This is a genomic window from Vibrio sp. GLN_1 (assembly GCF_043106015.1).
In the GTDB taxonomy this organism is placed as follows: Bacteria; Pseudomonadota; Gammaproteobacteria; order Enterobacterales; family Vibrionaceae; genus Vibrio; species Vibrio parahaemolyticus.
In genome coordinates this window covers 344878-402548 of record NZ_JBICMD010000014.1, presented here as the reverse complement: position 1 = coordinate 402548, position 57671 = coordinate 344878, and the positions used below count along the sequence as shown (strand labels likewise).

Sequence of the window (57671 nt, the reverse complement as noted above, 5' to 3'; positions counted from 1 at the left end):
AACGCGATTACAAGCTGCGACGGATATTGTCACTCAAACCAAATGGCCGCTATTGGGTGCAACTGTAATTGCGGTAACGGCATTTGCGCCAATTGGTTTGTCTGAAGACTCCACGGGCGAGTACTGTGGCACCTTGTTTACGGTGCTGCTGATTTCCCTCATGCTGAGTTGGTTTACCGCTATTTCTCTAACGCCGTTCTTTGCCGATATTTTCTTTAAGGGACAGAAAATCAAGCAAGGCGAAGGTGAGGAAAACGACCCATATAACGGCATCATTTTTGTCGCATATAAAAAGTTTTTAGAGTTTTGCATGCGTCGCGCGTGGTTAACGGTCGTGGTTTTGATCGTTGGGCTTGGTGCAAGTGTTTATGGGTTTACCTTGGTAAAACAATCGTTTTTCCCATCTTCAACCACGCCAATTTTCCAATTGGATGTGTGGCTACCGGAAGGTACAGATATTCGTGCGACTAACGATAAGCTAAAAGAACTGGAATCTTGGCTTGCTGAGCAAGAGCACGTTGATCACATCACAACAACTGCGGGTAAAGGTCTGCAACGCTTTATGCTGACGTATGCTCCGGAAAAAAGCTATGCCGCTTATGGTGAAATCACTACGCGAGTTGATAACTACGAAGCGCTTGCGCCGTTAATGGCACGGTTTAGGGATCACCTAAAAGCCAACTATCCAGAGATCAATTACAAGCTCAAACAGATTGAATTAGGCCCTGGTGGTGGCGCGAAAATTGAAGCGCGTATTATCGGCTCTGATCCAACGGTGCTTCGCACGATTGCGGCGCAAGTAATGGATATCATGTACGCCGATCCGGGCGCGACCAATATTCGCCACGACTGGCGTGAGCGTACTCAAGTGCTTGAGCCTCAGTTCAACGAGAGTCAAGCGCGTCGTTACGGTATCACTAAATCTGATGTGGATGATTTCTTGTCGATGTCGTTCTCGGGAATGACGATAGGTCTTTACCGTGACGGTACTACGTTGATGCCGATTGTGGCGCGTTTACCAGAAGACGAGCGTATCGATATTCGTAACATCGAAGGCATGAAAATTTGGAGCCCTGCGCAGAGTGAGTTTATCCCACTCCAGCAAGTCACAATGGGTTACGACATGCGTTGGGAAGACCCTATCATCGTGCGTAAGAACCGTAAGCGCATGCTTACTGTGATGGCGGACCCTGATATTCTCGGTGAAGAAACCGCATCGACGTTGCAAAAACGCCTACAACCGCAAATCGAAGCGATTCAAATGCCACCTGGCTATTCTCTAGAATGGGGTGGTGAGTATGAGTCTTCAGGTGATGCTCAAGAGTCTCTGTTCACAACGATGCCAATGGGCTACTTGTTCATGTTCTTGATCACCGTGTTCCTATTCAACTCGATTAAAGAACCGCTGATTGTTTGGCTCACTGTGCCACTGGCATTGATTGGTGTCACCACGGGCTTGTTGGCACTCAATACGCCGTTTGGCTTTATGGCGTTGCTGGGCTTTTTGAGCTTATCCGGTATGGTACTTAAAAACGGCATTGTTCTGCTCGACCAAATTGAAATTGAGATGAAGTCGGGGAAAGAGGCGTATGACGCAGTGGTTGATGCGGCAGTCAGTCGTGTTCGCCCAGTATGTATGGCAGCGATTACCACCATTTTGGGTATGATTCCTCTTCTACCTGATATCTTCTTTAAACCGATGGCGGTAACGATTATGTTTGGTTTAGGTTTTGCCACCATCCTGACACTTATTGTCGTGCCAGTGTTGTATCGTCTGTTCCATAAAGTGTCGGTGCCGAAATAGGCTTAATGTAAAGTAACGATGTAAAGTTCAGCGCCTCTAGCTGGTGAGTTAGAGGCGCTTTTTATAAGGACGAAAAATGACAGAACACAAAACGTGCGCGTGGGCGATGAACCACCCTCTAGAGCGCGAATATCACGATGCAGAGTGGGGCGTTCCGGTTTATGACGACAAAGTGTTGTTCGAATTTATTACGTTGGAAGGTGCGCAAGCAGGATTGAGTTGGATTACGATTCTGAAAAAACGTGAAGGATACCGAGAAGCGTTTGAAAACTATGATTTGGACGCGTTGGAACAGAGAAATGAAGAGCGTGCCGAGTTCATCGTCGAAAACTTCGATGTAGTGAAGCATCGCGGCAAAATCAATTCGGTATTTAGCAACGCTAAAGCAGCCAAAGCACTTATTGCTGAATATGGCAGCTTATCAGAGGCGTTGTGGCAGTTTGTCGATGGCAAGCCTGGGGTAAATCAGTGGCATGAAATGAGTGACGTACCTGCTTCGACAGAACAGTCCAAAGCCATGAGCAAGTTTCTCAAAAAGAAAGGCTTTAAGTTTGTCGGTGAAACCATCTGTTATGCCTTTATGCAAGCCGTTGGCATGGTGGATGACCACATCGTTGGATGCCCTAAAAAACAAAACCAGTAACGTTTCGTTTATATAATTGTTCAGTTTATACAGCTAGTTCTGGTTGTCATGAATACGTTCCAAGGCTTCGATACGGCGCCATTGAGTTGTCTCGAAGCTTTGCTTTCTCAAATTAGCAATTTCTAACTGCTTCTGTTCGCGACCCAGAAATTCATCATCAAGAATATCTGCACGTTTTTCTAGGTAATTTGTCAGCTCTGTTTCAAACGTCGCTCGTTGTTCATCCAATTTTTGCAGCCTTTGCGCGCCTTCTTCTCCTACCAACTCGACGCGAGCGAGATACTTATCCTGTGAACTGAGTAATGTGGTTTGGTCGAGTTGCCTCGTTAAGGCATTGTTGCGTTCACTTTGCTGGATGTACTCAGGTTGTTCAGATAACGCTTGGTTGAGTAGTAGTTGCTGAGAATCAGAGTCTTGCTCGTACGTTTTAATCACCAGTTTCTCTATTGCGAGTTGGCGTAGTCGATTTTCTTCATCAAATAGTTGGGAAATTTGTTGATCGTTAAAGTATTCAAGTTGCAAATTTAGAATGGCTTCATTCAGCCGTTGCAATTGGCTTAATGACAACGTCGTATCTTCAAGTGGTTCTAATTTAGAAAGCGCCTGTTTGTACGCGAGATAGGTTTGAAACAACTCAACATCAATGCCTAGTGAGTTTTGCTGCGAGATACTTTCTTCAATATTTTCTTGGATTTCTTCAAGGCTATGTTCTCCCAAGCTGCTCAATGAGAACTCAAAAAAGTCTTTCTGAGAGGAGAGGTCGATAGTAGTGTCATGTTGCGATTGAGCCTTCTTGGATTGTGGTGAGTCCGATACGTAGAGGGAAGCCGCTCCCACACCGAGAAGCGAAAGAATGGGCACAGCGATAAGAGCGACTTTCTTCATGGGGAATTCCTGTTACAGACCTTGCAGTTTCAAACGATTCGCATGCTGGCGATACAGCGTGACGGGGTCGGTTTCAAAAAGATGGTGGATACCGAGTAAACCGTTAATTTCGTCCAAGTGATTCATTTTGTAATCATCACGAATGACTTTTCCTAAATGAGTGCTGCATGCGCCAACGAGCCCATCGTTTGGCCCATCGAATGCCAAGCCGAGTACCATCATGGCTGCGTCTGTCGGATCGAAAACGTTGGAAAAAGTGGATGATCCGGTCCATGAGTAGTAATACACGCCGTTCGGTGCCAGTAAATCACCGTCGCCACATTCGCTGGTTGGAATACCTTCAGGGTAGTGTTGGTTAAAAGCTAGCGAGCCTTCCGTCGTTAATGCGGCTAACGAAGCCAGTGGATCTTGATCAAGATCTGAACCACCTGAAAGCAGATTGATCAGAGTGGTTAACCCCTGCGCGAGTTTAACGGCTAACTGTTCTGTCCCCGATCCTTCTGGAACAGTGCCGCGTACTAAGTCTGCGACTTTTGAGCCTTTGTTAACTCCGCCGATACTGGTGACAGAAGCCACTAAATCAGGGCGTACAGAGGCTACATAACGCGCTGTTGGGCCACCATGGCTGTGACCAATGAGGTTCACTTTGCTAGCACCTGTGGCGGCGAGTAAGGTTTCGACTTGAGAAAGAAGCTGCTCACCGCGGGCTTCGCTACTGTTTGTCGCAGAAACTTGTGCCACATAAACTGTAGCGCCATCTTTGGTTAATGAGTGAGGGATACCAAAGAAATAATCCACGCCAGCCAGCGAGTCAAAGCCGAATAAACCATGAACCAACACAATGGGGTATTTGGTTTGCGTATAGCCAGTGGCGGTGTTGGCTGAAGCAATCGGCAGGGTAATTAGAGTAAAAAGCAACACTGCTATGAGTTTGAGTTTCAAAGTTATCTCCTTGTGGTATGACCTCTTATGAGTGGTAAAAGGTAGGAGACAAATTGAGAAGATGGGAAGTCTTCATGAAGCACATGTTTTTATTCTGTGATTGCTCAAATGAAAAACAACACAAATGATGAACATTGAAGGAGAGTAAGATGGGAGACGGTAGATATCCCAGTTATTTCATTGGCTTATAAAAAGCCCTGCTGAGCAGGGCGATAACATGAGTTATTTCAGAGAGACTTCTTTTTCAAGCACTAGGGCGTTGTATCGAGCAAATCCGGCTTCTAAATCGGCGATTAAGTCTTCAACATCTTCCAAGCCTACATGAATACGAATCAGAGTGCCTTCAAAGTTCGGATTGGCGACCGTGCGTAAGCTGTTAAAGCTGCGAGGTTCGTTAGCCAAAATCAAACTCTCATAACCCCCCCAAGAGTAACCCATGCTGAAGTGTTTCATGCCATCAAGCAAAGCTGTGGTCGCTTTTGGATACGAGGTTTTCAGCACAAATGAGAACAAGCCATTGCCGCCAGTAAAGTCACGCTCAAAGAACTCATGACCAGGGCAAGTATCTAGGGCAGGGTGACGAACATGATCCACTTCAGGGCGGTTTGCCAACCACTGTGCGACTTTCAAACTGTTTTCAGCATGCTGGCGTAAGCGAACATCCAAAGTGCGAATACCTCGTAGGCCAAGGTAAGCGTCATCAGGAGAAACGCATTGACCCATCAGGTAGCTTTGTTCGCGAAGTTGATCCCAGTATTTCTCAGACGCCACTGCGGTGCCGAGCATGACGTCAGAGTGTCCAACGATGTACTTTGTCGCCGCTTGAATAGAAATGTCCACGCCATGTTCGAAAGGTGAGAAGTTCACGCCTGCGCCCCACGTGTTATCGAGCATCACAATGATATCGTGCTCGTGAGCGATGCGCGCCATAGTTGGAACGTCTTGAACTTCCATCGTGATTGACCCCGGCGATTCAAGAAACAGTATTTTGGTGTTTGGTTGAATCAAATCACGAATGTTTTCGCCGATCATCGGATCGTAGTAAGTGGTTTCTACGCCCATCTTTTTCATGATCACGTTGCAGAAATCACGTGTTGGTTCGTAACACGTATCAACCATCAAAATATGGTCGCCAGCTTCGACGAAAGAAAGGATCGCGTTAGAAATGGCTGCCGTTCCACAAGGGTAAAGAGCACAACCTGCGCCGCCTTCGATCTCGACCATTGCATCTTGAAAAGCAAAGTGAGTGTTAGTACCACGACGTCCGTAAAACAGCGTTTTGTTCGCGCGGTTTATTGCGGCTTGGTTTTTCTCTGCAACAGTATTAAACACGACAGTAGAAGCGCGTTGTACTGGTGGGTTTACCACACCGTTGGTCCACTTCTTATCGCGGCCTGCGGTAATGAGTTTGGTCTTTTTGCCCTCTGACATAAATATTCCCTGTCTTAAATATTACAATTTGGATTATTTAAAACATGGACGACATAGGGTTTGCAAGGGAAAAGTCACATATCGACCAATAACCGTTTGGACTGAACGTTTAGAGCGCCGTGTGGTAGCGATGATTACATGAGATGTACTTGGGAAAGCACAGAATAGTCGATGCGAAAAGTAAGACGCAGATAAAATAAACCTCCAGCATGGACTTTCATTACTGGAGGTTTGAACTGAAATGGTCACTGATTTAGAGCAATGGGTTGAAGAGGTAGAACACACGCTCAAGGAAACGAGAATAAAGGCTACGTTTTTCCCACTCGTCCAAAACGACAGGATGAGATTGCTTGATATAGCCATCTTGCAACCATGACAATTGCTTGGTGAATTCTTCATCGTCGACAGCCAGAGTGACTTCAAAGTTTAGCCACAGGCTGCGCATGTCCATATTCACCGTACCAACCAAACAGAACTGGTCGTCGATAACGACCGATTTGGTGTGCAGCAAGCCACCATAGAACTCGTAAATTTTCACGCCAGCGGCCAAAAGCTCGCTGTAGAAAGCGCGCGATGCCCACTGAACCATAAGTGAGTCATTTTTGTGCGGTATGATCAGCTCAACATCAATACCGCGCTGCGCTGTCATTTTTAACGTCTCAAGCAAGTCGGTATTAGGTACAAAATACGGTGTTGTGATTCGTACCGAACGATTGGCTTGGTTAATTGCCAAAGTAAGCACTTGATAAATCAAATACTCTGGCATGCCGGGGCCAGATGGAACCACCTGAATCGGATGTTGGTATTTGCTGTTGTCAATTTTGCACTCCGGCAACTTCGGCAGATAACGTTCGCCCGTTTCTACTTCCCAGTCCCAGCAGTGAATCGCACTTAACACGTTTACGGTTGGCCCTGTAACTCGCACCATGATATCGATCCAACGCCCAACGCCGCTGCTCTGTTTAAAGTATGCAGGATCGACAAGGTTCATTGACCCTGTATAGGCGATTTCATCATCAATGACGATGATTTTACGGTGCTGGCGAAGATCAAGACGACGTAAGAACATACGCCACATCTTCACTTCGAGCGCCTGAATAACCTCGATACCCGAATCTTTCATCATTTTGTACCAAGGACTTCTGAAGAAGCGTGGGCTACCCGCAGAGTCCAATAGCAGCTTCACATCCACACCACGTTTAGATGCTTGGATAAGAGCGGATGCTACCGAATCGGCCAAGCCGCCGGGGTGCCAAATGTAGAACACCATTCGAATGCTCGTTTTGGCATTCTCGATGTCTTCGATGATGGAGTGCAGAATTTCATCAGGAGATTGTTGCAACGACAGAGTATTCCCGCTCAGAGCAGGCAGCCCAAGACGGTTGTTACACAGTTCATCGATGCGGTAGATATGGCGACCCATGGTTTCAGGCATGTGCGCGTGGCAATCATTGAGTTGACTAAACCACTTGGCAAAAGGGGTAAACATCTCTTTTGCTCGTTCAGCTCGTTTTCTGCCTAAGTTCAGCTCACCAAATAGGAAATAGCACGCGACGCCAAGCACTGGAAGGATATAGATGATCATTAGCCAAGCTAAAGACACGCTCACCGCACGACGCTTCAAAACAACGCGTAAAGTAACACCAGCAACTAAGAACCAATACAGTCCAATGCCAGTAAGAGTAAGAAAATGATAGAACTTGTCCATATACGCTCAAAGTAATATGCCCATCTAGGATATTAAGCATAAAAGTGGGTTGGGGGAACAGATTTCCCAATGAGAAGTGGGATTGACCCTACATGAGGAACAAATTTCATAACAGGTGATTCTGTTATTTTAATGTGAAAAATAAGGCTATTCTTTAACTTTTGAACAAAAAAGCAGCATTTAACGTGCGTAATACTACACTTGTGCGATAAATGTACTTTTTGGGGTTCCAATTCTAATGGGGAACTGCTTTACTTGCTATACATAGAGCGTCGAACAAACTTCTTATAAGTGTATATAAATATTTACACAAACATTTTAGACGCCTATCTCTATGCATACACAACACAACAAATCTTTGGAGAATAAGCGTGGCTACAACTAATACAGCAGCACCACGTGATACGTGGGGGTCTAAATTAGGCTTCGTAATGGCAGCAGCGGGTTCCGCTGTTGGTTTGGGTAACATCTGGAAGTTCCCGTACACAGCAGGTGAGAGTGGCGGCGGTGCGTTCGTTGCGATCTACCTTTTCTTTGTTATTTTTATCGGCTTTAGCGTCATGCTTACTGAGTTCGCTATTGGTCGTAAGACAGGTCTATCAGCAGTAGGCGCATTTAAATCCACTGACCGACGCTGGACGTTCACCGGCGTAATTGGTGTATTTAGCGGGCTACTTATCATGGGTTTTTACCCTGTCGTAGGTGGTTGGGCGTTAGCTTACATTTTTAAAGTCGGTGGTGGTCTACTAAGCACGCCGGAGGCAATCGGTGACAGCTTTGGTGGTTTCATTTCTGATCCGTTACAACCGCTGTTCTGGATGGGTGTGTACCTTTTCCTTAACGTACTGATCGTAATGAAAGGTATTTCTGGCGGTATCGAAAAAGCGGGTAAAGTTCTTATGCCGCTGCTGTTCATCATCTTGATCATCGTATCGGTGAAAGGTTTGATGCTTCCAGGTGCGATGGCAGGTCTTGAGTTCTTGTTCATGCCAGACTTCTCTAAAGTAGACAGTAACGTGGTACTTGCAGCATTAGGTCAGGCGTTCTTCTCATTGAGTCTTGGTATGGGTTGTATGATGACTTATGGCTCTTACTTGAAGAAGAAAGAAAACCTCGTTCAAACAACAGGCATGGTTACGGCAATGGATACCGGCGTAGCGATCCTTGCTGGTGTCGCGATGTTCCCTGCAATGTTTGCTTTTGGCATGGAGCCAGCAGCCGGCCCAGGTCTGGTGTTCGTCGTTGTTCCTCAATTGTTCGCGGAAATGGGCGGTGTGATTGGTTTGCTACTTGCGCTTCTGTTCTTCATCGGATTAACGGTCGCGGCGCTTACCTCTTCGGTTTCATTGTTAGAAGTAGTGGTTTCTTACCTTATCGATGAGAAAGGCATGAAACGTTCTAACGCAGTAGTTTCAGCAAGTGTCGTGATGGCATCACTTTGTGTCTTTGCATCGCTTTCGCTAGGCGGTATGGGACCAACGCTATTTGGTACCGGCGCATTCGATATCTTCGACCTATTGACAGACAAAATCTTCCTAGCGGTTGGGGGTATGTTGGTATGTATCTTTGCTGGCTGGCGCTTAAACCGTGCAGAGCTTGAAAAAGAAATCACGAATGCTGGCGAAGTATCATTCCCACTATTTGGCTTATGGTACAACCTCGTTAAATACGTCATTCCGGTAGCGATTGCTATTGTTGCCTTCATGGGCATTAAGTCTGGCTTCGATAGCGGCAAAGGCGAAATCATGGTTTTAGGTATCGCGATTATTGGTTTTGCAGGATTACTTTCGAAGAAACTGTAAACAGCTTAAAAAGATAAAGAAAAGCGGGGGCTTAGTAAGGCTCCCGCTTTTTTTGTGTCTGTAGGATAAGACTGACATTTTTAGATTAATTGTGTCTTTTTATAAAACTTTAATTGCAATGTGATGCTTGTCACATAAAATGCGCAACCACTGCAAAGGGGTGTCTATCGTCCCGAAATAATTCATGTGCAGATTGATACAGCAATGTCTGCACAGAACATAATTTATAAGGAACCTTGTCAGTGAAAATGTCAGTTCGTAAAAAGTTATATGCGAGCTTTGGTGCCATTTTGGCAACAATGTTGGTGATGATCGCGATTATTACGTTTGAAGTGATTAATTCACATAAAGTGGCACAAGAAGTCAGAACAGACGACGTCCCAGAGACCATTGGATACATGGCTTTGATCGATGAAGCTGGGGATATTTATCGAGATGCTGTCGGTATGATCATCAATACCAGTGGTGCACAACGTGAATATCAATCGAACAAGAAAGAGTTTGCCTCTGCGTTGGCTGATGTAAAACGTCTTGAAACCGCTGGTGGAGAAGACTATCGCAATATCGAAAAAATTGAGCAGCTTATGGCGAATTTTACGTTGAGCTTTGAGAGCCAAATTCAGCCGAATATTGGGCATCGCAGTTTAGAAGAAAACGTTGAGCAAGTCCGTCAGTTGTACGAGGTGAATCTAGCCCCAATTGAAGACATGCTCAATACGGCGACGGCAGAAGGCCGCCAAAGCACACATGATGCGCTTCTCCAATTGACCGATTCATTCAACGATATCGAGAACACCATTTACGCGCTAGGTACGCTTGCGGCGATCGCAACAGTGTTCATTGCATACTTGTTGTCTAATTCAATCACAGGGCGTTTGACCGCGCTGGATACTTTGGCACAACGTGTGGCGGAAGGCGATTTGACAGCTTCTCCTATCAAAGACGAATCGGGTGATGAGCTTTCTAACTTAGCGACCTCTTTAAACAAAATGCAGGCATCTCTAACGGGGTTGATTGGCTCTATTTCCGTCGTGTCTGAAGAAGTTAAGTCGGTCACGAGTGAGCTGTCTGTTGTTAGCCAAGACATTGTTTCTGGTGCGAGTAGCCAAGCCGACAAAGCGAACCTCATCGCAACGGCAGCAGAAGAGCTGAGTTTGACCATTTCACAAGTGGCGGAACAAGGTGCGTCTACGTTTGAAGAAGCTCGTAAATCAGAAGCCACAGCTGAGCAAGGCCGTACCGTAATTGTTGAAATGGTAGAGAGCATTCAACAGGTATCGAAGCAAATGGCGGACATGTCGGTTCAGATGAATCACCTTGGTGCTCATGGCGAGAAAATTGGCGCAGTGATTAAAGTGATTGAAGACATCGCAGAGCAAACTAACTTACTTGCGTTAAACGCGGCAATTGAAGCTGCACGTGCGGGTGAGTTTGGTCGCGGGTTTGCGGTTGTGGCTGATGAAGTCCGTGCACTTGCCGAGCGTACGACGAAAGCAACACAAGAGGTAGGCGAGATTATCCAAGCGATTCAAGTTGGCACGCAAGAAGCCGTGACTTACACCGAAGATGGTTGCCGTTTGGTGGAAATTGGTGTAAGCCAAAGCTCGGGAGCGGTGGAATCATTGGAAGAAATCGTTGCTGGTGCAGGGCACGTGCAAAGCATGGTGAACTCTATTGCGACCGCAGCCGAAGAGCAAACTGCGGTGACAAAAGAAATTGCCGCAGATATTACGTCGATCAGCGATATTTCGGTTCGCTCACTGCAACTAGCGAATGACAGCTCACAAAGCGTAGAAGGTTTGAACCGCAAGGTACAAGAGTTGGAAACGTTAGTGGGTAAGTTTAAGCTCGCCTAATCAATCAGAATCGGTATACTTCTGGCTCCAAACGTGGAGCCAGTTTTTTATGTTCGATATTCTACATACCCATCCCGATTTTCTGATCATCAATAAGCATCCCAACGTCTCTGTTCATAAAGACGATGGCGACACAATGCTGTTGCAAGAAGTGGCTAAGCAGAGTGGTGATGAGCAGCTCTATCTTATCCATCGCTTGGATAAAATGACATCGGGTATTCTGCTCCTCGGACGCAACGCCAAAGCGGCCAGTGCGTTATCACAAGCCTTCGCTGACCGCCAAGTGGAAAAGTTCTATCTGGCGATTGGCTCTAAAAAGCCGAAAAAGAAACAAGGTTTGGTCGTTGGTGATATGGAGCGTTCGCGCCGTTCATCATGGAAGCTGGTCAACAGCAAAAACAACCCAGCCGTCACCCAGTTTTTCTCTCTTACGGCAGAGCCCGGAGAGCGCCTATTTTTATGTAAGCCACACACTGGTAAAACGCATCAAATCCGCGTGGCATTAAAATCGGTTGGCTCAGGTATTGTTGGCGACCCGATTTACAATGCAGGCAATGAGGCTGATCGCGGTTACCTGCATGCATTTTCACTTTGCTTCCAATACCGAGATGAGCAATATCGCTTTGTTTGCGATCCACGAGAATACCAAGTGCTGGGTAACAAATGGCACAGTGAAATCGTCTCTCAGGGTTTGGATACTTGGCTTTCCCCTTGGGAACTGAACTGGCCTACGATCAAATAACCGTCACAAAGAAAACTAATAAGAGAACTCGATGCAAGCATCACAACTTCCGCTGTTCTTTCAGCATCTAGAAACCGAGCTCGCGCAAGCTCCTAACGAAATTCGTCGACTGTTTCATGGTCGTGGCCGTCGTTTTGAGGGCCTAGAGCAAATCACCTGTGATTGGTTACAAGGTCAGTTGATTATCAACTTGTTTAAAGAAGTCGATGACGCGTTTCTCGCTGAGCTGAAAAACGGCCTCAATGCGTTGGCACAATCACAACTGTGGGCAGATAAGCAAGGTCGCACTATGGTTCTTCAGCACCGTTATGCCGATGGTGCGCCTTCAGAAGTGCTTGTCGGTGAATTAGACGCTCGCCCTGTCGTTGAAGAAAGCGGTTTGAAATACCAATTGGATATTGGCCGCAATCAAAACTTCGGTCTGTTTTTGGACATGCGCTACGGTCGTGATTGGGTTCGCGAAAATGCGAAGCATAAAAACGTGCTCAACTTGTTTGCTTACACGTGTGGCTTTTCTGTCGCTGCCATTGCGGGTGGCGCAGATAAAGTGGTTAACGTCGACATGGCAAAAGCATCGCTGTCTAAAGGTCGTGAGAACCACAAGCTAAATGGTCATAACATCAACCAGGTAAGCTTTATGGGGCACGATATCTTTAAATCGTGGGGTAAGATTAAAAAATCTGGTCAGTATGACTTGATTATCATCGATCCGCCTTCATTCCAGAAAGGCAGCTTTGCGCTGACGAAAGATTACAAAAAGATTCTACGTCGGTTGCCAGATTTGTTGGCAGAAGGCGGTCAAGTGATGGCATGTGTGAACTCGCCATCTGTGACAAGCGACTTCTTGATTGAAAGCATGAAAGAAGAAGCGCCAGAGTTGACATTCCGTGAGCGTCTGGATAACCCACCAGAGTTTATGGACGTAGACAGCGAAGCTGCATTGAAAGTGTTGTTATTTAGCTAAAAGACTTTTGTTGCAACAGAAGTAACATCAAAAAAAGCGCCGCGAAACAACTAGACAGACGTATCGCGGCGCTTTTTTGTATTTGGAAAACTAACCTATCTGCACTTCAAGATCCGCTTTGATGGTTGATGAGCAGGCGAGCACATAGCCTTGTTCAATTTCTTCTGGCGTTAATGTTTCTAGGCTGGTGGAAGAGACGCTGCCTTGACGAACCTTGCATTTGCACGAGCCACAAATGCCGCTACGACAAGCGACGATTAATGGTAAACCTACGCCTTCAAGCACATCGGCCAGTACCTGACCTTTTTGCGCATCGATGGTTTGAGCAAAGTCAGGAACAGAAACACGAACAACTTCATCGGAGACCGATGTTTCTGCGCCAGTCGCTGGCGTAAAACTCTCTTGGTAGAAGTTCGTCATGTCAAAACCAAGGTCATTCAAATAGCCGTGAACATCTTGCATGAACTGACTTGGACCACACAGGTAAACGGTGCGTTGCTTGAAATCAGGAACAAGCTCTTTAAGCCAGTCGGCATTCAAACGACCTTGTGGGTGTGACGTTCCTTCGCGGTTTTTCAGCAACAGCTTTAAATGGAAGTTGGGATACACAGCGTCGAACGTTTCTAGCTGATCGTAGTAAATCGTCTCTTCTGGGCTGCGTGCGATATGAAGAAATGCGATGTCCACATCGTTGTCGTTTTCATCTTGATTACTCAGCCAGTGCTTTGCCATCGAAAATACGGGCGTGACGCCGCAACCTGCACTGATAAGCAAGGCTTTTGTTTCGCCATCACGTAACACGGGTGGGTGGTCGATGCAGTTAAATTCGCCCGCTGGTGGTAATGCTTGAACGGTATCACCGAGCAGCAGCGAGTCAATGATGTAGTTCGATACTTTACCGCCAGATACTCGTTTGATGGTGAGTTGAAGGTGATCGTCTTCATTGATCGAGCTGATTGAATAGGCACGAAACTCCATTTTTCCATCAATTTCGACGCCCAAGTTAATAAACTGGCCAGGCTTAAACTGAAACAGAAGTGATTCGGTTAGTTCGGCCAATTTGATGCTGACTGTGTCGTGTGTTTCGAAGTATTTGTCGATGCAACGGAGCGTGACGGGTTGGTTACCTTGCCATTCAAAAAACATAACAATCTCTTTGGTTGTGGCTATTTTTAGTTCGAAATAGAGAGCGCCTCCACGTAAGGAGGCGCGTAACAAGCAGGTTTATTAAGCTGCTAGGATGGCTTTTAGATCATCCTGAACATTGCCAATACTGCGCATATCGAACTTCTCTTGGATGATGGCGATTAGGTTTGGCGTTAGGAATGCCGGTGCAGTAGGGCCTGTGTAAATGCCTTTCACACCCAATGCAAATAGCGTTAGCAAGATAACGATCGCTTTTTGCTCGAACCAAGAAAGTACAAGCGTGAGTGGCAGTTCATTGATGTCACAGTCAAACTCTTTCGCCAGTGCAAGTGCAAGCTGGATTGCAGAGTAAGCATCGTTACATTGGCCCACATCCAATAGGCGAGGGATGCCGTTGATATCACCAAACGTATTCTTGTTGAAGCGGAACTTACCACACGCCAACGTCAGGATGAGCGTATCTTCTGGCGCTTCAGCCGTAAAATCGGTGTAGTAGCTACGTTCCGCTTTATCGCCGTCACAGCCGCCGACTAGGAAGAAGTGTTTGATGTTGCCTTGCTTCACTTGGTCGATAACCGCAGGGGCGGCGTTCATCAGTGCATTGCGACCAAAACCAACCGTGATGTGGTGTTCGATTTCATCGTGTTGGAAACCGTCTTGCGCTAGAGCACATTCAATCACTTGGCTAAAATCATCGCCTTCGATGTGAGCCACACCAGGCCAGCCAACAATACTACGAGTGAATAAACGGTCTGCGTATTGACCCACATTTGGATTCAACAAGCAGTTTGACGTCATTACGATTGCACCAGGGAAGTTGGCGAATTCTTTCTGCTGGTTTTGCCATGCGCTGCCGTAGTTACCGACAAGATGAGAGTATTTCTTCAGCTCAGGGTAGCCGTGTGCAGGCAGCATTTCACCGTTGGTGTAAACGTTAATGCCTTTGCCTTCGGTCTGTTGCAGGATTTTTTCTAGGTCATGCAAATCATGGCCAGAGACAAGGATACATTTGCCTTTTACTGGCTTGACGTTCACCGTTGTTGGTTCTGGATGGCCGAAGGTCGTTGTTTCGCCTTGGTCGAGCATTTCCATCACTTTGTAGTTCATCAGGCCAATGCGCATTGAGCAATCAAGTAGCTCGCCGAGATCTTCAGGATCGGTGCCCAACCACGCCATGATTTCATGGTATTCGGCATAGATATCGTTGTTGGTTTGCTCAAGAACGCGTGCGTGCTCCATGTATGCTGCGGCACCCTTAAGGCCGTATAGGCAAAGTAGGCGTAGGCCAATAACATCTTCATGTACTTGGTCCTTACCACGGTTAACCGCGACTTGAGGAGCAAAAGCTAAGATCGCTTCTGCGCTGTTTGGTAGCTCGAAGTTGGCAACGGCAGGAATGTCAGTAAGGTTGGTGTTTGACAAAGTCGCAGCAGACATTACTTGCTCTTTGAGCAGTGCTTTGTACGTTGCAGCTTGAGAAGTTAACTCCAGGATACGTTCAGGGTCGAAGTTAACGTTCGTCAATGTAGAGAAAAATGCCTTGGGTGCCCATTGGTTGATTTCATCGTTAATGATGTTGAATTCAAGTGCTTTTGATGCCCAAAAAGAAACCCCTTGCAGTGTGTAAACCAACACGTCTTGTAGGTCTGATACTTCAGAAGTTTTGCCACACATGCCTTGTGCAAAAGAACAACCTTTAACAGCAGGGGTTTGAATTGTCTGTTCACATTGAATACAGAACATATTGGGTTCTCCAGTGATTGTTTTAATAGTCGTGATGTTGACCACTAGAGAGCAGAATGCGTGCCAATTATTATCTTGTTGATTTTTAATGGTTTTGTTTGTTTCTGATAGGGCGGGCGATGTAATTAAGACAACATAAACGATGTCTTAATTACATCGGATTCTTGTGGTTGGTTATTTATTGATCCCGAGCTTTTTACCCATTCGATATAAGTTACCGCGATCCATTTGTAAAAACTCTGCCGCTTTTGCCCAAACGCCACCAGTTTGGCTTAAAGCATGTTCAATTAAATCACGTTGATAGCTTTCTATCAGTTCTCGCATTGGTTGGCTTTCTTTAGGCAGATAATGCGATGTGTTTTTTACATCATCGAGAGCCAATGAGGTGTCGAAATGGTTAAGCATGATCGTGCTTGCGCCTTGTTGAATGGCGTGCAAAGCCGCGCGAGTTAACGTATGTTCGATCTCGCGCACGTTTCCGTACCAAGGTAAAGATTCCAATTGAGTCAACACTTTAGGGTGAACGTGCAGATTGGGTGCATTGAATTGTTGGCGTACTTTTTCCAACAAATATCCTGCTAAAACGGGAATATCCCCGTCACGGGCACGCAGTGGGGGGACTTGGATTGGGAACACGTTTAAACGGTGGAAAAGGTCTGCTCGAAACGTGCCAGCTTCGACCTCTTTTTCTAATTGTCGATTGGTCGCGGCGATGATGCGCACATTGACCATCAAATGCTGATCGCTACCTACACGTTGCAGCTCGCCTTGCTGAATTACGCGCAGCAATTTTGCTTGCAAAATCAAAGGCAGTTCGCCCACTTCATCAAGGAAAATCGTTCCACCGTCTGCCAGTTCAAACTTACCGGCACGGTGGCTATTAGCACCTGTAAATGCGCCTTTGACATGGCCAAACAGTTCACTCTCAGCCAGACCTTCAGGCAGGGCCGCACAGTTGACGTAAATCATCGGCTTATCGCTACGATGAGATTGCGCGTGTACCGAGTGCGCGACCAGTTCTTTACCAGTACCGGTCTCTCCTGTGATAAGTACTGCGTAATCTGATTGAGCAACGGTCGCAATGTTGTTTCGTAACTGGTTGATCTGCGGACTCAAACCCACCATTTCGCCATGTTGAGAACGGGCTTGCTGGATAAGGGTTTGAGTGACGCTTTTTTGCTTCTGGTTTTGCGCTTTGAGCGCTTTTAATTGAGCAATGTTACGCAATGTCGCAGCGGTCAAAGCCGCAAAGGTTTCGATAACGACAGGGTCAATGTCATCAAACGCACCCACCGTTAGAGCATCCATAGTTAGTGCGCCAACAAGTTGGCCTTCCACATACAAGCTAAAGCCCATGCAATCGTGAACATCAATGCACTGGTCTTCGGTTAATAGTGTGCCGTCAAAAGGATCAGGCAGTGAACAATCGGCATCGAAACGCACCGGTTCACGGCTATGAATAATGGCATCTAAGCGTGGATGTGCTTTGGGGAAATAGCGACGACCTAAGACCGAGCTGGATAAGCCTTTTACCGCGACAGGAGTCAGAAACCCATCCTCATCGAAGATAAACAGGCAGCTCGCATCACATGGGAATACTTGCGCGACCCCATCAATGAGGTTTTGATATTGCTGCTCGTGAGAGCGATTTGAGCTGAGGTTTAGCGCGATATTAAGGAGTACGTGGTCAACAGTCGGTGTCATAAAAAGCCCAAAGTTATCAGGAATGGGCTCATGCTAGCAATTTGATGTCATTTGAACATCGAAAGGTGTGGGAGATTGATGTTCCATTGACGACGATCAAATTTGATACAAATAGAACCGCGCAAGCCGATGAGTAAGCAACGTACGCTTGCGCGGATTAAGCTCTTTGAGCCAAAACAGCAGACCAATGGAACGGAGTCATCGTGTTCAAATTAGCGAGGTACAACCCTTGCGTCATTACCAGACATGTTGATTTGAACGGCTTGGCCTAGCTGGAAAATCATGTTTGGGTTTGCTTCTTGAACGACAGATATGATCTTTCCATCCTCTAATCGAATGGTCAGGTTCACACCATTTCTTTTCGCGGTTGCTTCGGCGGCTTTACTACCTGCATAACCACCTAATAAACCACCACCAATGGCTGCGATATCCGAGCCAGAACCGCCCCCAATTTTCGAACCCAAAATGCCACCCACGGCAGCCCCTGCTATTGTACCGATGGCGTTGGATTGGGTAGAGGCATCAATGGTTACGGGTTCTACTTTTTCTATCGTGCCGTAGTAAACCTGCTGAACTTTGCGAGTGTCGGACGAGCCGTATGCATCTCCGTACGGGTTAGGTGAGCTACAGCCGCCAAGCACGATCGCACAAGTAATGGTGAGCAACATGCCTAACTTGATGTGTTTTTTCATATAGCCTCCGAATGGTTTCTCCACCCAAAGAGTATATACCTCAATTTAGCATGTGCTTTGATGCGTTAATAAACAGCCGCTTAGTGATGTTCTTTCTCAAGAATACGTACATTTCTGAGCGATGTTAACGGCCTTTTAGCGTATGAAACCCAGAGTAAATTCGCGTGAATGTGGTAAACCAACATGCCGCACCGAAGATGTATGCAATGACCGAAAAGTGCTGTGGCATCAGGCAAAACAGCACAAAACAGCCGATGGTTTCCGTGCCTTCGGTTAAACCGCTCATGTAGTAGAGGGATTTGTGTTTATACACCGGATTATCGATGCCTTGTTTCCCAGCCATGATGGCAAAAGCCAAAAAGCTGCTTCCCGTTCCGACAAAGGAAAAAATTAAAAATGCCCCTGCAATGGCATTTTGTTCTGGATTTGCTAACACAAAACCAAAAGGAATCAGGGAATAGAACAGAAAATCTAAGCTGATATCGAGAAAACCGCCCGCATCAGTAATACCTTGAATCCTCGCCAGTGCGCCGTCTAATCCATCACAGATTCTATTCAGCAAAATAAACAGCAACGCCAACAAGTATTGTTCGGCGATCAAAGCCGGCAGAGCAAAACAGCCAAGCACAAAACCAAATACTGTCGTTTGATTTGCGGTGATACCACATTTGTCGAGGTATGTCGCACTGATTGCGAGCGGTTTTCGGATGAGCTTTATACTCAGGCTATCAAGCATGATTTGTCTCCCACGGCCAGTTTAGGCAGCGGCTGCCATTGGGAATATCGTCTTCATCGTGGGTTACCATCAAAGTAGGGATGTTCGCTTGCTGCAATTGCTCGACCACCCAATTGCGAAATTGTACGCGCAGATCTTTATCTAACTTGCTGTAGGGCTCATCGAGTAGCGCAACTTTCGGCTTTGCCAACAGCATACGAGTCAAAGCAATACGGGCACGTTGTCCTCCGGAGATTTGATCTGGGAAGGATTCGGCAAGTTTGGTCAATGCAATGTTCTTCAGTGCTTGCATGGCGTGAGCTTTACGTTCTTCACCTTTGATTGAGTTTGGTAGCGCGAAGGCAAGGTTCTCCCACACCGTCAAGTGGGGGAAGAGCAAATCGTCTTGGAATAGAATACCGACCTGACGCTTATGGGCAGGGAGGGCATCCAACTTTTCGTTATCAAGCGTAATGGATCCAGAGTAGTTGAACTCGGCGGATAGGTGTCCAGCAATAGCATCCAACAAAGTGGATTTACCACAACCACTTGGTCCCATCAGAGTAACAATTTCACCTTTCTCTACGGTCATGTTGAACGCTGAAAAAAGCGTGTCGCCATTGGCTTTACGGATGGCGAGGTTTTCGAGACAAAGACTCATTCAGTAGTAAACCTTTTATAGACAAGCGGCGATACTTCACGTGTAAGCGGCTTAGTAGTATCGCAAAAGAGAAGAACAAGAACGGCAAGAGTGCTTGCCAAATGGCGTAAATCGCGGTGACACGTCGGTCAAAACCACTGGATAGCGCAACGGCTTCGGTGGTGATGGTGCTAATGCGCCCAGCCCCTAGCACCAATGTCGGCAGGTATTGCGCCAGACTTACGCTAATCCCAACCGCCCATGCGAATGCAATCGCAGGTAGGAGGATTGGCAGTTTCACTTTTAACCAAGCTTGCATCGGTGTTTTACCCAAGCTGAGTGCGACGCGAGTTAAGCCGTTATCGAAGCTGCGCCACGGCCCGTCTAGCGAGAGGTAAATAAATGGGAACGCGAAGAATACGTGCGCCCAGCATACCCAAAAGAAATACGCGTTACTGTTTAAGTACAGCGTCACTACTTGCATACCGAATAGCACGGATAGCTGAGGAATCAGCATTGGGATGGCGATGATGTAACCGGGCACCTGCCAGCGATAACGAAGGCGATACTCATGTGCGATCAAGGCAAGAGCTAGAGCGACGGTCGCGCTGATAACGGCAATCAGCATGCTCTGTTCCAGCGTGCCAAGAATGCTGTGCCATTCGTATTGCCAAAAACGCAGGCTATAGCGGCTCGGTAGTAAATCTGGAAAGCGCCAGCGTTGAGCAAAGCTCCACACCACCATGAGTGGAATCATTAGAAGTACGAGTAGCGCAATCAGTGAAAATAGGGTTTTACCGGGTAAACGAAACCCGTTTCGACCAGAGTACTGCCAGCGTTTGAAGCCTTTGGTAATACACCATTCCATCAAGCGTGCAAATCCAATCAAAAGGCTAGCGATTGCAAACAACACGACCGCGCCTGCGGCAGCTCTTGGTAGTAGCGATAAATCTGGGTCGTTAAACCACTGCCATACCAAAACCGCAAACGTTGGTGGGTTGGTAGGGCCAATAATTAATGCAACATCGACAACCGACAAGCTGTAAGCCAATACCGCCAGCATTGGAAAGCGCAGTTTTGCTATCCATTGTGGGAATACGCATTTCCACCACGCTTGCGCCGAACTGTAGCCCATCGAATGACTGACTTTTTCAATCTTATCGACTTTCAATTGCTGAAGAATTGGAATACTCATCAACAATAAAAACGGCACTTCTTTAATCGCAAGCATGATGACCAAACCGAGTGCATGCGGGTCTTTAATCAGCAATGCTAAGTCATTCACCGTTTGTGCATTGGGATCGTAACCAAACAGTTGGTTGAGAACACGAACGCCCATACCTGTTGGTGCAAACAAGAACGCAAAGCCAATTGCAAACGCGACATGCGGCATAGCGAGAAGTGGCGAGAGGCTAACTTCAATTTTTCGCCAAAACTTACTGCCCCAAGACGCCTGAAGAATTGCAAACGTGATGAAGCAAGCCAAGTAGCTACTAAAAATGGCAGAGTAGAAAGTCAGCCCGATGGATGTCCAAACACCCTCCCAATCAAAAACAGCGTTAAAGCCATCCAAAGAAAAGTGGTGCAAGCCGATAGGAGGTACATAACCGAGCGCAGAAACCACCACTCCGAGTAGTCCCGGAATGGTAGGTAAAATACAAACAGCGATAATGACTAAATATAGCGCTCTTAACATGGGCTCTTATTAATTCCCGTAGCGTTTCAACCATTCTTTTTCTAAGGCAGATTGCCAACTCGGATGCGGCTCAGCGATAGATTTGAATTGTTGAGTATTTTTAGCCGAACCTGTTAGGTATTGGCTGCTTAGCACTGAAGGATCGCCCCAGATGTTAAGGTTACCTTTGCGAGATTGTGCTTCAGGGCTCAATAAAAAGTTTATCGCAACTTGCGCACCGGCACTGGCATTTGCGTTCCAAGGAATCGCTAAGAAGTGAATGTTTGAGAGTGCACCTGCGTCCATCGCATACGCTTTGGTGCTTTCTGCAAGATTACCACTCGATTGCGCAGAAAAAACCGCGTTTGGGTTAAAGGTAATCGCAAGATCAATCTGACCATCATCTAGTAATTGAAGCGTTTCAGCCGTCCCTCCTGGGAATTGCTTACCGCCACGCCAAGCAACTTTATGGAACTCATCTAGGTAAGCCCATAGCGGTTGAGTAATTTGCTCAAATGTTTCACCAGTGACTGGTTTTTGCAAAGCGGGATCGTTGTTGGCCAACTCAATCAACAGTGCTTTAATAAAGCTTGTCCCATGAAACTCTGGTGGGCGAGGGTAAGTTAGGCGATTTGGAAACGCTTTTGCGTAACTCAGCATTTCAGCAAAAGATCGAGGAGGGTTATGCAGGGTTTGCTCATCATGAATAAACACTAATTGCCCCACACCCCAAGGTGCTTCCAGACCTTCAGTTGGCTCTGAAAAATCCACATCAATTGGCAATGATTTATCAACGTACTGCCAGCTTGGCAAACCTTCAACAAAAGGACCAAACAGTAATTGGTTATCCTTCATTGATTTGAAGTTCTCGCCATTGATCCAAACCATATCAACACTGCCACCGCTGTCTTTGCCTGCGGCTTTTTCTGCGATTAGGCGAGTGGTGGTTTCAGAAATATCAGTGACTTTCACGTGATTTAGCGTCACGTTGTAGCGAGATTTAAGCTCTTTGCCTGCCCATTGGATATAGCGGTTGATCTCTTGGCTACCACCCCAAGCATGAAAATAGACGGTTTGTCCGTCGGCTTGTTGTTCGATTTTTTGCCATTCACTAGCGGCCGATGAGTCAGCAAAAGATGAAGTCGCAAAAGTGGTGGCTAAAATGCCAATGGTACTGAGTAGCTTTTTCATACGTAGTCCGTGTTTTTCTTCTGGTTCTTGTTTGAAGCTTCGCTGAGTTTGTTCGCGAATGGCCTCTGTCCTTCACAAGGATAGTAATCTATCTCGCGGTATTATCAATGTGAATCCCAATAGGATTTATTAATTGATTCAGGGAATTACTATCAATAATGTAAAGGGTAGAGCGCAGCACGATAGCTGCACTCTTTTAGCATCAATGTTGGATAGACCGGACTACTTCGCTAATTCTTCCATATTGATGCCTTTTTTCTTCGCGATGTATTTTGGAATCAGAGACATACCAAACAGCACAAGACCCGCAACCGCAAATTTCACTAGCAACATCACAGACACGCCGTTTGTCGCAATATCCCCCGCCATGTAAGCGAAGATGAATGCGCCTGGTGCCATTGTCAGTAGAGAAACCAGTGCGTAAGTGCCTAGGTTTAGGCTGGTTAGACCGTAAGCGTAGTTTTGTAGGCTGAAAGGGAATACAGGCACAAGACGAGTCAGAATTAAGAAGCTTGTACCGTTTGCTGCTACACCGTCATCGATTTTCTTGAAGATTGGGTTATCGCCAAACTTTTTCATGATGGTGTTGCGAAGCAGGAAGCGCGCCACGATGAATGCCGCTACTGCGCCAAGCGTTGCAGAAAACAGCGCTAAGATACCGCCTTTGATAGGGCCAAATACGATACCTGCCACAATGGTGAACGCGCTGCCCGGCAGTAGGAAAACACACGCAAACACGAATGCTGCTACGAATACGGCGTAGCCCCACACACCAAAGCTGGCGATCCAATCTTGTAGGCTCTTGATGTCTGTGATGATTTCAAGAATGCCAGTTTGTTTAGCCGCGAACAGAGCAATAGCTACAACAGCGACAATAAGAGCGATTTTTACGAATTTCATAAGTTCAACTTCACTTAAACCTAATAATTAAAAAGATATAGCTACAAAGACGTAGTTACATAGACATAGCTACACAGACATACACTTGATCAGACCCGCTTTTGATTTGTAGCGGTTGAACCAAGCTTTTACAGGGCTAGCGAGTACGTTTACTGGCGGCTCATCACCTTGCATGATCACAGGGCCGAACATCAGATCCAGAATGTGCCAAGATTTCGTACCAACACCCATCATGGATGCACGACAAGCTGAGCAATAAACCACGACGTAGTCTGTCTCAAACTCTTCCACGCGGCGTTTGATTACGCGTGTTGCGACGTCTGGGTTTGCTGGCACTACCATGCCGCCAAAGCCACAACAACGTGTGTTTTCACGTGTGTGTTCTGGCTCAGAGGTTTTGTAGCCAAGCTCGTTTAAGATCCAGCGAATGCCGTCTTGCAGTTCTTTCTCGTAGCGAGTCGAACAAGAGTCGTGAATGGTAAACACTACGTCGCTGTTTTTGGCTTTACCGCGCAGTTCTTCCGGTAAACCAATTTCTGGAAGCAGTTTCCACAATGAAACCGGCTTTTGTGTGCCGCCAGATTTCTTGATCATGCCGTAGCAGCTTTGGCAAGCCACAATGACTTCTTGTGCATCTAGCTTGTTGAAGTCTGCTTGAAGCTGGCCGTAACGCTCTTTGAACTTCTCAGTTTGGCCAATAGCAGCGGTTGGTTTACCACAACACTTCTGTACTGCGCCCATGTCTGGGTACACTTCTTTTAAGTAGCTCGCAATTGCTGCGACGCCTTCTGGTGAGTAGGATGGCAAGCTGCATCCTGGCATAAATACTTTATTACTCATTTTGTCGATACCGCTCGTTTTGCCATAGTGAAGATTTTTGAGAAGCCCAGCTTCTGGTGCATGTTGATTGCTTTGTGACCCGGCATTGGTGATTCACCATTGTTTGCCTTAACAAAGTCAGCACGTGCGCCTAAGAACATTTCCTTCATTGGGAAGTCTTTCGGACATACGATGGTGCACTGGTCACAGGCGTTACATGAGTAAGCCATCAGTGGGTCCATTGACTTGTTGTTCACGAAGTCAGAGAAGATGGTCTTCGGACAATCACTGAAGTCGTTCATCATGATGCACTCGGTCATACATAGCTTGCAGCTACATTGCAGACAGCGAGATGCTTCTTGTTTGATTTGTTCTTCAGTAAAGCCTAAATCCACTTGTGCAAAATCTTGTTTACGCTCTTCAGCGTTACGCAATTCACCGTGTAGGCGAGGGGTATCTACCGTACCTTTTGGTAGTGGTACGTCTAGACGAGATGAGTAGCTGTATTCTTGCTCGAAGTCGCGGTCTTCAGTTAGTGGGCGAGTCGTTAGGAAACGCTCAACACTCATTGCGGCTTTACGACCTAATGCCATCGCTTCAATCACGATGTTACCGCCACACGCGTCACCGGCTACGAAGACGTCTTCTAGGCTCGATGCTAGTGTTTGTTTATTGACCACGTAACGACCACCGCGAGTTTGCTCTAGTGCACCGTCAGTAATGTCTGCCACGATTTGACCGGTTGCAAAAACGATGGTGTCTACAGAGATGGTTTTGCTTTCTTCGCTGTACTGAGGTGCAAAGTTGCCTTGCTCATCAAAGATAGACAGGACTTTCTTGATCGTAATGCCGGTTACTTTGCCGTTCTCGTGTTCGATAGCAACTGGGCCCCAACCTGCGTTGAACTCGACGCCTTCTTCTAGTGACTCGTCGATTTCGACTTGGCTTGCTGGCAGGTTTTCAATACTCTCAAGTGAGCATTGGTACACGTCGCTTGCACCAATACGCCATGAAGAGCGCGCACAGTCCATTGCAACGTCACCACCGCCGACAACCATCACTCGTTTACCTGCACGTGGAAATTGGCGAGTTTCAGAAATCTCTTTTAGGTATTCAACCGCAGAAAACACGCCATCGTTGTCATGACCCGGCAGAGGGATGATCGAACCGACGTGTGCACCGTGAGCCAGAATGACAGCATCATGCTCGCTGCGCAGTGTGTCGAAGCTAATGTCTTTGCCGATCTCAACGCCAAACTGAGTTTTAATACCCAGCATCGCTAGGTAGCTGTATTCGAAATCGATAACATCGCGTGGTAGACGGTATTCAGGGATACCCACACGCATCATGCCGCCGTAAACGTCTAGCTTTTCGTAAATCGTTACTTCGTGGCCTTGACGACGAAGCTCAATAGCCGCTTGCGCGCCAGCAGGGCCTGCACCAACGATCGCGATGTGTTTGTTCGTCATAGGGGCAATGTTGAGATCCCAGTGATCTTGGTTATCCATTTTCTCTGCGACGAAACGTTTGATGCCTGCAACGCTGATTGGCTGACCGAACTCAGTGTTACGACGACAAGACGCTTCACAAGGGTGGGCACAAATACGACCAAGAGTTTGAGGAAGGAATAATTTGCTGCGGATCAGATCCAAAGCGCCTTGGAAATTCCCTTCACCAGCCATGCGAACGTACTGTTTTACGTCTGTGTGCATTGGACATGCGGTTTGACATGCCGGATCGGCATCACCCATACAGCCATCGACAATCATTTGCGCGGTGTCGTATAGCTTTTGGCTAAAAATTACATTGTTCATTAACTGCGGTTTCCGTGTTGATTAGCTCTTGCCGTTGATAACGTTCACTTCAGGATTCTTCTGCTCGTAGTGAGCATGGCTGTACTCGATCCATGAGCCGTCGTAGTTGTAAACGCCTTCTGCACCTAGTACTTCAGTAAGAATCATGGTGGTGTGGGCAGAGCGAACACCAGACTGGCAGTAAGCGATAACTTTCTTGCCTTTGATGATGTCGCCGTAAAGGGCTTGCAGTTCTTCTGCTGATTTCAGCGTTGTGTCTTCGTTCAACGCTTTGGTCCAGTTAATGTGAACACTGCTTGGGATAGTGCCCGGACCGTATGCGCCAGAAACCGCAACTTCACCGTTGAACTCGTCGTTGCCGCGAGTATCTAGGATCACCCAATCAGTGTTGTTTTGCGCTGCGATAACCATGTCTAGCGTTGCTAGGGCATTGTTCTCTTGTTGTGTGTTAGGTGCGTTGTATTCAACCGCTGTAACGCTTTGGTTTGCAGAACCTGTTGGGTAGCCAGCGCCCATCCAAGCGTTCAAGCCCCCGTCAAGGTAACGAACATCTTGATGGCCAAGGTTATGGATTTGCCAGTAAAGACGCGCAGCATCGTGGTGTGAGCCCGCAGCGTAGACGACGATTGTGCTGTCTGTTGTTGCGCCGAAGCTGCCTAGGATTGTTTCCATTTCTTCTGTGCTATTACTCATACCGCCGAAGTCGTAGGCGTCTTCAGTCGCTGAGTAATCGTTACGCCACATAGTGTAAGAACCAGAAATAGGACTATCTGGTTTGATAGGGTTTAGCGCACCGATCACAACCACGTCTTTGTCAGCATCCATCAGCGATTTCAGTTGTTGTGCAGAGATGAAGTGTTCTGGGTGAGCGTACTGTGTGAACTTCTGCTCTTGAGCAGCAGCATCCACAATCACAGCCTCAGCTGAGAACATCGTATTGTAAGCTGAGTAGCCAACCGCTGCGACAGCGGCCAACACACCCAACGCAATTGTCGATTTTTTCATGAGTTGCTTCCATATTTTAATTTAAAGTTTTGCTGCCGAATCCTTGATATTTCGACAGATAGAATGCTTTTGAAGGGGGAGTACAGGCATGAACGTTTCTTAATCATTTTTGGTGTTCATGGCTTAAAATAAGCGGAAATGCGTTCTACCCCTTTGTGGGTAAGGCATTCTGAGGAAATCAATAGTTAGGCGGTATTGTGGTTTCCCACAATAATGATGTGGGATTGATCTAAAGCAACAAAGTTAGAGAGGGGAACGGTGCTAAAATGCGAAACCAATACGCTGTCGTTGTGCTTTATTAAGTGACTAAAAATTATTTTCAGAAACTCCTTTATTCTATTGTATTTGTTTGTTTTACCTGTATTTCTCATGTCAAAGCAGAACATCAGTCTGATAGGACAACATTTGATGTAGGTGTGCTGGCATTGAGAGGGCATTCTCACGCTAAAGAATCCTGGCAACCCACAATGACATGGTTGGAAGAACAAAACCCCAGCTATGAATTTAACTTACATACTTACGATTTTGACCAACTAGAAGAAGCCTTTTTACACGGTTGGTTGGATTTCATATTAACGAGCCCAGGACAGGCAACTAAGCTTGCTCGTGAGTACCCTATTAACTGGCTAGCAACGCAGAAAACGGCTTACAGCAATGTGCCGAACAAGTCGATAGCATCAGTCGTTGTTGTGCGTGAAGAATCGCCTTTTAAAACACTGAGAGACATCAATGAAGCCAGTATTGCCGCTGTATCAGAAAAGGCGTTTGGTGGTTTTCTTGCTCTACGTTATGAGCTCGACAAACTTGGGTATTTCAACTCATCGTTCTTTGAAACAATCCATTTTACTGGCCCACCGACCGATCAGTTGATTCTCGATGTGATCGACGACCAAATTGATGTTGCAATTGTTCCTGCTTGTACGCTGGAAAACATGGCGGCCGAAGGCAAGATAGAGCTGCATAATTTGCGAGTGCTCAACGAAAGAAGACCTGCTGATTCGGTTTGCGCAGTTAGTACTCCTCTGTACCCAAATTGGACCATGGCCATGACGGAGCGTGCTCCGGTAGATGTTGGGCAAAAGGTCGCACAAACCCTGTTTGCAATGCCTGCATCGCATTCAGCCGCTATTGCTGCCAACAATGTGGGTTGGACGCTACCTGCGCCTAGCGTTAACGTAGATAAAGTCTACAAGCATTTGGACTTACATCCCTTACAGAAACCTTGGGCGCAAAAGGTTCAAGAGTGGCTACATAAAAACCAAGCAGTCGCTATCGCAGCGCTGCTAACATTGGTGTTACTGACTATCTATCACTTTTGGCTAGAGTGGACGTTCAAACGTAGTAGAGAAAAGTTGAAAGCTACCCTCAATGATTTACGTCGCAAGAGTAGCATGTTGGAACATGCTCAACGTATTACGATTGTGGGAGAATTAGGCAGCAGTATTGCACATGAAATTAATCAACCATTGGCTGCGATTAAAAACTACAGTCAAGGTGCAAAGATGCGGATGGAGCAAGGCACTACACCCGAGGAAATGTTGCCGATAATAGAGAAAATTCAACAACAAGTGACGTCTGCGAGTGACATAGTGCAGCGTTTACGTAGTTTGATTCACCGGACGCCAATCGAGAAAAGCTGGGTTGACTTACCTGCCGTCATCAATGATGCAATGAAGTTGGTGGATTATGAGTTCCAACGTCAAAATATCCAACTAGGTGTGATGTATTCTGGCGAGGTACAAAACGTTTATGCGGATGTGACCGGATTGCAACAGGTGATCATTAATGTGCTTAATAACGCCAAAGATGCCTGTCTTGCTCATTCGACTTCGCAAAAAGAGTTGTTTGTTGATCTCCATGTCAGCTTTTGTGATGACGTTGTCATCATTGATGTCATGGATAACGGGGTCGGGCTCGAAGAGCAAAATACCCCTCTTGATCAGCCTTTTTATACCACGAAGGAAAATGGCCTAGGGCTAGGGCTTGCTATTTGTCGCGATGTAATTGAAGCGCACCAAGGTTCCATCAATTTTAGGTCAATTGACCCATCAGGGTGCCAAGTGACTATCGTTTTACCATATCAGGAAGCTCAGAATGAGTCGTAATCTTTGTCCACTTTATATCGTTGACGATGAAGTGCCTGTTTTAGAATCAATGGCTTTTATGTTAGAAAGTTATGGTTATAGCGTCGATGTCTATTCAAACGGGCAAGATTTCTTACAGAGTGTGAATCTGCATCAAGCTGGATGTGTATTGTTGGATAGCCGAATGCCAGAAATGCGTGGGCAGGAGCTTCACCTGCTAATGCGTAATCAATGCAGTCCAATCAGCGTTATATACCTGACTGGGCATGGTGATATTCCAATGGCAGTCGACGCCTTAAAAGAAGGCGCGTTGGACTTTTTTCAAAAGCCTGTGGACGGTAATGCTTTAGTGGCGGCAATCGATAATGCTATGGAATGTTCACTAAAAAACCAAGAAAAACAAAGTGCAAAACTAACTCTTCAAAGCCTTACTAGAAGAGAAAAAGAAGTACTGATTCTGGTGGTTAAAGGGATGAAAAATCAGGATATGGCGAACCAACTGTGTGTTTCGCTTCGCACTATAGAAGTTCATCGCTCCAATGTAATGAAGAAGTTGGAAGTAGAAAGTTTAGCGGCATTGATTCATAAAGTAGGGCACGTAATTTAGGTATAAAAAAAGCAGCCAGTTGGCTGCTTTTAAAAATGGTTTTGTTTACTGACTTGAGATTAGTTTACCCAGTCACGTAGAGTAAACGTCAATTCATGATCGGCATTTTTCAGAACAAGACCATCTTTAGTTAGAGTGATGTCACTCCAGTTAGATAGTGTTTGTGTCATTGCATTTTCGATCTTCATTTGATCTTCCATACACATCTTCATGGTCATGCCCATTTTCTCGATGCGTAGTTGGTTGTTTTTCAGCTCAGCTTGACCGAAGAAGTTGTTACAACCCGCATTGCCGTTTGCTGTTAGGTTTTCACCGATTTCTAGGCGAGCCGCTTTTTGGTTTTCGTCTAGAACGATATTCTTACCATCAACTTGAACAAGTTCCCAGTTGTGGTGCTGTAAATCTTGAGCCGTAATTTCTTTCACATCATCACCGTTGCTAGCACAAGCAGTCATAAGAACAGGGAGAGAGATTGCTGTAACTAACGTTTTTAGGCTAAGCTTCATTTTATAGACTCCGTTTTTAGAAACGCGGTAAGTATAAGTAATAAAACACTGTTTTTGTCAGCATACGGTTATGGTTTCGTATGTTTTTGACATAACGAAGTGTATAACAGATTTTGTCGGTGAGTAATCTTCTCGTTTAGTTATTTAAACTAGGCAAACACGCCCTAGCATGGAAAGAGCGTTTATAGTATGGAGCAACTGGAATTTTTCACTGTCCCAAGCCCTTGTGTTGGAGTATGTACCTCCGATGAAAAAGGGTTTTGCAAGGGGTGTATGAGAAAAAGAGAGGAACGGTTTAATTGGCTGAACTTAACCCCCGCTCAGCAGTTGCACGTTATTAAGTTGTGTCGTCAAAGATACAGAAGAAAGATGTTGGCAGGTAAGACGAAGCCAGAACAGCTTCAAGATAATTCATCACCTCAACAAGATTTGTTTTAGAAGCATTTCTAATTAAGGTGCGGACACGCCATCGTTCTTGTTTCTGCTTTTTACATATTCCCGGCCCGGCAAGGTATCCTTTAAGAACCGGGAATCTCCTATCCATTTTCCCTATAAATCGGTAATTGGCGTTATTTCATCGACCAACGGTCGCTAACCCAGCCTCCCGCTTGTTCGTCAAAGTGATTTCCTGCAAATCGATGGTTGAGCTCAACCTCTAATTTGCTTGTTGGAAGCTCATCCATTAACTGGTGAATGTACCTTGCCATAGGGTCGGTACATGCTTCACGTTCTCGGCGGATGACCACTTCTTTGATCATTTGGAGTCTGTAGCTATTGCTGGCTCGTTTCATTTTTGACCTCCAGAACTCGATGGCAGCAGTTTGAACACATTGACGTCCAGATCGCTGCTCATTGGCGTGCGCGTGGAGGCACATCACCATCGTTTGAAGTCCAAAGACAAATTGTTTGAGAGCAGTGTTTGTAACGCCATTCACATCTTTCTCAGAATCATTGACTATGCGAATAAAAATGTCTCGCGAAATTTAGCCGATGAGCCTGCATATTTGAAAGACCTTATCAAACATAGAAGCCCAGCACAGGGGCGTCAACAACACAAATGAACAATTTTTGAACAGATTGTGAAGGTGGAGAATTATCAGCAATTTATCGAAAATAAAAAACCGAAGCACAAAGCTTCGGTTTTGATTTAGGAGCTCTGACGGATTGATTCGATAGAACCATTCTAGTCAGAGCGTAAGGTGTAGAGTATTAGCTACCAGTTGCAGGACAGCCTTTCACTGCTTGGCTATTGCTGAAGTACTTGATGTTGTCTAGGTTCTTGTTGTAGCTATCCGCCGAGATTTGCGGGTTGTTTACGAAGAACTCACGCAGTACTGATGCGTCTGTCATTTGAGTTGATTCAACTTGGATAACTGGGTAGTCATCACCGCCTGCAGCGCTGAAGCTAATTACAGCGAACGTGTAAGTTGCGTCTAGGTTGAAGCCTTTACCGTTAATGTCAGTAATAGTTACTGAGCCAGCATCACAATCTACATCTAGAGTGATGTTGTCTAGTTGAGCGTAAGCACCAGAACCCGCAGATTTCGTAGCAACGACGTCTAGGTATTCTTTTACTTCTTTACCTGTCATGGTCGCTTTTGTTACGAAGTTACCAAATGGTTGTACTGTTAGTACATCACGGTAAGTGATATCGCCAGCTTGGATTGAATCACGAACACCACCGGAGTTCATCACACCAAAGTCTGCTTTCACTAGCTCGTATGTACGGTACGCTTCACCTAGTAGGTGGCCAAGGTTCGTTTGCTGTGAGCGAACTACACCGCGGTCGCCTTCAAGTTTGCCATCCGTAGAAGATACTTTAACGTCAAGCAGATCTTGACCTTGTTCTTGGTAAGTACGAAGAATTTGCTTAACTACAGCATCTGGCTTGATTTCTTCAGCGATGAATTGGTAGTCACCGTTCGCATCTTTTGCCTTTAGGTTTACTGGAATCAAAGCGTAGTTTGCTAGGTGCAGTTTGCCATCGTAGTATTCGAAGTCTGCACGACCAACATATTTACCCCACTCATGCGCTTGCATGATGTATGTGCCATTTTGTTGGTCTGGAGCACACTCGTCACCTGGTTTGAAGTCTGCGTATTCGTTAGTACCCGGCTCCATACATACTGGGTTTTGTGAGTGGCCACCAATAATTGCATCTAGTTGGCCTTCTTCAAGAGAACGCGCTAATAAAACGTCACCTGGTGCTTCGCTACCATGGTTACCATCTTGGTAGTGACCCATGTGTGTTGTTGCAAAAACTAGATCGACAGTTTCGTTTGCTTCGATTTCCTTAAGTACTTTTTTGATTTCAACTTGAGGATCTTCGAAGTAGATATCAGCAACGTTACTTGGGTTTACCAGTTTCGCTGTATCTTTTGTTGTTAGGCCAACAACCGCAACTTTAAGTCCGTTAATCGTGAAGACTTTGTAAGGCGCGAAGTAACGTTCGTCGGTTACTTTACCATCGGTGTCTTTCTTGTAGATGTTTGCAGCGAGCATAGGGAAGTCAGCCCATTGGATCTGCTTGCTCAAAACATCTAAAGCGTTATCAAACTCGTGGTTACCGACAGCCATTGCGTCGTAACCAAGCAGGTTCATCCCTATGAAGTCCGGTTCTGCATCTTGCATGTCTGACTCAGGAACACCTGTGTTGATATCACCGCCAGACAATAGAATGGTTTCGCCACCGCTTGATTCCACTTCTGCACGAATAGAGTCGATCAAAGTTTTGCGTGCAGCCATGCCATATTCGCCTTTGCTGTTTTCCCAAAAGCGGCCATGGTTGTCGTTAGTGTGTAGAACGGTGAATTTAGTACAAGAATCTGCAGTCTCACAGGTTACTGGTGAATTGTCGCTGTCTGAGCCGCATCCTGCTAGCGCAGCGCCCACTGCCACTACCAATAGAGATTTGGAAAACTTCATAAGGGATCCTTTCTTTGTGATTTTGTTATTGTTACGGCGTGAAATATACGGAATTAATGTGAAAGTTTAGTGATCTATCTCTTATTTATACTTCTATCGAAGATACGAATTAATAAGCATGCAAACTACGTCTATAAATAAACAGAATTGGTATTTAGCATTTATTTTATGTGGCTTAAGCTATTTTTTGTGAGGCAGTTAATTGAATGCGTGTTGTTTATGTGAATCAATACGCATTTTGGTGAGGTATGACGCTAAGTTTGGTTATTATTTTGCCAAATTCATGTTTTTCTAAGTTCCTACGAAACAAATAGTTATAATTTTCTACTGCAAAGGTAGAGAGGTAGGGATGCTTATAAAATCATCTGCGAAAACAGCAGAAATCGATTGCTCTTGGCGCAATCAGTTTGAACTCAGTCAAAAACCGTACAACGGTTATTACTATGACTCCCAATTTTGGAAAAGGTTTTCCGAACACACCGCTGTTTATTTATTCCAATCTGATGCGTTTACTCTTTTATCCTGTCCGGAAAATCTCTGGCATAAAATTAAACATTTTCAGCCGAGTGAGCTAGAGAGAAAATTAAATAACCTGCAATTATTCTGCGAATATGACGACGTCGACTATCATTTATTTAATGATAATACCTTCAATAAAGATGCTGATGTTTTCACTTTGAATATTGAATCTGACAATGAGTTGCTTGACGCATTTTTACGTAGTAACAGCGCAGAAGATATTGAGAAAGCCGATTTCGAGCTCGATAGCCACTTCTTCTATGGCATTTTAGAAGAGGGTAAATTGGTTGCGGCATTAGCGTCATATTGCTACGAAGGAAAGGAGCCATTTGAGTCGTTATCGTTACTGGTTAGCCCTAAAGCGAGAGAAAAAGGGTGCGGTAAGCGCTTGCTTTCACACTTAGTGGCGGAGGTTAAAACGCGAGATCGTAAAGTGAGATACCGAGTAAATATCGAAAATACACCTTCGATTAAGTTGTGCGAATCTTTGGGATTTGAAGCTTATAACCGATTGCGCGTATTTACTCAGGATGAATAGAAAGGAAAGTAATGGGATACACAGTAAGGAATGCTGTCAGAGAAGAAGCAGCTCAAATTGCTAAAATACATGTCGATTCGTGGCAGGTGGCGTACAAAGGGTTAATGCCACAAAGCTATATAGAGCAGTTTACCATTGAGCGCCGAGAAAGGATGTGGACACGAGTTATGACGGAGCAACTGGCTCAATTGATCGTGGTTGAGAAACAAGGGGAAATCGTCGGGTTTTTAAGTTACGAGTTGCCTAACCACACCAGTGAAGATAAAACAGCGTTGGTAACGTGTTGCTATGTCTCGCCGTTACATTATGGGCAAGGGGCAGGAAGTGCACTGTTAGATGAGCTCGAAACACGTCTACTCTCCACGCCAGTTATGCAGATAAGTCTGAAAGCACTGAACACCAATAATCAAGGGCTGAATTTTTACAAGAAGTGTGGTTTTGTGCGTACCGGGGAAGAAGAATCCGAAATCATTGATAGCATGACGCTGACTGACCTCACTTTAATGAAGTACATTGCCCGTTCGTAAATCAAATGCCATATATAGTAAAACCCCGGAGGTGGTAAGACTCCGGGGTTTTGAAATTTTTTAGATGTCTCGGTTGGTAAATCCGATTATCTTTTATGCAAAAGGTCTGGATTTAATCCGATTAATTCCTTGGTAGGGAATTAGATACGGATGAAGTCCATGTGTTCAACTTTTGGCTTGAACGCGTGACGTTGAACGTCTTGTGGCTTAACTTTAACTTCTTTGCCATCGATAACTAGAACGATGCCTTCGTAGAATTCAGGCTTGTCCATTTGGTTTACGATGTCGTCGTGGTTAAGAACGATAGCTACTGCTGCTTCTTCACCGCCGTATACAACTGCAGGGAATTTGCCAGCGTGACGTAGGCGGCGGCTCGCACCTTTACCTAGTTCAGTACGTACTACTGCTTCGAATTTCATAGTATTTACTCTCAAATTAGTAAAAATCAAATGTTCACAATCAACAATGCGACCTTGTTGTTCGTGGTAAAGCTTGAAACAGGAACTGTTCAAGCGAGCGCGGATACTATCATTCCACTTAGAATTGGGCAACCCAAATCGTATCTAAATCAATAAAAACACATCATTTGGCGGATCCGAAGTTGATGGTTTTCATCACTTAGCGTGAAAAATGCTCGTATCGCTTCTATTTTCATCGGTTTGATTAGCGTTTACCGATGAAAAAGAGTCTTTAGTGATTCGTTTTAAGTACGGCTACGGTGCAACGTTAATGTGGCTTTTAAACCACCCATTTTGCTCTTTTCTAAAGCCAGTAGGCCTCGATAGCTGTGCGCCATTTCACTCACAATATTTAAACCGAGCCCAGAACCTGGCGTTGTTTCGTCTAATCTGACACCACGTTTGATGACTTGGCCTAATTGCGCTTGAGGGATTCCAGGCCCATCGTCTTCGATAATCAGGTGGATACTATCTTTATCCAGAGTAGAGTGGACGCGAATCATGCTATTTGCCCATTTATAGCCATTTTCAAGCAAGTTACCGATCATTTCATCGAGGTCGGTTTTTTCGACTGCAACATTCAACTCAGAATCAAGCTCATTAACTAAGGTGATGTCTCGCTCGGCATAGACTTTATCGAACGCCATTGAGATAGCATCCACTCGCTCTGCTGGATTGGCTTTAACAGAAAGGATGTTCATGGAACCCGCCATTCGAGCGCGACCTAAATGATAGTCGATGTGATCTTGAATCTGGTTGAGTGGGGCGTTTAAGCGTGCTTGCGTTTTGGGCTCTAGCGTTTGCACTTCATTTTTTAACACAGATAGCGGCGTTTTGAGTGCATGTGACAAATTACCCGCGTGGTTACGCGCACGCTCCAGTAACTCCTGATAATGGAAAAGAAGAGCGTTGAGGTCTGAAATAAGTGGCGAAATCTCTTTCGGATAAGTTTCTTCTAAACTCTTTTTATTTCCAGCTTTGAGCTCTGCCAGCTCTTTTTGAAGTTTAGTTAGTGGACTCAATGACCAAACGATTTGCAAGAGAATGACAGTCAGAACGCCAGCAAACAACAATCCTAGAATTAGCCAGAGTTGACCAATAAGGGTTTGCAGTGTGCTTTTTATTGGCTCTTCGTCGATACCTACGATGATATGAATTGGACCATCGTAGTCGGGTAGATATAGCGCTTTTTCCAGAGTAATCAGTTTTTCGTCTCTTGCACCATAAGCATCTTTATCGAGTCCTTTATACTCGATTCTTTTATCCCACAACGAGCGAGAGCGTTCGAGGCTTGAGTCTGTCGATGCACTCCAATATAAGCCGCTGTACGGGCGACTAAAGCGAGGGTCCGACAGTTGAGCTGCTAACGAAAGATGGCCTGTATGATCGACTTCCAATTGAGCGGCGATTTCATCCATAAAGATGCTCAGTTGGGAGCGCGTGTCGTCCACCATATAGTTATAAACTTGGGTAGGAATGGTGACACCCGCAGCAAGGATCATGGCGGTGAGCCATACAACCGCCGCCAACACCAATCGGCTTTTGATACTTAAGCGCTTTAAGGCATGCAGCGGCAGTTTGTTCTTATTCGGCATTCAGTTGATACCCTAAGCCACGCACGGTTTTGATGATTTTTGGGGCGATTTTCTTACGAATACGACCGATAAATACTTCAATCGTGTTGGAGTCACGATCAAAGTCTTGCTTGTAAATGTGCTCCACAAGCTCCGTGCGTGAAATGACTTTTTCAGGATTATGCATAAAGTAAGCGACTACTTTATATTCCAGCGCTGTTAGGCTCACTGCTTGGCCTTGCCACATCACTTTTGAGGTTCTGGTATCTAGGCTTAAATCGCCTATTTGCATGACCGGAGAAGCGTTACCAGATGCTCTGCGCAGTTGGGCGCGAAGACGAGCGATAAGCTCAACCATTTCAAACGGCTTAGTCAGGTAATCATCGGCGCCTGCGTTTAGGCCTTCTACTCGTTGAGTTAAGGTATCACGCGCACTTAGGATCACGACCGGAGTGTTGATGTTTTCATCTCGAATGCCCTTTAAAACGGTCAAGCCATCGAGTTTCGGTAGACCAAGATCGAGTACAATCGCGTCCCATTCTTCGGATGTCGCTCGGTAGAGCGCGTCAATGCCATCTTGTGATAGTTCAGGTACCCAACCGTTATTTTCCAACGTTTCGATAATTTGCTCGCCTAGACGAGGATCATCTTCGACAACAAGTATTTTCATGGCAGCGCTTCTTATTATTTAGTTTTGTGGTGGTTTTAAAGCTTTATTGAAGTTTCGACCTTTGACTTCCAGCATTTCCAATGTGGCAGCGTCATATTCGACTTTCAACACACTATTGTTGAAGAGTATTTTCAGTTCGTAAACCCATTCATTGTCATCTTCTTCAAGCTCGACTTTGATGATGCGACCATAAAGGTCATTTTCGACGGCTGCGTAAAGCTCAGAGAAGGGACGAATGTAGCCTTTTTGTACGGCGCGGTAGACCTCATCCTGGTCTTCATCAAATTCGATACGAGTGCCGGGCTTTTCGACATCTTGCACGATGGCGTGGCCATTTTGTGTGGTGTAAATATCATTTTGCTGCGCGAAGCTTGGTGCAGAAATCAGCATCGGGGCGAGGCTGAAAAACAACGCAAGATTTTGAGAAGTCACTGGTTTATACATAGCAAAACCTTTTCTGAAGAGTTGGCAAAATTATATCTAGCTGTACATGAACAGAAAGTGAATCATCGTGTGAACTGTCGGTTCAGTCACATTCACTTTGCTCTTGGCCAATTCACTGGTGCGAATCGAGCGTTATTTAAGTTCATCTTCAAAAATCTTGTCGCGTAACTTCCAAAAGCGCCCAGACTTTCTGGCAATGACAAACTGCGGTAAACGGAAACGGTGTTGATTAGCGACGACTCGTGTAGGCGATGCTTCTTCAAACGGGCGATGTTTATCGGCAAGGTGAGGGCGCACAAACTGGTCTTTAAAAGTTTGCTTCTGTTTCTTGGTGTTTAATGACCAAAACTCATGAACTAACGCATGACCCTCGCCTTGGTATGGTTCTCCCGAATACGTGACTTTGAGCTGTGATTTACCGTCATTTGATTTGAACACGGACAAGTCCATTTCTGTGCACTCGAAGATCAGTGCGTCTTTCAAATTCAGCGCTTCTTTCAGTTTCTTATCTGGGTCGACCAATGTTGCATCACATTCATGGCATATACGAGCGGCAATATCATTATCTGCGCCACATTCGCTGCAATATTTGGCACGAAAACGGTAGCCACAATGTTCGCGTTCGCCCGTGTCTTCATCTTCAAAGTAACCTTGGCATCGTCGGCCAAAGTGTTCGAGTAAAAAGCCATTGCTGTCCAATTTACCCCAGAAATTGTTGTTAAATCCGCAAGCGGGGCAAGGAATAGTAATGATCTCGCTGGTGGAGTCGGGTTTTGGATCTCCCACTTCTGGCTGATACAAATCGTAACTGTTACCCGCGTAATCGAGTACCAGACATTCATTTTTACCTTCCGATAAACGCAAACCTCGTCCAACAATTTGTTGATATAAGCTGACCGACTCAGTGGGGCGCAAGATGGCAATCAAATCCACATGAGGCGCGTCAAATCCGGTGGTTAACACAGAGACATTCACCAAGTATTTGATTTCACGATTTTTGAAAGCTTGAATGATCGCATCGCGCTCTGGCGTTGGAGTGTCACCAATGACGATGGCGGTTTCGCCTTCTGGCAGCAGGCCGTGAATTTCTTGAGCATGTCGAACTGTTGCAGCAAAGATCATCACGCCTTTACGCTCTCTCGCGTATTGAATGATTTGCTCTACGATCTGAGGAGTGGCGCGTTTGGCTTTGTCGATAACCATGTCCATTTCCGCTTCTTTGTAGCGTCCGGTATTAGCGGGTTTCAGCTGCGAGAAGTCGTAAGACAAAACGGGCGCATCCATCATGCGTGCGGGGGTGAGGAAGTTTTCGTCCAGCAAGTAACGGATAGGCAGTTCGAAAATGCAGTCGCGGAAAAAGCGCGACTCTTCGGTGCGTACTTGACCTCGGGTGTGGTATTGATAAATCCATCCCATTCCTAAACGATAGGGTGTTGCCGTTAAGCCCAAAACTTTGATGCCAGGGTTGAGCTCTCGAAGGTGCGTAATCACTTTTTGATAGCTGCTGTTTTTATCGTCTGGCACACGGTGACATTCATCGATAACCAGAAGTGAGAACTGGTTTTTGAAGGAGTCCAAATTGCGCACTACCGATTGCACCGAGGCAAACACCACTTGTTGGTCGGTTTCCTTTCTTCCTAATCCTGCCGAAAATATGGCGCCTTTCAAACCGTAGCCTTCATATTTCGCGTGGTTTTGTTCCACCAGCTCTTTTACGTGGGCCAAAACCAGCACACGCCCTTTGGCAAGGCGTGCCAGTTCTGCAATAACTAAGCTTTTCCCAGCACCAGTTGGTAGTACGATCACTGCGGGGGTGGAATGTTTGCGAAAGTAATGAATAACGGCTTTAACAGAGTCAGCTTGATATGGGCGAAGTGTGTACATGAAAATATGTGAAATTGCTCAACTATTCGAACTAGGAAGGCTATAATACCTGACTTTTATACCCAAGTGACCTTTGAACCGTAATTCGGAGATCACTTGGGTATAATTCAATGAGGTATTCATGCGTTTAGATAAGTATTTGTGTGATGCTCTGGGTGCGACTCGCAAGCAGGCAACAAAGATCATCAAAAGTGGCGAAGTGCTCGTCGATGGCGAAGTACAAAAAAGTGGTTCATTCAAAGTGCCAGAAGGTGGTGTTGTAGAATGGGATGGCCGAGAAGTCGGTGCGCCAGGGCCTCGTTACATCATGTTGTACAAACCAGCGGATTTTGTTTGTTCACACGAAGATGGTTACAACCCTACGGCCTTTGTATTGCTTGATGAACCTAAAGTCGAAAACCTTCACTTCGCAGGCCGTTTAGATGTGGACACGACGGGTTTGGTGTTGATTACAGATGATGGCCAATGGTCCCACCGTATTACATCACCGAAACACAAATGCAAGAAAACATACCGCGTGTGGCTAGCGGATGCGATTCAACCTGATTACGTTGAAAAGTTTGCGCAAGGTATTGAGTTGAGAAACGAACGCGAAGCGACGTTACCAGCGCACCTTGAGATCGTGAATGAAGCAGAAAACGAAGTACTGCTTACTATCGTTGAAGGTAAGTACCACCAAGTGAAACGCATGTTTGCTGCACTTGGTAACAGAGTAGAACTACTTCATCGTGAGCGAATCGGCGATATCGTGTTGGATGACACTCTAGAACCGGGTGATTACCGTTATCTGACTCAAGAAGAAGTGGATTCTGTGTGGAATTAATCGTCGCTCTCGGAAATTCTTTAGTTCCTGACAGGAACTAGTCTTTTGGTAGGAATTGGCTCAAAATGACGATTCCTACCAAAATGTTTTCGAGCCTAGACAATTTCGGTATGCATGCTTAACCTCAGTGATATGCCGCGGCGTTTTATCACGGGCTCACGCATACTTTTCTCGCGAAACATCCGTTCGTAGTGAATCAATCATGCTGTCATCTTTGGTTTATTGCGCGCAATTATCGGGTGAACATGCATCGTTATCATGCGCTTTTCTATGTCGAGCTCGTCAAGGCCACCTTGGTAAACATTCGTCCTTATGACCCTCGAAAATTGAATCAGCAAAGCACTGTGCTTTGTTTTCAATGGTACGAGAAGCATCCTTGCTAGTTTCTGCAAAGAAATGGCTGATGGCAAGGACACAACTAGAGGTAAAAGAATGACAGAAAAAGCTCAAAGCGCTCCCCAATCTCAAATCAGTTTTTTACTGTTTCTTGTGCTCGGTGCAATTGGCGCGCTAACGCCATTGGCGATCGACATGTATCTACCGGCAATGCCGACCATCGCAAAAGATTTGGGCGTTGCACCTGGTGCGGTTCAAATTACATTGACGGCTTATACGGCGGGTTTTGCGATTGGTCAGTTAATTCATGGGCCGCTTGCCGATAGCTTTGGCCGCAGACCTGTACTGATTTTGGGTGTGCTTTTCTTTGGGTTAGCAGCGGTGGTGAGTGCGACCACAAACGGCATTGATGCGTTAACCTATGTTCGTACGGCCCAAGGTTTTGCTGGCGCGGCTGCGGCGGTCATTATTCAAGCTGTGGTGCGTGACATGTTTGACCGTGAAGACTTTGCGCGCGCAATGTCTTTCGTCACATTAGTTATCACGATTGCCCCGTTGGTTGCGCCGATGATTGGCGGTCACCTTGCGATTTGGTTTGGATGGCGTTCTATCTTTTGGGTGCTGGCTATCTTTGCTGTGGTTGTCATTCTGTTGGTGTTTTGGAAAATTCCGGAGACGCTAAAACCAGAAAACCGTCAACCACTGCGTTTTCGCACCACATTAAAAAACTACGCCCGTTTGTGTTCAAGTTCTGAAGCGTTGGGCTTGATGTTGTCTGGTGCATTCTCGTTTTCGGGGATGTTTGCATTCCTAACTGCGGGTTCGTTTGTTTATATTGATTTGTATGGTGTTCGACCTGACCAATTTGGTTACTTATTTGGTTTGAACATTGTGGCGATGATCATCATGACCAGTATTAACGGTCGTTTGGTGAAAAAAGTGGGCTCTCATGCCATGCTTCGTTTTGGGTTGTTCGTGCAACTTTTAGCGGGCATTGGTCTGTTCGTAAGTTGGTTAATGGACTTCGGACTGTGGGGCATCGTGCCTTTTGTTGTGCTGTTTATCGGTACATTGTCGACGATAGGTAGTAATGCGATGGCGCTGCTTTTAAGTGGCTACCCATCAATGGCGGGTACGGCATCGTCTCTGGCGGGGACGTTAAGATTCGGTATCGGCTCATTGGTTGGCGCGCTGGTGGCATCACTACCTGGTAATGTTGCGTGGCCTATGATCATCGTTATGTTTGCTTGTTCTGTGCTTTCAGCACTGTTTTATTGGACTTTAGGAAGAAAGGCGTAATGTCGAATTACACCAAAGAAATTCAAAACTTGGTTAACTCTGCTCTGAATGAACTGGAGCAGGAACATCGTTCTGGCAAGTTGGCCAATGCGCCAGTGGCGAACAACCACTATCTTGTTCGTTGGGTAACAAAAGCTCTGAAATCTCAGCGTTTTGGTCGAACGGTCGGCGATGACTTAACTCGTTGGCAAAAGGCGGGGCGTTCAAAGGGGAATGACGCTGGTTTGTTGTTTATCTTCAAACGTATTTCTGCTTTCTACGCGCAATTCTTCCCTGAAGGTGAAGATTCAAAAGTGATCAAAGACTCTGACGTCGAAGCTTTTTTGGACGTAATGGAGCAAGCGGGTTGGGAGGTTTCTACCTCTGAACAATTGGTTGGTTGTGGCAAAATCCAAATCTTCACGGAAGGCCAAAATTCTTTGGCACTGTGTGCAGACCAATGCGAAAGCTGCTTCGACGGCGAGTTGCTCGTTAAACCAATGAGCTGGTTTGTGCGTGGCAACCATGCTGAGTTTGTTGAGAAAGCAGCGCAAGCGGGCTTTATGGTGCATAAAGTGACGGACTACAAATCGATGGTGAAATACCACGGCGAGTACCTTATCTTCCCTGCAAACGAAGGTAACCAATTGGCTGAGATTCCTTTGAGCTTCCAAGCTTAATCAACTTCTCACAGTAGTAGAATTGAAATACGAAAGCATCAGGCGCTTGAAACGTCTGATGCTTTTTTGTTACGTCACTCTGTGTCTAAAAGCGATATTTCCAATAGACGCCGCCATACAGACCTTCATAGCTTTGCAAAACGTCGCCCATCGTTCCGGTTTCGTTGCTAAACAAGTAATCCTCTTCTGAGTAGTCCTCATAACGGAGGTTAAGCTGTACGTTTTGATTTTCAGATACTTCATAGTCAGCGATGACTTCAAATCGATACGAGTTCGCCTCGTTATCAGGATATTGGGAACCACCAGATGTGGTTGAAGATTTACTGTCCGCTTGGCTGTAGCTGTAATCAAATGAGACAGAAAGTTTGTCGTCCAGCAGTCGCTCTTTACTCACACCAAAACCAATGGTTGTGATGTCATCTTTGAGCTTGGTGGTGTAGCGATTCCAGCCGACAACGTCAGAGTTTGCTTGTTGTTGCTCGGAGCGGATGATCTGTTGATTGTAAAAAACATGCCCGCTTAATCCGTCGAGTAAATTGAAGTTGAGGCTGAGGTCGTAGCCGTAATCTTCCCCTTCGCTTAAACCAATATCGGGTTTTGCATAGTCATCATTTCCGTACCAAAGTTCTGCAAGTAGCTGGACATCGTCTGTCATGTCATAACTGCCGTCGCCACGGAGCTCAATCCTCTCTTTGTCGGCTAAATAGTATTGGCGCAAATTAGGCGAGTCGTTGCTGTCGTCCTGCCAATCAGAGCCATCGCGGAAAGAGTAGGAGACTTTACCGCCTAATTGCCACGGACTGTTTGGCCTGTACTGAGCACCAACAAAAACGCGTTGTTCATCGGTACGTTTTCGGTCGGCATAGCTTCGATCGTCTTGTTTGAAGTGATAACCCGCATTCACTTTCACATCAGACGCAACACGATGCGTTAACGTTGTTTCCAGTTTGGTTTTTGTGTGGTCGTATTTTTCTCTTGTAGAGCCGATGATGGTGTTTCTATCGGAGTTATCGTCTTTGTCTGAATAGTCCACAGAAATGGCGAAAGCTGTGTCTCTCGAAAGCTTGTTGTGGTAATCCGCGCTCATTTGCCAAGTGTTGGTCTCGCCATGGAATGTATTGGAGTTAACGGGGGACTGCGGAAACGGATTTAACCCGCCTTCAGAAGACGTTTGTGACCAAAGTAAGCGGCCACTGAACGTTTGTTGATTCAACCGATAATTCCCCGTGACAGCAAACTGGTGAAAGTCGTTGTCAGGCTCATACGCAAGGTGGTTGGCGTAAGGGTTGGTAATGCCGCCGTAATAGAGTGCGGACTTGTCATTGCGGAAAAACGAGCCGCGATACGCAATATCCACCAGCCACAAATCTTCAATGTAGCTCACTCCTACTTGAGTATTTAAGGTTTCATGATCGACGGCTTTGGGTATGAATCCCGGCGCGTTGGCGTAACCCGGAATGGTCGATGAATAGAGCGAAGTTGTGCCTTCTTTACGTTCGTGCTTCATGGATGCATATGGCTTCCATGGCGTATGTGGTGTGTACTTGAGTTCTAACTTAAACGTCTCTCGCGTCACTGAGTTTTCATATTTCGATAGGTCACCACTAACGAGTGCATCTTCTCTTGGATGATACGCACTGAGTGAGGACTGATTCCAGAAATACGGAGTTTCACTGTAGCTGCCGAGGATACGTAATCCGTCGTACTGGCCCATTTCCCACTGCAGTAAGAAGCGTTGCAAACCAAGATCTTCGACGACGATTCGATTGTAGAACCCGTCGTCTTCATATTGTTCGATATCGGCGTTTAGGCTCGCGTTAAAGTGTTTATTGTCAGAGTTTGTACCGTAAACGGGCGGATTCCAATTATAGAATCGCGAGGAACCATCGTTGTTAAGGTACCCTACGCCCGCGCTGACTTCTCCACTCCATGTGCCGTCGCTGCTGCATCCACTGCACTGCCAGCGGCTAGTGTCGGCTGGTTGAGAACGTTGTAACGAATAATCGTTGGCGTGCGCTTGCACAGCAAAAGCAAGGGAAATAGCGATGCACAGTTGAGATAGTTTCATGCCTCCCTCCTAATAACTTAATGTTTGACCACGTGGGTGGTTAGAGCCATGCACTTGATTGTGGCAGTTTAAACAACTTCCGCCGCGCACTCTCAAGTCGTTTTCAGGAATGGCTACGTTTGCATGTGGCACACGGTGACATTCCTGACAAAGCATTGGCAGCCGTTTATTGAGCAAGGCTTTGTTCACTGAACCATGAGGTGTGTGACAGGATGTGCAATCTTCAGTTACAGGCTCATGCTCCCATAAAAATGGGCCGCGTTTTTCCGCATGACATTCGTAACAAGCGTTATTGACGGTTGACCAGTTCAGGCTCGCTTCATTTAATGTCTGATGTGGATTGTGGCAGCTAGAACAAGTCATGACGCCGTCGATAATAGGGTGACGACTGCGTTTGTGGATATCTGATTTGGTGCGGGAGTGACAATCGGTGCATTTGTCTGCTTGCATTTCGTCAACCATCATCGGATCGTCTTTTTGATGCAGTTGGTGACAGCTTGCACAAGACAGCCCTTCAAAAGCGTGCTCGCTACTATGCCAAGTCGAGCGTTTCGCATCTTGGTGACAAGATAAACACACGCTGTTTTGCTTTTCGGCCGGAACAGGGGAGTTTGGCCCAAAAGTGATCATCGGTTCACGAACTTGTCCTTTTCGTGGATTGCGTTCGTGATTGTTCGCTGGGCCATGGCATGCTTCACACTGTTTATCATTCATTGGCCCATGCAGGTTTGCGGACTTGCCATGAATGTTTTCGAAAATACCCGTTGCAGGTTTATCTGATGTATCGTCATGGCAACGAAGGCAGCCATCTGGTCCGCGGCGTGAATATTTCCCCTCGGAAAACTTGGTGTCTAATATGGTTTCAATTTCTTCTTGAGTTAACGTCGCCGCTTCGGGTTCTGGCTTGGCGACATCTTCCGAACTGACGGTGAAGATGACGCCTAACCCAAGTATCCCAGCTACCAACCACCGCAGAAACATTGCTTTCATAGCTCTTCCTTTTCTTATCCTTAATTGTCAAAGCATTGTGTTCAATGACGAATTCAACGGTAGTCGTATACCTTGTGAACCTTATCTACCCCTTGTGACTGACCAATAGCATGGCAAGTCGTACATTGTTCGGTGCCCATGGCTTGTGCTGATGTGTCTGCTCCAAATACCGCGCCGTGATTCAGCATATGGTTCAGAGGCGCATCTCCTGCCACGGTATCCGGGTCAGCATTAGCTAAAGATGACTCTAGGTGACACGCGCCACAGGCGACTAACGCAGGACTAAAGTACTTACCACTTGCCAGAGAAGGGCGCGTATTTTGTTGGCTAGGTAAGTTGTATTGAGCATTGGTATGGCAGGCCTCACAGTTGTTGACTGCGCCAGGGAAAGGCGCTTCACCGCTATGAGCGGAGCCAAAGGCATGGAATGAGTGCACGTGGTACTTCAGATCAGCCGCCATTCCAGGATAAAACGCAGAACGTTCAGAGTTATGGCAATTTTTACATTGTTGGAAGTCGGTGGCGGCATGTGGATGCTCACCGAGCTTATGGATAGTCAGCTCTTTGTGACAATCGTTACACGATGAAATGTCCGCGCCCACTGGCAGTTTGTGTTGCTTGTTGATACCAGACACATCAAACGAGCCGGATGCGTTATTGGCAGCAATGACGAAAGGCGATTTGATAAGATCGATGCCTTCAAACGTGACACATTCGGCGAGCTCGCCATCTCTACGGTTGGCGCAAAGTGGCATGTCGGCGATGTTAACCGTCAACGTAGAGTTGGAGGTTGGCTTAATCGCAGCGTCAGTGAAGTCTTTATGACACAAGAATAGGCCTTCTCCTTGAGCCTCACAGCCGTCACCAAGTGCGCCATCATCGGCGATGTTGAGACTGTTGTTTGCGACCATCGGGCCTTGGCCGTTATCCCAGTTCAGCAACAAATTGAGGTGCCCATGTTCATTAATGAAAGGGGTCAGTTCGTTGATGGATTCAATACCTGTGCCCGCTTTCGACACTCTTAGTTCAATCTCAAACTGGTCATCAATAAATCGCGCGCTTTCAACGTTGATTTCAAGCGAATCACGCGCTTTTGCAAGATTCTCTAAACGCATTACGTGAACCGTTTTAGCACTTCGGCTTGCGTCTTGGCCGATGATTGGATCTCCATTGTCATCTCGGTCATAAGGTCGGTGACAGCCCGAGCAGGAGTTTTGTGGCTCGCCGTTTCTTACCCAAGCCGTACCCACTTGGTTATCATGCGCGCCTCTGTCTCGGTACAAGTGACAGGTCTCACAGGCAACTTGGCTTGGGTGTTCAAACCAATTGTTGGCGTCTGATGCTTTCGCGACATCGGTCGAATGGCAGGTTGTACAGTTGCGGGCATCTTGCGGGAAAGGGTTGCCTTCAATGACTAAACCATTGATGTCGGTAACGAGCATGTCATTCTCGTCGACAGGCTGTTTGTAAGTGTCGGTGTTATTTCTGTCGCTACCTAATTTGAAAACATTACCGTGGTATTGATGAACAACGGCAGCGAGAGGGCGTCTGGCTGGCGCAGCGCCAGGATTACTGTCATTGTGGCAAGCGGTACAAACGGCAATGTTGTTATCAATTGAGCGATAGCCGGGTCCATGATGAAGCGGTTCGCCCATATGACAGTTTTCACAGGTACCTGTTTCAATCACATTGCGGGAGACAGCCGTATCTGAACTTTCTTGCGGCACCCATTCAAATACGTAGGTAAAACCGTTGCCTTGCTCGCCATACGCCATGACGATTCGGTGGAGTTTATCCGCATCCCAAGCAATAAAACCATTGTTGTTAGAAGAGTCGGCAGTGTAAGGATCGGACACTTTTAAAACGTCAGGAATGGCAAACGTGTAGCGATACCCTTCGTCTGTTTTTACTAGTGTTCCATCCCAAACACTCTCCATGCTGGCACGGTTATTTACGGTATTGCTTGAGTGATGGAAACTCTTCCAATAAGTGTTGCCATGGCGCCCATTGAAGGCAAAGGCTGGATCGCTCGAGTTTTGTGTATCGACACGAGAGGGCATTGCTTTAAGAAGTGCGATGCGAAAGTCTTTCGTTTCGTCTAACTCATGAGATCTGCCACTGCCGTCTTTGACGGTAAAATCGACCACCAGTTTGGTTTCTCCGGTTTCTTGAGTGAGCAATGATGGCTCGGAAACACTGATCTCGAAATCACCAAGCGCAGGTGGTGGTGTATTTTGATCGTTTTTGCTGTCTGGACCACATCCGGTGAGCAGTAAAATAAAAAATATTAATGTAGCGATCGACTTTAAACCGTTCATAGTCCCTCTCGATTCGTCCTAAAGTAAGTGGGAATGCGTTGGAATGGTTAAATATCTCAATAAGCAATTGATTGAAATATTAATTTGTATTCAAGCCAAAAGCAAAATATCCATATTTACATCGCTTGAATAAATCGAAATACATGGCTTGTAAGAGTATAGACGCAATATGAAATATTATTAAAATAAACCGCTTTTTCTATGTGTGAATTTTGGATTTTAAATTATTGTGTTTTTAAATCAACTATTTGTATTGGTGTTTGTTGTTCTTGAAGAGGTCGGTGCAGAAAAAGTAAGGGTATTGAACTACGCTACTTTAAATGGTTGACGGCTTAATATTTTTATCTTGGATATCGTTGGTTTTAAGTCGCGTTTATAAAATGATTTTCTTATCGTTTATTCGCTGTCTGGTTTTGATTAACAAAGATAATTACTACGGAGTCAGTCTAATATGCACCAACTAATTAAATTATCTCTAAAATTTTCCTCGGTGTTAGCCATTAGCTCAGTTTTGGCCTCCCACAGTTTAGCGTCACCAAGTGAGCTAATTTCACAACATGAATGTGAAGCTTGTCATGGGCCAAACGGTGTTAGCTCAGACACGAATATTCCGACCATAGCAGGGATTCCCGAGTTCAACTTTTTCGACCAGATGTTGCGTTACCTTGAGGGCAGACCCTCAGCTTCGGTTAATCACGTATACGGAGACACGAGCCAAAAAGGCGACATGGTGACGATAGTCAAATCTTTATCTGAAGCGCAGATTGAAGAGTTAGCAAAACATTATGCTGGGCTTGAGTTTGTGCCTGCTAAGCAGTCTTTCGATCAAGCGTTAGCGATGAAAGGTAAGGCTATCCACGCGAAAAGTTGCGAGAACTGTCATTCGGATGGTGGCAGTAACGCTCTGGATGAAGCTTCGGTTTTAGCTGGTCAGCAGAAGGGCTATCTCGCCACTACGTTGCAACAGTTTAAGCAAGGCAAACGCTCCGTTGATAAAAAAATGGATGAGGCGTTCAAAGGGCTTAGTTCCGATGATTTAAACGCGCTCGTAGAATACTATGCGAGTTATCGCTAGCGCTGCTTTGGGATGATCACCAATGAGTTTATGGCGTAAACCAAACAGAAAATGGATGCTCGGCATACCAATTGGTGGCTTATTGGCGTTTATCCTTGGTGGGGCGGCCCTCAGTGTTTTTCACTTTGGTATGGATTACACCAATCGCAACGAGTTTTGTTACAGTTGCCATATTGGGATGGATACGATAGTTGAGGAGTACCAAGCATCTCCACACTTCAAAAATGCTCAGGGTGTGATTGCCGCTACGTGCAGTGATTGCCATGTCCCTAGGGAGTTTTTTGCTAAAATCGCATTGAAAATCGGCGCTACAGCCGACATCTATCACAAACTGAAGGGGGACATTACACTTGAGAACTTCGAGGCGGAGCATCGCCCGAGGTTGGCTACTGAAGTCACACAGCAGTTTATCGAGAATAAATCTAAACAGTGTCGATATTGCCATTCCGTTGACAAGATGGATTTCGAAGCGCAAGGACGAACCGTTGCGCGTCGACATCAGATGATGGAAAGTCGAGAGCAATCGTGCATTGATTGCCATGCGGGGATTGCTCATCACCTGCCTATTTCTCTAGATTCTCCAGAGACTGTCCCACCTGAGGAGTAATACTGATACTTTCGGCTTCTTTCGCGATGGCTTTGACCATGCCTTTGAATATGAATAGATGGGCTGGCATCATGGCAAACCAGTAAAGCAGCCCGAGAAATCCCTGCGGGTGCCACCACGCGGTGATATCCAGTTCTCGTTCATCACCATGGTCTTTGATGGTAATTTCTAAACGTCCAAGCCCTGGGCCTTTCATCCCAAAAAACAGGGAGAGGAACTGATTTTCCTTACAGCGAATCACTTTCCAAGAGTCTATATAATCGCCGACTTTGAGCTCCGGCCCCGGAGGAGAAACGCGAATCGGTTTCCCGCCACCAAAAAAGATGTCGAGCCATTCGCGTGTGCGCCACAAAATGTTGGCAAAGTAATAGCCTTTTTCACGACTCCCGATTTTTTGAGCCACTTTCCATAATGCCGCAGCGGAGGTTTGAGTTTTTATGCTCGCACCGGCTTGTTTAGGGTAGTAGCCATACCCCGGTTGCCATCGACGAAGTGCCGCAGGCTCAAAGCCCCAAACATTACTGCGCACAAACGTGCCTTCATCTTGGATGGTATCGGATACCGCTTGCTCGTAGCTGATCAGCGTTTGCGGAAATCGTGCTTCAATCGCTTTGGAATCGGCAATGTAGTCATGCTCTAACCCTGCGAGTAATGCTTTGCCGATGTTTGCTGGCACAGAGGTGACCAAACCGAGCCAGTACGATGCCATTTTGGGGGTAAGCAACGGTGTCGACCACAGCCGATAAGGCTTGTTGGTGATTCGGCAAATTATTTTAAATTGCTCGCGGTAGCTGAGTGTATCTGGCCCACCAACTTCATAAATTTGGCTTTCTTCTGGGGGGGATGCTTCGGCCAACTGCAATAAATAGTGATTGAGGTTGGGTAGGGCGATGGGGTTGGCTTTTGAGTCGACCCATTTAGGCGCAATCAAAATAGGTAAGTTGTAGACAAAATCTCGCATGATCTCGAAAGCGGCGGAGCCGGGACCAATGATGACGCCAGCACGTAACTCTGTCACCGGAACACCGGATTGTCGAATGATCTTTCCAGTGGCTTTACGAGCGGCTAAATGGCGCGAGTTTCCAGTTTGTGGCTGTATGGCACTTAAATAAATAACGTGTTTGACACGGCTTTGCTCCAATGCGTATTTAAAGTTCAAAGCAAGGTTCAATTCGTATTCAACAAAATCATCACCTTGTGCCATGCCGTGCACCAGAAAGAACACCAAATCAAAGTCATCAACTAATGAAACTGTACTTTCTGCGTCCGCCAAGTCTAAGTAAGTCAGTGTAAGGTTGGGATGTGGGCTGGTCCTAGACTCCAAATAATCAATATGTCGAGATGCTGCGGTTACGCTGTAACCTTTATCGAGCAGTTGAGGAAGAAGCTGAGAACCAATGTAACCAGAGGCACCTAATACCAACACCTTTTTCATTATCCGTCCTTTTATTGCTGGTGGAAAAATCACCGCTGGGTATAATCATGAGACACTTTTCCCATTCTATCAATAAGTTGTCGTTGGAGTGCTCGTGACTTTTCTATCTCAACTCTCAACTCACGCAGATAAAGCCTTTTTGCGTCGATTGTTCGCAATAGCACTTCCCATCACGCTGCAAAGCATTATGTTTTCCAGCCGAAGCCTAGTCGATGTATTGATGCTAGGGCAACTTGGTGAAGCCGAAATTGCCGCTGTGGGAGTCGCAGCTCGAGCGACGTTTGTTACCACCATCATGTTAGTTGGTGTGACCACGGGTGGCGCACTGCTTACCGCGCAGTACTGGGGAGCGGGAGACAAAATTGGCGTAAGACAAAGTACGTCGCTGACTTGGATGATTGCGATGGTGTTTGCCGCGCTGGCCGTTTGTTTATTCGTCTTTTTCCCGCAGCCAATCATGGGCTTGACCACGGACTCCCAAGAGGTGATTGAGCTTGGGTCAAGCTACTTGGTAATTTCATCAGCCAGTATGTTCGCAGTGGCGTGTGTTGCCAGTATGGCGGTGGGGTTACGTGCTATGCATCAACCAGGGTTGAGTACTTTCTTTAGCGGCATCGGTATTCTCTCCAACGTGTTTTTAAACTGGGTGTTGATTTTCGGTCACCTAGGCTTTCCTGCCCTTGGTATTACCGGTGCCGCAATTGCAACGGTGATCAGTGGAGCCATTGAAGTTGGTTGTTTATTTGGTTATTTGTGGTTGAAAAAACACATTATCGCCTTTGGTTGGGGCGACATTCGTGCCAGCTTAGTGTTGGACAAAATCACTCGTTTTCTTAGCTTATCTTTACCCACGACGTTCAACTTTCTCGCTTGGGCTGGAGGGCTGTTTGCTTACCACGCGATCATGGGACAAGCAGGCGTGCAAGGTTTGGCAGCGCTGTCGGTGATGACGCCCGTTGAGTCGATTGCTCTCGCCATGATGATTGGCTTATCGAACGCGGCTGCGGTTTTAGTGGGTAACCAACTCGGCGCGAAAAACTTTGAACCTGTGTATTACCAAGCTTGGGCGACGGTAATCTTGAATGTCCTGATTGCTTTCGGTGTTGCGGTACTTCTATTTTTCACCAATCAGCTCATACTCGATGCGTTCAGTGCATTGAGCGCCGAGACTCGTCATTTGGCAGAGCAGTTCATGGTGATTCTGGCACTTGGCGTCGTATTGCGCTCAGTGCCTATGATGGTCATTGTGGGGGTTCTTCGTGCTGGTGGAGATGTGAAATTCTGCCTGTATCAAGATGTGTTTGCTCAATGGATAATCGGTATTCCGCTCGCTGCGTTTGCAGCGATATATTTGGGGTGGGAACCACAGTGGGTGTATCTACTTTTCCTCACTGAAGAGGTAGTGAAGTGGTGTATCTGTTTGCCTCGAATGAAGAGCAAAAAATGGATGAAAAACTTAATTGAAAAGTAGCGATATTGAAGCTGGTTGAAGTTTCTAATAAATCTCGTTCATAGTTTGCTTATATTTCGCATTTTGCAGCCGTTTCAAGTTTTTTGCTTGCTATAGCTAGAAAAATTGCTGCAAAAATCTGCTTATAACGTCAACAAAATCTGTTGTAGAAAGTGAATCGAGTTGCATTTGTACTCTCATAGTGTGATCAAGTATTCAAAATACTTCCTACTAACAGGATTTTAGTGTAGATTCTGATCCCAATTTTTAAACACCATTTGAGCGGCAAAATCAATGTTAAAACTGTCAGACCTATGTAAAGGCTATGTAGACGGGGGAGAGTTTCATCCTGTGCTACAAGGGGCAGAATTAACATTACAGCAAGGTGAGCAAGTCGCTCTGATGGGGGAAAGTGGTTCTGGTAAAAGTACGTTGCTGAACGTCATTGCTGGTTTAGATACCGCCGATTCAGGCGAGGTTCAGTTTCCAAACTTTGCGATGCATGATGCTCCAGAACACTTAAGAACGCTCTACCGCCGCAACAATATTGGTAACATCTTCCAACAATTCAACCTTCTTCCTACTTTGAACATCGCCGATAACATCCGTTTTTGCCGTCAACTAAAAGGGTTACCGGAAGATAAAGGTCTCTGGCGTCAAATTCTTTCGGCTCTGGATCTCATGCCTTTATTAGGACGCTATCCAGAAGAAGTGTCGGGTGGCCAGCAACAACGTGCTGCGATTGCGCGCGCGTTGTACATGGAACCCAAAATTCTGCTTGCAGATGAACCAACGGGAAGTTTGGATGAGCGAAATGCGGAAGCGGTAATGCGTTTGCTGACCAGTCTTGCACGCCAATTGGACTGTACTTTGTTATTAGTGACGCACAGTGAGAAAGTTGCGGCACACATGGAAGGGAAAATTCGTCTTCAAGGAGGGCAACTGCATGTTATGGCCCGTAGTTAAGGCACTACTCGGTCATTACCGTCGTTACCCACTGCAAATTATTCTCGTCTGGTTAGGCTTAACGCTTGGTGTTTCGCTTCTCGTTGGTGTTACTTCTATCAACCAACATGCGAAGCAGAGTTACGAAACAGGTGAGAAGCTTTTCTCAAACCCACTTCCTTACCGAATTCGTACCAAACATTCTGCAAATAAAATTCCTCAAGGTTTTTACATTCAGCTGCGCCGCGCTGGTTTCAACCAATGTGCGCCTTTTGACGTTCTTCATCTGGATGCCAAAACGGACATGAACTTGATGCTCGTTGGCATCGATCCTGTCGCAATGATCCCTCTTCAGCACGGAAAGTCACTTAATGAGATGCCTGTTCTCTCCTTGATGAAGCCGCCGTATCCGATCTTGATCAGTCAAGATTTGGCGTCTTACATGAACTGGCAAGACGGCGACTTTATTGAGTTGAATGACGGCAGTCGTCTTGGCCCTGTTCAAGTGGATCAAAACAAGCTCTTATCAGGTACACGTTTAGTTACCGACATTTCTTTATTAAGAATGTTGAAGCGAAGCTCGGGCCTTTCAGCGATTTCATGTGGCGAGATGCCAGAAGAAAAACTGATCGCATTAAAAAACATACTGCCAAATGGCATGACCTTGGTACGAAACACTCGTACTGAGCTTGAATCTTTGACCAAAGCATTCCACATGAACCTAACCGCGATGGGGATGTTGTCGTTTTTGGTTGGACTGTTCATCTTCTATCAAGCGATGTCATTGTCTTTTATTCAGCGTCAGCGATTAGTCGGCATTTTGCGTCAAACCGGTGTGAATGGAACCCAATTGGCGCAAGCGCTATTACTTGAGCTCTCGATCCTCGTTTTGGTCGCTTGGGCTTGCGGTAACTTCTTTGGACTCATGTTGGCGAACGAGTTGATCCCTGCAGTATCTTCCAGTTTGAGCGATCTATATGACGCCAACGTTGGCCTTACTATCGGTTGGTCGTGGCAGTCGAGTTTATACAGTTTGATTATGTCGGCGATGGGCGCTTTGATTTCCTGTTTGTGGCCACTGATTCGATTGTTGAAATCGCAACCAATTCGTTTGTCTTCGCGTTTATCGTTAATGCGCTTTGCTGGAAGAGAGTTTTCTTGGCAAGCATTGGCGGCATGTGCTTTCTGTGTAGCCGCGGTTGCGGTTTACCAAGCACCTAAAACGCAAGAGACGGGTTTTGCCATTATCGCATTGATGTTGGTGAGTGTGGCTCTATTCATGCCATTTTTGATGTGGCACATGTTCCAAAGCTTCTCATACACGTTACGCTGGGTTCGTGTGCGTTGGTTCTTTGCTGATGCGGCGGCAAGTATGAGCTATCGTGGTGTCGCAACGATGGCGTTTATGTTGGCACTCGCTGCGAATATTGGTGTTGAGACCATGGTGGGTAGCTTTAGAGACACCACTGACAAATGGTTAAGCCAACGCTTGGCCGCAGATATCTATATTTATCCAACAAACAACTCGGCTGGGCGAATGAGCGCATGGTTACAAGATCAGCCAGAAGTTGAATCGGTTTGGTGGCGCTGGGAAAAAGATGTTCCTACCGAGCATGGCGCGTTGCAAGTGGTCAGCACGGGCCCTTCTGAAGGGGAGCTAGATTCGCTAACGGTCAAGCTCGGTGTTCCAAACTACTGGTATCAGCTGCATCAAACTAAGAGCTTGATGGTCAGTGAATCTATGGCTCTCAAACTGGATATTCGTCCGGGCGATTACATTGATCTGCAAGCGCCACTGGGTGAAGGTTGGCAAGTCGTGGGTGTGTACTACGATTATGGCAACCCATACAACCAAGTGATGATGTCACACCGAAACTGGCTTTATGCGTTTGCCGGAACGGGCAACGTAGGGTTAGGCGTATTGCTGAAAGACAGCGTGAATGGGGAAGGGTTGAAGAATCGTTTAGAAAATGTCTTCCGATTGCCACAAGACCGCGTATTCGACAACAGCAATATCTACAATCAAGCCATGAGAGTATTTGATCACACGTTCGCCATCGCTGGCACGTTAGGCAACATTACTCTTATCATTGCTGTATTTGGTCTTTTCTTTGCAACCCTAGCAGGAGAACTCTCTCGTCAAAGACACTTCTCGCTGCTGAGATGCATGGGTGTTTCTGGCAAAGAGTTGGTTGCCTTGGGGGGCTTGCAACTGTTCGCCTTTGGTGCCATTTCTGCGATTATTGCAGTACCGTTAGGATTGGCCTTGGCCCACCTAATTGTTGATATCATCATTAAACAATCTTTTGGTTGGTCACTCGAACTGCAAACCATTCCTTGGGAATATGCACAAACTATCGCTTGGGCAATGCTCGCGATTATGATCGCCGGGGCGTTACCCGTAATTCGAATGATTAAGAGTACGCCAATGAAGTCGTTGAGGGATGCGTTGTAGTGGAAAAACAAAACTCTAAAAAGCGCGTTTTTGCTTCGATGCTGATCGTTGTCGTTTTTGCTATGTTGACTGGAGCGACGTTGTATTCAACGTTTTGGCTAGAGCCTACTGCTACCCAAGAAAACGAAATCAATTCGGTACTGACGCGAGAAAATAAAACCATTTTTGAGCCCGTTTTACCGGACGAGCATGTCTCATTGCCTTCAGACTTTCGCTTCCATCCTGAATATCAACATGAATGGTGGAACTACTTTGCGAAGCTGCAAGATAAGCAAGGTCGTACTTACAACGTGCAGTGGAGCTATTTTCGCGTCGCCACCGATGAACGAGAAACCAGCGGTTGGCAAAACCCGCAACTGTACATTTCACATGTTGTCGTGAGTCATGGTTCGCATGTGTGGAAAGAACAGCGTGTTGCGCGCGGTGGTATTGGTCAAGCTGGCATGACAAACCGACCATTCCGTTTATGGATAGATAACTGGACTTGGCGCTCATTAGGCTCTACACCATTTCCAGGCAACCTCAATGTTACAACGGACACATTCGGACTCGAACTGAATACCATGACAAGCGGGCCGTTTGTGGTAAATGGAGACAAAGGCTTTCAAGTTAAACATGCACTGCAATCTGTGGCGTCGTTTAGCTTTAGCGCACCGTTTCTTAATGTAAAAGGTACATTGAACTTAAATGGCCGCCTCATCCACGTAACAGGCTCAGCCTGGACGCAAAAAGAATGGGGCAGTGGCTTAATCGACCAAGGCCAACAAGGTTGGGATTGGTTTGTCTTTAACTTGGATGATGGACGTGCGTTAACGGTTAGCCGTTACCGTCATCACGGTCAGACGCCTCATATTTTCGGTACGCTATCGACCCGTTCGGGAAAAGTGGTCAATCTATCAGAGAAAGAGGTCTCGATTACGCCAATGCAGGTAACAAGCCTGTCGAATGGCAGACGTTTACCGTTGCAATGGATCATCAATGTACCTGAACACAAAATCAATTTGACGACTCGTATCATAAAATCCGATATGTGGTTGCCATTTGTTATTCCTTACTGGGAAGGCCCAATCTTGGCTTCTGGCTCCAACGAGGCGTGGGGCTTTATGCAGCTCACCGGCTACTAAAATCTATCGAAAGCCACTTAGCAAAGTGGCTTTTTTGTGTCTGAAGCACGTTAGTTCCGTCTAAAAAATCACAGACTTACCGTGAAGTGAGGCATCATCTTATGCTACTTTAATAACGATCTTGGTTAATAACTGGATAGATAAGAGGAGACGAGAAGGCTTACTTCGTCTCAGTGGTTTGTTGAAAAATACGATGAGTAGTTAAGATAACCTCGGAAAAATCGAAGTTTATACTCTGAACAAGCGATTATTCTAAAATTTTCTGCAGCTATACACTCTTATCATTCTTTGTTAATCGTTTATTAAGATAATAAATATAAGGACGAAACCATGAACGATGTCATCCGTGACTTTTTCAAAATGGAATCCGCAGGTGGTATTCTTCTCGTGATTGCAGCGGCAATTGCGATGACCATTGCAAACTCACCACTGGGCGAAACTTATCAATCTCTACTGCATACTTATGTATTTGGTATGTCTGTTTCTCACTGGATCAACGACGGCCTGATGGCTGTGTTCTTCCTACTTAT

49 protein-coding genes (2 of these 49 only partly in view) are annotated in these 57671 nt (G+C 46.0%); 21 read left to right on the top strand and 28 right to left on the bottom strand.

Going from position 1 to position 57671, the window contains the following annotated elements:
- Positions 1-1804 carry the 3' portion of an efflux RND transporter permease subunit VmeI gene (gene vmeI, locus ACF8OV_RS06705; protein ID WP_140313091.1) on the top strand. The gene continues 1298 nt to the left of window position 1, outside the view, so only the last 1804 of its 3102 coding nucleotides appear in the window; the start codon falls outside the window, past its left edge; it ends in the stop codon at positions 1802-1804.
- 76 nt (positions 1805-1880) lie between these two features.
- Positions 1881-2447, top strand: coding sequence for a DNA-3-methyladenine glycosylase I (locus ACF8OV_RS06700; RefSeq protein ID WP_203502813.1), 567 nt, complete (start codon positions 1881-1883; stop codon positions 2445-2447).
- A 33-nt stretch (positions 2448-2480) separates the two neighbouring features.
- Here ACF8OV_RS06700 and ACF8OV_RS06695 read toward each other — a convergent pair whose 3' ends face one another.
- From ACF8OV_RS06695 to cls, 4 genes are all read right to left on the bottom strand, one after another.
- Complete coding sequence (locus ACF8OV_RS06695; RefSeq protein ID WP_203502811.1) at positions 2481-3332, bottom strand: lipase secretion chaperone; 852 nt, start codon at positions 3330-3332, stop codon at positions 2481-2483.
- Between the two features lie 12 nt (positions 3333-3344).
- The gene (locus ACF8OV_RS06690) at positions 3345-4274 is read right to left on the bottom strand and encodes a triacylglycerol lipase (RefSeq protein WP_005495671.1); all 930 of its coding nucleotides are present in this window, start codon (positions 4272-4274) and stop codon (positions 3345-3347) included.
- Between the two features lie 222 nt (positions 4275-4496).
- Entirely contained in the window at positions 4497-5705 is a 1209-nt protein-coding gene (locus ACF8OV_RS06685; RefSeq protein WP_031821709.1) for a cystathionine beta-lyase, read from the bottom strand.
- Positions 5706-5958: 253 nt separating this feature from the next.
- The gene (gene cls, locus ACF8OV_RS06680) at positions 5959-7413 is read right to left on the bottom strand and encodes a cardiolipin synthase (RefSeq protein WP_005462347.1); all 1455 of its coding nucleotides are present in this window, start codon (positions 7411-7413) and stop codon (positions 5959-5961) included.
- A 371-nt stretch (positions 7414-7784) separates the two neighbouring features.
- Here cls and ACF8OV_RS06675 point away from each other — a divergent pair, with 371 nt between their 5' ends.
- The 4 genes from ACF8OV_RS06675 (at position 7785) to ACF8OV_RS06660 (ending at position 12777) form a co-directional block, all read left to right on the top strand.
- Complete coding sequence (locus tag ACF8OV_RS06675; protein ID WP_138937433.1) at positions 7785-9215, top strand: sodium-dependent transporter; 1431 nt, start codon at positions 7785-7787, stop codon at positions 9213-9215.
- A gap of 242 nt (positions 9216-9457) precedes the next feature.
- Positions 9458-11071 carry a methyl-accepting chemotaxis protein gene (locus tag ACF8OV_RS06670; protein ID WP_317676143.1) on the top strand — a complete coding sequence of 538 codons (1614 nt, stop codon included), beginning with the start codon at positions 9458-9460 and terminating at the stop codon, positions 11069-11071.
- Positions 11072-11120: 49 nt separating this feature from the next.
- Positions 11121-11813 carry a TIGR01621 family pseudouridine synthase gene (locus tag ACF8OV_RS06665; RefSeq protein WP_023623986.1) on the top strand — a complete coding sequence of 231 codons (693 nt, stop codon included), beginning with the start codon at positions 11121-11123 and terminating at the stop codon, positions 11811-11813.
- A gap of 31 nt (positions 11814-11844) precedes the next feature.
- The gene (locus ACF8OV_RS06660) at positions 11845-12777 is read left to right on the top strand and encodes a class I SAM-dependent methyltransferase (protein WP_024702720.1); all 933 of its coding nucleotides are present in this window, start codon (positions 11845-11847) and stop codon (positions 12775-12777) included.
- Between the two features lie 90 nt (positions 12778-12867).
- Here ACF8OV_RS06660 and ACF8OV_RS06655 read toward each other — a convergent pair whose 3' ends face one another.
- From ACF8OV_RS06655 to ACF8OV_RS06600, 12 genes are all read right to left on the bottom strand, one after another.
- Positions 12868-13923, bottom strand: coding sequence for a hybrid-cluster NAD(P)-dependent oxidoreductase (locus tag ACF8OV_RS06655; protein WP_203502809.1), 1056 nt, complete (start codon positions 13921-13923; stop codon positions 12868-12870).
- A gap of 81 nt (positions 13924-14004) precedes the next feature.
- On the bottom strand, positions 14005-15666 hold the full coding sequence (gene hcp / locus ACF8OV_RS06650) for a hydroxylamine reductase (protein WP_025499867.1): 1662 nt from the start codon (positions 15664-15666) through the stop codon (positions 14005-14007).
- Positions 15667-15840: 174 nt separating this feature from the next.
- Complete coding sequence (gene norR / locus ACF8OV_RS06645; protein WP_193258649.1) at positions 15841-17370, bottom strand: nitric oxide reductase transcriptional regulator NorR; 1530 nt, start codon at positions 17368-17370, stop codon at positions 15841-15843.
- 212 nt (positions 17371-17582) lie between these two features.
- Positions 17583-18062, bottom strand: a complete 480-nt coding sequence (locus ACF8OV_RS06640; RefSeq protein ID WP_140123929.1) for a glycine zipper 2TM domain-containing protein — start codon at positions 18060-18062, stop codon at positions 17583-17585.
- Between the two features lie 124 nt (positions 18063-18186).
- Positions 18187-18798: a CDP-alcohol phosphatidyltransferase family protein gene (locus tag ACF8OV_RS06635; RefSeq protein WP_025576357.1), complete on the bottom strand. Its 612-nt coding sequence runs from the start codon at positions 18796-18798 to the stop codon at positions 18187-18189.
- Positions 18791-19438 (bottom strand): ATP-binding cassette domain-containing protein, encoded by a 648-nt coding sequence (locus tag ACF8OV_RS06630; protein ID WP_020903950.1) that lies wholly within the window; start codon positions 19436-19438, stop codon positions 18791-18793. Before ACF8OV_RS06630 ends, ACF8OV_RS06635 begins: the two co-directional genes overlap by 8 nt.
- The gene (locus tag ACF8OV_RS06625; RefSeq protein WP_203502807.1) at positions 19404-21113 is read right to left on the bottom strand and encodes an ABC transporter permease; all 1710 of its coding nucleotides are present in this window, start codon (positions 21111-21113) and stop codon (positions 19404-19406) included. The genes ACF8OV_RS06630 and ACF8OV_RS06625 overlap by 35 nt, the downstream gene beginning before the upstream one ends.
- Positions 21114-21122: 9 nt before the next feature.
- Positions 21123-22283: an ABC transporter substrate-binding protein gene (locus ACF8OV_RS06620; RefSeq protein ID WP_140307007.1), complete on the bottom strand. Its 1161-nt coding sequence runs from the start codon at positions 22281-22283 to the stop codon at positions 21123-21125.
- Between the two features lie 222 nt (positions 22284-22505).
- A complete protein-coding gene (locus ACF8OV_RS06615) occupies positions 22506-23183 on the bottom strand; it encodes a TVP38/TMEM64 family protein (RefSeq protein ID WP_005462335.1) in 678 nt (225 codons plus the stop codon).
- Between the two features lie 69 nt (positions 23184-23252).
- Entirely contained in the window at positions 23253-24023 is a 771-nt protein-coding gene (locus tag ACF8OV_RS06610; protein ID WP_203502805.1) for a (Fe-S)-binding protein, read from the bottom strand.
- The gene (locus ACF8OV_RS06605; RefSeq protein ID WP_193304970.1) at positions 24020-25816 is read right to left on the bottom strand and encodes an FAD-dependent oxidoreductase; all 1797 of its coding nucleotides are present in this window, start codon (positions 25814-25816) and stop codon (positions 24020-24022) included. Before ACF8OV_RS06605 ends, ACF8OV_RS06610 begins: the two co-directional genes overlap by 4 nt.
- A 21-nt stretch (positions 25817-25837) precedes the next feature.
- A complete protein-coding gene (locus ACF8OV_RS06600) occupies positions 25838-26821 on the bottom strand; it encodes a sulfurtransferase (RefSeq protein WP_203502803.1) in 984 nt (327 codons plus the stop codon).
- 362 nt (positions 26822-27183) lie between these two features.
- Here ACF8OV_RS06600 and ACF8OV_RS06595 point away from each other — a divergent pair, with 362 nt between their 5' ends.
- Together ACF8OV_RS06595 and ACF8OV_RS06590 are read left to right on the top strand one after the other, a co-directional pair.
- Positions 27184-28926 carry a PhnD/SsuA/transferrin family substrate-binding protein gene (locus ACF8OV_RS06595; RefSeq protein WP_373897128.1) on the top strand — a complete coding sequence of 581 codons (1743 nt, stop codon included), beginning with the start codon at positions 27184-27186 and terminating at the stop codon, positions 28924-28926.
- Complete coding sequence (locus ACF8OV_RS06590) at positions 28916-29512, top strand: response regulator transcription factor (RefSeq protein ID WP_017448681.1); 597 nt, start codon at positions 28916-28918, stop codon at positions 29510-29512. Before ACF8OV_RS06595 ends, ACF8OV_RS06590 begins: the two co-directional genes overlap by 11 nt.
- A gap of 59 nt (positions 29513-29571) precedes the next feature.
- Here ACF8OV_RS06590 and ACF8OV_RS06585 read toward each other — a convergent pair whose 3' ends face one another.
- Positions 29572-30018 (bottom strand): META domain-containing protein, encoded by a 447-nt coding sequence (locus tag ACF8OV_RS06585; RefSeq protein ID WP_005486896.1) that lies wholly within the window; start codon positions 30016-30018, stop codon positions 29572-29574.
- 189 nt (positions 30019-30207) lie between these two features.
- Between ACF8OV_RS06585 and ACF8OV_RS06580 the strand changes: the two genes are divergently transcribed.
- Entirely contained in the window at positions 30208-30456 is a 249-nt protein-coding gene (locus tag ACF8OV_RS06580) for a DUF1289 domain-containing protein (RefSeq protein WP_025499858.1), read from the top strand.
- 131 nt (positions 30457-30587) lie between these two features.
- Here the strand turns inward: ACF8OV_RS06580 and ACF8OV_RS06575 are convergent, their stop codons facing one another.
- On the bottom strand, positions 30588-30809 hold the full coding sequence (locus ACF8OV_RS06575; RefSeq protein ID WP_005462330.1) for a hypothetical protein: 222 nt from the start codon (positions 30807-30809) through the stop codon (positions 30588-30590).
- Between the two features lie 418 nt (positions 30810-31227).
- The gene (gene ushA, locus ACF8OV_RS06570) at positions 31228-32943 is read right to left on the bottom strand and encodes a bifunctional UDP-sugar hydrolase/5'-nucleotidase UshA (RefSeq protein ID WP_203502799.1); all 1716 of its coding nucleotides are present in this window, start codon (positions 32941-32943) and stop codon (positions 31228-31230) included.
- Positions 32944-33292: 349 nt separating this feature from the next.
- Here ushA and ACF8OV_RS06565 point away from each other — a divergent pair, with 349 nt between their 5' ends.
- Complete coding sequence (locus ACF8OV_RS06565; protein ID WP_203502797.1) at positions 33293-34000, top strand: GNAT family N-acetyltransferase; 708 nt, start codon at positions 33293-33295, stop codon at positions 33998-34000.
- 11 nt (positions 34001-34011) lie between these two features.
- Positions 34012-34527 (top strand): GNAT family N-acetyltransferase, encoded by a 516-nt coding sequence (locus ACF8OV_RS06560; RefSeq protein WP_317676144.1) that lies wholly within the window; start codon positions 34012-34014, stop codon positions 34525-34527.
- 140 nt (positions 34528-34667) lie between these two features.
- Here ACF8OV_RS06560 and rplY read toward each other — a convergent pair whose 3' ends face one another.
- The 5 genes from rplY to ACF8OV_RS06535 form a co-directional block, all read right to left on the bottom strand.
- On the bottom strand, positions 34668-34946 hold the full coding sequence (rplY, locus tag ACF8OV_RS06555; RefSeq protein WP_005378066.1) for a 50S ribosomal protein L25: 279 nt from the start codon (positions 34944-34946) through the stop codon (positions 34668-34670).
- Between the two features lie 284 nt (positions 34947-35230).
- A complete protein-coding gene (locus ACF8OV_RS06550) occupies positions 35231-36580 on the bottom strand; it encodes an ATP-binding protein (RefSeq protein ID WP_025818177.1) in 1350 nt (449 codons plus the stop codon).
- Positions 36570-37229, bottom strand: a complete 660-nt coding sequence (locus tag ACF8OV_RS06545; protein WP_005478918.1) for a response regulator transcription factor — start codon at positions 37227-37229, stop codon at positions 36570-36572. The genes ACF8OV_RS06550 and ACF8OV_RS06545 overlap by 11 nt, the downstream gene beginning before the upstream one ends.
- A gap of 18 nt (positions 37230-37247) precedes the next feature.
- Entirely contained in the window at positions 37248-37673 is a 426-nt protein-coding gene (locus ACF8OV_RS06540; protein WP_005462404.1) for a PepSY domain-containing protein, read from the bottom strand.
- Positions 37674-37805: 132 nt separating this feature from the next.
- Complete coding sequence (locus ACF8OV_RS06535) at positions 37806-39557, bottom strand: DEAD/DEAH box helicase (RefSeq protein WP_021453519.1); 1752 nt, start codon at positions 39555-39557, stop codon at positions 37806-37808.
- 121 nt (positions 39558-39678) lie between these two features.
- Between ACF8OV_RS06535 and rsuA the strand changes: the two genes are divergently transcribed.
- From rsuA to ACF8OV_RS06520, 3 genes are all read left to right on the top strand, one after another.
- Positions 39679-40380 (top strand): 16S rRNA pseudouridine(516) synthase RsuA, encoded by a 702-nt coding sequence (gene rsuA, locus ACF8OV_RS06530; protein ID WP_203502788.1) that lies wholly within the window; start codon positions 39679-39681, stop codon positions 40378-40380.
- 432 nt (positions 40381-40812) lie between these two features.
- Positions 40813-42015, top strand: coding sequence for a Bcr/CflA family multidrug efflux MFS transporter (locus ACF8OV_RS06525; RefSeq protein WP_005462380.1), 1203 nt, complete (start codon positions 40813-40815; stop codon positions 42013-42015).
- Positions 42015-42674, top strand: coding sequence for a DUF2913 family protein (locus tag ACF8OV_RS06520; protein WP_005462414.1), 660 nt, complete (start codon positions 42015-42017; stop codon positions 42672-42674). Before ACF8OV_RS06525 ends, ACF8OV_RS06520 begins: the two co-directional genes overlap by 1 nt.
- Before the next feature lie 85 nt (positions 42675-42759).
- On the opposite strand, the gene ACF8OV_RS06515 is transcribed toward ACF8OV_RS06520, so the two are convergent.
- From ACF8OV_RS06515 to ACF8OV_RS06505, 3 genes are read right to left on the bottom strand one after another with little or no spacing between them, the layout of a single operon-like run.
- Positions 42760-44742, bottom strand: coding sequence for an MtrB/PioB family decaheme-associated outer membrane protein (locus ACF8OV_RS06515; protein WP_203502786.1), 1983 nt, complete (start codon positions 44740-44742; stop codon positions 42760-42762).
- Between the two features lie 9 nt (positions 44743-44751).
- Complete coding sequence (locus ACF8OV_RS06510; protein WP_203502777.1) at positions 44752-45732, bottom strand: DmsE family decaheme c-type cytochrome; 981 nt, start codon at positions 45730-45732, stop codon at positions 44752-44754.
- A 53-nt stretch (positions 45733-45785) separates the two neighbouring features.
- Positions 45786-48050 carry an OmcA/MtrC family decaheme c-type cytochrome gene (locus ACF8OV_RS06505; RefSeq protein WP_203502775.1) on the bottom strand — a complete coding sequence of 755 codons (2265 nt, stop codon included), beginning with the start codon at positions 48048-48050 and terminating at the stop codon, positions 45786-45788.
- Positions 48051-48501: 451 nt separating this feature from the next.
- Between ACF8OV_RS06505 and ACF8OV_RS06500 the strand changes: the two genes are divergently transcribed.
- Both ACF8OV_RS06500 and ACF8OV_RS06495 read left to right on the top strand, forming a co-directional pair.
- Positions 48502-49125, top strand: coding sequence for a c-type cytochrome (locus tag ACF8OV_RS06500; protein ID WP_025442036.1), 624 nt, complete (start codon positions 48502-48504; stop codon positions 49123-49125).
- Positions 49126-49147: 22 nt separating this feature from the next.
- Complete coding sequence (locus ACF8OV_RS06495; protein WP_203502767.1) at positions 49148-49732, top strand: NapC/NirT family cytochrome c; 585 nt, start codon at positions 49148-49150, stop codon at positions 49730-49732.
- On the opposite strand, the gene ACF8OV_RS06490 is transcribed toward ACF8OV_RS06495, so the two are convergent.
- Positions 49689-51167, bottom strand: a complete 1479-nt coding sequence (locus ACF8OV_RS06490; RefSeq protein ID WP_203502765.1) for a DUF2867 domain-containing protein — start codon at positions 51165-51167, stop codon at positions 49689-49691. The genes ACF8OV_RS06495 and ACF8OV_RS06490 overlap by 44 nt on opposite strands.
- A gap of 94 nt (positions 51168-51261) precedes the next feature.
- Here ACF8OV_RS06490 and ACF8OV_RS06485 point away from each other — a divergent pair, with 94 nt between their 5' ends.
- From ACF8OV_RS06485 to nhaA, 5 genes are all read left to right on the top strand, one after another.
- Positions 51262-52638, top strand: a complete 1377-nt coding sequence (locus tag ACF8OV_RS06485; RefSeq protein ID WP_015296569.1) for an MATE family efflux transporter — start codon at positions 51262-51264, stop codon at positions 52636-52638.
- A 273-nt stretch (positions 52639-52911) separates the two neighbouring features.
- On the top strand, positions 52912-53583 hold the full coding sequence (locus ACF8OV_RS06480) for an ABC transporter ATP-binding protein (RefSeq protein ID WP_005462397.1): 672 nt from the start codon (positions 52912-52914) through the stop codon (positions 53581-53583).
- The gene (locus tag ACF8OV_RS06475; RefSeq protein WP_005462410.1) at positions 53564-56017 is read left to right on the top strand and encodes an ABC transporter permease; all 2454 of its coding nucleotides are present in this window, start codon (positions 53564-53566) and stop codon (positions 56015-56017) included. The genes ACF8OV_RS06480 and ACF8OV_RS06475 overlap by 20 nt, the downstream gene beginning before the upstream one ends.
- 38 nt (positions 56018-56055) lie before the next feature.
- On the top strand, positions 56056-57141 hold the full coding sequence (locus ACF8OV_RS06470; protein ID WP_180779900.1) for a lipocalin-like domain-containing protein: 1086 nt from the start codon (positions 56056-56058) through the stop codon (positions 57139-57141).
- 330 nt (positions 57142-57471) lie between these two features.
- Positions 57472-57671, top strand: the 5' portion of a protein-coding gene (nhaA, locus tag ACF8OV_RS06465; RefSeq protein WP_203502763.1) for a Na+/H+ antiporter NhaA. It continues 952 nt past the right edge of the window; 200 of the gene's 1152 nt are visible here — the first part of the coding sequence; the start codon lies at positions 57472-57474; its stop codon lies off the right edge, out of view.

What these genes read in the sequence shown, in the direction of transcription:
- ACF8OV_RS06475 (WP_005462410.1), top strand. Translation starts at nt 53,564, where the DNA reads ATGTTATGGCCCGTAGTTAAGGCACTACTCGGTCATTACCGTCGTTAC.
- ACF8OV_RS06630 (WP_020903950.1), bottom strand. Translation starts at nt 19,438, where the DNA reads ATGAGTCTTTGTCTCGAAAACCTCGCCATCCGTAAAGCCAATGGCGAC.
- hcp (WP_025499867.1), bottom strand. Translation starts at nt 15,666, where the DNA reads ATGTTCTGTATTCAATGTGAACAGACAATTCAAACCCCTGCTGTTAAA.
- ACF8OV_RS06660 (WP_024702720.1), top strand. Translation starts at nt 11,845, where the DNA reads ATGCAAGCATCACAACTTCCGCTGTTCTTTCAGCATCTAGAAACCGAG.
- ACF8OV_RS06615 (WP_005462335.1), bottom strand. Translation starts at nt 23,183, where the DNA reads ATGAAATTCGTAAAAATCGCTCTTATTGTCGCTGTTGTAGCTATTGCT.
- ACF8OV_RS06610 (WP_203502805.1), bottom strand. Translation starts at nt 24,023, where the DNA reads ATGAGTAATAAAGTATTTATGCCAGGATGCAGCTTGCCATCCTACTCA.
- ACF8OV_RS06655 (WP_203502809.1), bottom strand. Translation starts at nt 13,923, where the DNA reads ATGTTTTTTGAATGGCAAGGTAACCAACCCGTCACGCTCCGTTGCATC.
- ACF8OV_RS06490 (WP_203502765.1), bottom strand. Translation starts at nt 51,167, where the DNA reads ATGAAAAAGGTGTTGGTATTAGGTGCCTCTGGTTACATTGGTTCTCAG.
- ACF8OV_RS06535 (WP_021453519.1), bottom strand. Translation starts at nt 39,557, where the DNA reads ATGTACACACTTCGCCCATATCAAGCTGACTCTGTTAAAGCCGTTATT.
- ACF8OV_RS06620 (WP_140307007.1), bottom strand. Translation starts at nt 22,283, where the DNA reads ATGAAAAAGCTACTCAGTACCATTGGCATTTTAGCCACCACTTTTGCG.
- ACF8OV_RS06515 (WP_203502786.1), bottom strand. Translation starts at nt 44,742, where the DNA reads ATGAAACTATCTCAACTGTGCATCGCTATTTCCCTTGCTTTTGCTGTG.
- ushA (WP_203502799.1), bottom strand. Translation starts at nt 32,943, where the DNA reads ATGAAGTTTTCCAAATCTCTATTGGTAGTGGCAGTGGGCGCTGCGCTA.
- ACF8OV_RS06500 (WP_025442036.1), top strand. Translation starts at nt 48,502, where the DNA reads ATGCACCAACTAATTAAATTATCTCTAAAATTTTCCTCGGTGTTAGCC.
- ACF8OV_RS06665 (WP_023623986.1), top strand. Translation starts at nt 11,121, where the DNA reads ATGTTCGATATTCTACATACCCATCCCGATTTTCTGATCATCAATAAG.
- ACF8OV_RS06520 (WP_005462414.1), top strand. Translation starts at nt 42,015, where the DNA reads ATGTCGAATTACACCAAAGAAATTCAAAACTTGGTTAACTCTGCTCTG.
- ACF8OV_RS06550 (WP_025818177.1), bottom strand. Translation starts at nt 36,580, where the DNA reads ATGCCGAATAAGAACAAACTGCCGCTGCATGCCTTAAAGCGCTTAAGT.
- ACF8OV_RS06585 (WP_005486896.1), bottom strand. Translation starts at nt 30,018, where the DNA reads ATGAAGCTTAGCCTAAAAACGTTAGTTACAGCAATCTCTCTCCCTGTT.
- ACF8OV_RS06635 (WP_025576357.1), bottom strand. Translation starts at nt 18,798, where the DNA reads ATGCTTGATAGCCTGAGTATAAAGCTCATCCGAAAACCGCTCGCAATC.
- ACF8OV_RS06640 (WP_140123929.1), bottom strand. Translation starts at nt 18,062, where the DNA reads ATGAAAAAACACATCAAGTTAGGCATGTTGCTCACCATTACTTGTGCG.
- ACF8OV_RS06495 (WP_203502767.1), top strand. Translation starts at nt 49,148, where the DNA reads ATGAGTTTATGGCGTAAACCAAACAGAAAATGGATGCTCGGCATACCA.
- ACF8OV_RS06470 (WP_180779900.1), top strand. Translation starts at nt 56,056, where the DNA reads ATGCTGATCGTTGTCGTTTTTGCTATGTTGACTGGAGCGACGTTGTAT.
- ACF8OV_RS06540 (WP_005462404.1), bottom strand. Translation starts at nt 37,673, where the DNA reads ATGTATAAACCAGTGACTTCTCAAAATCTTGCGTTGTTTTTCAGCCTC.
- ACF8OV_RS06545 (WP_005478918.1), bottom strand. Translation starts at nt 37,229, where the DNA reads ATGAAAATACTTGTTGTCGAAGATGATCCTCGTCTAGGCGAGCAAATT.
- ACF8OV_RS06575 (WP_005462330.1), bottom strand. Translation starts at nt 30,809, where the DNA reads ATGAAACGAGCCAGCAATAGCTACAGACTCCAAATGATCAAAGAAGTG.
- ACF8OV_RS06605 (WP_193304970.1), bottom strand. Translation starts at nt 25,816, where the DNA reads ATGAACAATGTAATTTTTAGCCAAAAGCTATACGACACCGCGCAAATG.
- cls (WP_005462347.1), bottom strand. Translation starts at nt 7,413, where the DNA reads ATGGACAAGTTCTATCATTTTCTTACTCTTACTGGCATTGGACTGTAT.
- norR (WP_193258649.1), bottom strand. Translation starts at nt 17,370, where the DNA reads ATGACACCGACTGTTGACCACGTACTCCTTAATATCGCGCTAAACCTC.
- ACF8OV_RS06505 (WP_203502775.1), bottom strand. Translation starts at nt 48,050, where the DNA reads ATGAACGGTTTAAAGTCGATCGCTACATTAATATTTTTTATTTTACTG.
- ACF8OV_RS06700 (WP_203502813.1), top strand. Translation starts at nt 1,881, where the DNA reads ATGACAGAACACAAAACGTGCGCGTGGGCGATGAACCACCCTCTAGAG.
- ACF8OV_RS06480 (WP_005462397.1), top strand. Translation starts at nt 52,912, where the DNA reads ATGTTAAAACTGTCAGACCTATGTAAAGGCTATGTAGACGGGGGAGAG.
- ACF8OV_RS06695 (WP_203502811.1), bottom strand. Translation starts at nt 3,332, where the DNA reads ATGAAGAAAGTCGCTCTTATCGCTGTGCCCATTCTTTCGCTTCTCGGT.
- ACF8OV_RS06560 (WP_317676144.1), top strand. Translation starts at nt 34,012, where the DNA reads ATGGGATACACAGTAAGGAATGCTGTCAGAGAAGAAGCAGCTCAAATT.
- ACF8OV_RS06590 (WP_017448681.1), top strand. Translation starts at nt 28,916, where the DNA reads ATGAGTCGTAATCTTTGTCCACTTTATATCGTTGACGATGAAGTGCCT.
- ACF8OV_RS06625 (WP_203502807.1), bottom strand. Translation starts at nt 21,113, where the DNA reads ATGTTAAGAGCGCTATATTTAGTCATTATCGCTGTTTGTATTTTACCT.
- ACF8OV_RS06510 (WP_203502777.1), bottom strand. Translation starts at nt 45,732, where the DNA reads ATGAAAGCAATGTTTCTGCGGTGGTTGGTAGCTGGGATACTTGGGTTA.
- ACF8OV_RS06565 (WP_203502797.1), top strand. Translation starts at nt 33,293, where the DNA reads ATGCTTATAAAATCATCTGCGAAAACAGCAGAAATCGATTGCTCTTGG.
- rplY (WP_005378066.1), bottom strand. Translation starts at nt 34,946, where the DNA reads ATGAAATTCGAAGCAGTAGTACGTACTGAACTAGGTAAAGGTGCGAGC.
- rsuA (WP_203502788.1), top strand. Translation starts at nt 39,679, where the DNA reads ATGCGTTTAGATAAGTATTTGTGTGATGCTCTGGGTGCGACTCGCAAG.
- ACF8OV_RS06685 (WP_031821709.1), bottom strand. Translation starts at nt 5,705, where the DNA reads ATGTCAGAGGGCAAAAAGACCAAACTCATTACCGCAGGCCGCGATAAG.
- ACF8OV_RS06580 (WP_025499858.1), top strand. Translation starts at nt 30,208, where the DNA reads ATGGAGCAACTGGAATTTTTCACTGTCCCAAGCCCTTGTGTTGGAGTA.
- ACF8OV_RS06525 (WP_005462380.1), top strand. Translation starts at nt 40,813, where the DNA reads ATGACAGAAAAAGCTCAAAGCGCTCCCCAATCTCAAATCAGTTTTTTA.
- ACF8OV_RS06600 (WP_203502803.1), bottom strand. Translation starts at nt 26,821, where the DNA reads ATGAAAAAATCGACAATTGCGTTGGGTGTGTTGGCCGCTGTCGCAGCG.